This is a genomic window from Salipiger sp. PrR007 (assembly GCF_010499845.1).
GTDB lineage: Bacteria > Pseudomonadota > Alphaproteobacteria > Rhodobacterales > Rhodobacteraceae > Salipiger > Salipiger pacificus_A.
This window is the reverse complement of sequence record NZ_JAAGOZ010000014.1, coordinates 54,345-109,215: the sequence shown is the minus strand read 5'-3', so window position 1 is coordinate 109,215 and position 54,871 is coordinate 54,345. Positions and strand designations below refer to the sequence as shown.

General features: G+C 69.7%; 52 protein-coding genes and 2 riboswitches (2 of these 54 only partly in view). Of the genes, 31 read left to right on the top strand and 21 right to left on the bottom strand.

Features of this window, described 5'->3' with window-relative positions; translation table 11 throughout:
- From G0Q01_RS05715 to cbiE, 5 genes are all read right to left on the bottom strand, one after another.
- A protein-coding gene (locus tag G0Q01_RS05715; protein WP_164189916.1) for an energy-coupling factor ABC transporter permease crosses the window boundary here: on the bottom strand, positions 1–508 show its 5' portion. It extends 167 nt beyond the left edge of the window; only the first 508 of its 675 coding nucleotides appear in the window; it begins with the start codon at positions 506–508; its stop codon lies beyond the left edge, outside the window.
- A 53-nt stretch (positions 509–561) separates the two neighbouring features.
- A riboswitch (cobalamin riboswitch) is annotated at positions 562–741 on the bottom strand.
- Positions 737–2,110 carry a cobyrinate a,c-diamide synthase gene (locus G0Q01_RS05710; protein WP_164189914.1) on the bottom strand — a complete coding sequence of 458 codons (1,374 nt, stop codon included), beginning with the start codon at positions 2,108–2,110 and terminating at the stop codon, positions 737–739. (Overlaps the previous riboswitch by 5 nt.)
- On the bottom strand, positions 2,103–2,912 hold the full coding sequence (gene cobM / locus G0Q01_RS05705; RefSeq protein WP_164189912.1) for a precorrin-4 C(11)-methyltransferase: 810 nt from the start codon (positions 2,910–2,912) through the stop codon (positions 2,103–2,105). Before cobM ends, G0Q01_RS05710 begins: the two co-directional genes overlap by 8 nt.
- Positions 2,909–3,277, bottom strand: a complete 369-nt coding sequence (locus tag G0Q01_RS05700) for a cobalamin biosynthesis protein (protein ID WP_164189909.1) — start codon at positions 3,275–3,277, stop codon at positions 2,909–2,911. Before G0Q01_RS05700 ends, cobM begins: the two co-directional genes overlap by 4 nt.
- Positions 3,274–4,488, bottom strand: coding sequence for a precorrin-6y C5,15-methyltransferase (decarboxylating) subunit CbiE (gene cbiE, locus G0Q01_RS05695; RefSeq protein ID WP_164189907.1), 1,215 nt, complete (start codon positions 4,486–4,488; stop codon positions 3,274–3,276). The genes G0Q01_RS05700 and cbiE overlap by 4 nt, the downstream gene beginning before the upstream one ends.
- Between cbiE and G0Q01_RS05690 the strand changes: the two genes are divergently transcribed.
- The gene (locus G0Q01_RS05690; RefSeq protein WP_164189962.1) at positions 4,487–5,242 is read left to right on the top strand and encodes a cobalt-precorrin-6A reductase; all 756 of its coding nucleotides are present in this window, start codon (positions 4,487–4,489) and stop codon (positions 5,240–5,242) included. The two genes, cbiE and G0Q01_RS05690, sit on opposite strands and share 2 nt — an antisense overlap.
- Here the strand turns inward: G0Q01_RS05690 and cobJ are convergent.
- From cobJ to G0Q01_RS05655, 7 genes are read right to left on the bottom strand one after another with little or no spacing between them, the layout of a single operon-like run.
- Positions 5,215–5,967 carry a precorrin-3B C(17)-methyltransferase gene (gene cobJ, locus G0Q01_RS05685; RefSeq protein ID WP_164189905.1) on the bottom strand — a complete coding sequence of 251 codons (753 nt, stop codon included), beginning with the start codon at positions 5,965–5,967 and terminating at the stop codon, positions 5,215–5,217. The genes G0Q01_RS05690 and cobJ overlap by 28 nt on opposite strands.
- Complete coding sequence (gene cobI / locus G0Q01_RS05680) at positions 5,964–6,743, bottom strand: precorrin-2 C(20)-methyltransferase (protein WP_203594917.1); 780 nt, start codon at positions 6,741–6,743, stop codon at positions 5,964–5,966. The genes cobJ and cobI overlap by 4 nt, the downstream gene beginning before the upstream one ends.
- A complete protein-coding gene (locus G0Q01_RS05675) occupies positions 6,740–7,369 on the bottom strand; it encodes a precorrin-8X methylmutase (RefSeq protein WP_164189902.1) in 630 nt (209 codons plus the stop codon). Before G0Q01_RS05675 ends, cobI begins: the two co-directional genes overlap by 4 nt.
- Positions 7,369–8,517, bottom strand: a complete 1,149-nt coding sequence (locus tag G0Q01_RS05670) for a cobalamin biosynthesis protein CobG (RefSeq protein ID WP_370457159.1) — start codon at positions 8,515–8,517, stop codon at positions 7,369–7,371. Before G0Q01_RS05670 ends, G0Q01_RS05675 begins: the two co-directional genes overlap by 1 nt.
- Positions 8,514–11,828, bottom strand: coding sequence for a cobaltochelatase subunit CobN (gene cobN, locus G0Q01_RS05665; protein ID WP_164213066.1), 3,315 nt, complete (start codon positions 11,826–11,828; stop codon positions 8,514–8,516). The genes G0Q01_RS05670 and cobN overlap by 4 nt, the downstream gene beginning before the upstream one ends.
- A 12-nt stretch (positions 11,829–11,840) precedes the next feature.
- Positions 11,841–12,899, bottom strand: coding sequence for a cobalamin biosynthesis protein CobW (gene cobW / locus G0Q01_RS05660; RefSeq protein ID WP_164189897.1), 1,059 nt, complete (start codon positions 12,897–12,899; stop codon positions 11,841–11,843).
- Between the two features lie 2 nt (positions 12,900–12,901).
- A complete protein-coding gene (locus G0Q01_RS05655) occupies positions 12,902–13,315 on the bottom strand; it encodes a DUF1636 domain-containing protein (protein WP_164189895.1) in 414 nt (137 codons plus the stop codon).
- An 89-nt stretch (positions 13,316–13,404) separates the two neighbouring features.
- Positions 13,405–13,619: riboswitch (cobalamin riboswitch) on the bottom strand.
- A 38-nt stretch (positions 13,620–13,657) separates the two neighbouring features.
- On the opposite strand from G0Q01_RS05655, the gene cobO reads away from it, so the two are divergent.
- On the top strand, positions 13,658–14,269 hold the full coding sequence (gene cobO / locus G0Q01_RS05650) for a cob(I)yrinic acid a,c-diamide adenosyltransferase (RefSeq protein ID WP_164189893.1): 612 nt from the start codon (positions 13,658–13,660) through the stop codon (positions 14,267–14,269).
- Positions 14,270–14,273: 4 nt separating this feature from the next.
- Here cobO and cobD read toward each other — a convergent pair whose 3' ends face one another.
- The 4 genes from cobD to G0Q01_RS05630 are packed head-to-tail and all read right to left on the bottom strand — an operon-like array spanning position 14,274 to position 17,612.
- Complete coding sequence (gene cobD, locus G0Q01_RS05645; RefSeq protein WP_164189890.1) at positions 14,274–15,290, bottom strand: threonine-phosphate decarboxylase CobD; 1,017 nt, start codon at positions 15,288–15,290, stop codon at positions 14,274–14,276.
- Between the two features lie 5 nt (positions 15,291–15,295).
- On the bottom strand, positions 15,296–16,237 hold the full coding sequence (gene cbiB / locus G0Q01_RS05640) for an adenosylcobinamide-phosphate synthase CbiB (protein ID WP_164213065.1): 942 nt from the start codon (positions 16,235–16,237) through the stop codon (positions 15,296–15,298).
- A complete protein-coding gene (locus G0Q01_RS05635) occupies positions 16,234–17,028 on the bottom strand; it encodes a propanediol utilization protein (protein WP_235939679.1) in 795 nt (264 codons plus the stop codon). Before G0Q01_RS05635 ends, cbiB begins: the two co-directional genes overlap by 4 nt.
- A complete protein-coding gene (locus tag G0Q01_RS05630; protein WP_235939676.1) occupies positions 17,025–17,612 on the bottom strand; it encodes a histidine phosphatase family protein in 588 nt (195 codons plus the stop codon). Before G0Q01_RS05630 ends, G0Q01_RS05635 begins: the two co-directional genes overlap by 4 nt.
- 52 nt (positions 17,613–17,664) lie before the next feature.
- Between G0Q01_RS05630 and cobU the strand changes: the two genes are divergently transcribed.
- The 3 genes from cobU to cobS are packed head-to-tail and all read left to right on the top strand — an operon-like array spanning position 17,665 to position 19,968.
- Entirely contained in the window at positions 17,665–18,195 is a 531-nt protein-coding gene (cobU, locus tag G0Q01_RS05625) for a bifunctional adenosylcobinamide kinase/adenosylcobinamide-phosphate guanylyltransferase (RefSeq protein ID WP_164189878.1), read from the top strand.
- A complete protein-coding gene (gene cobT, locus G0Q01_RS05620) occupies positions 18,179–19,195 on the top strand; it encodes a nicotinate-nucleotide--dimethylbenzimidazole phosphoribosyltransferase (RefSeq protein WP_164189875.1) in 1,017 nt (338 codons plus the stop codon). Before cobU ends, cobT begins: the two co-directional genes overlap by 17 nt.
- The gene (cobS, locus tag G0Q01_RS05615) at positions 19,192–19,968 is read left to right on the top strand and encodes an adenosylcobinamide-GDP ribazoletransferase (RefSeq protein WP_164189873.1); all 777 of its coding nucleotides are present in this window, start codon (positions 19,192–19,194) and stop codon (positions 19,966–19,968) included. Before cobT ends, cobS begins: the two co-directional genes overlap by 4 nt.
- Positions 19,969–20,014: 46 nt before the next feature.
- Here the strand turns inward: cobS and G0Q01_RS05610 are convergent, their stop codons facing one another.
- The gene (locus G0Q01_RS05610) at positions 20,015–22,393 is read right to left on the bottom strand and encodes a 1-deoxy-D-xylulose-5-phosphate synthase N-terminal domain-containing protein (protein WP_164189871.1); all 2,379 of its coding nucleotides are present in this window, start codon (positions 22,391–22,393) and stop codon (positions 20,015–20,017) included.
- A gap of 130 nt (positions 22,394–22,523) precedes the next feature.
- Here G0Q01_RS05610 and G0Q01_RS05605 point away from each other — a divergent pair, with 130 nt between their 5' ends.
- Complete coding sequence (locus G0Q01_RS05605) at positions 22,524–22,988, top strand: Lrp/AsnC family transcriptional regulator (protein ID WP_164189869.1); 465 nt, start codon at positions 22,524–22,526, stop codon at positions 22,986–22,988.
- Between the two features lie 121 nt (positions 22,989–23,109).
- Here G0Q01_RS05605 and G0Q01_RS05600 read toward each other — a convergent pair whose 3' ends face one another.
- From G0Q01_RS05600 to araD, 3 genes are all read right to left on the bottom strand, one after another.
- Entirely contained in the window at positions 23,110–23,823 is a 714-nt protein-coding gene (locus tag G0Q01_RS05600) for a ribonuclease activity regulator RraA (protein WP_164189867.1), read from the bottom strand.
- Positions 23,824–23,895: 72 nt separating this feature from the next.
- Positions 23,896–24,792, bottom strand: coding sequence for a dihydrodipicolinate synthase family protein (locus tag G0Q01_RS05595; protein ID WP_164189865.1), 897 nt, complete (start codon positions 24,790–24,792; stop codon positions 23,896–23,898).
- Between the two features lie 28 nt (positions 24,793–24,820).
- Entirely contained in the window at positions 24,821–26,563 is a 1,743-nt protein-coding gene (gene araD, locus G0Q01_RS05590; RefSeq protein WP_164189863.1) for an L-arabinonate dehydratase, read from the bottom strand.
- A gap of 249 nt (positions 26,564–26,812) precedes the next feature.
- On the opposite strand from araD, the gene G0Q01_RS05585 reads away from it, so the two are divergent.
- The 5 genes from G0Q01_RS05585 (at position 26,813) to G0Q01_RS05565 (ending at position 31,720) form a co-directional block, all read left to right on the top strand.
- The gene (locus G0Q01_RS05585; RefSeq protein WP_164213064.1) at positions 26,813–27,862 is read left to right on the top strand and encodes an ABC transporter substrate-binding protein; all 1,050 of its coding nucleotides are present in this window, start codon (positions 26,813–26,815) and stop codon (positions 27,860–27,862) included.
- A 76-nt stretch (positions 27,863–27,938) separates the two neighbouring features.
- On the top strand, positions 27,939–28,358 hold the full coding sequence (locus tag G0Q01_RS05580) for a tripartite tricarboxylate transporter TctB family protein (protein WP_108970439.1): 420 nt from the start codon (positions 27,939–27,941) through the stop codon (positions 28,356–28,358).
- A 10-nt stretch (positions 28,359–28,368) separates the two neighbouring features.
- Positions 28,369–29,865 (top strand): tripartite tricarboxylate transporter permease, encoded by a 1,497-nt coding sequence (locus G0Q01_RS05575; protein ID WP_164189859.1) that lies wholly within the window; start codon positions 28,369–28,371, stop codon positions 29,863–29,865.
- Positions 29,866–29,904: 39 nt separating this feature from the next.
- Entirely contained in the window at positions 29,905–30,942 is a 1,038-nt protein-coding gene (locus G0Q01_RS05570) for a LacI family DNA-binding transcriptional regulator (RefSeq protein ID WP_235939674.1), read from the top strand.
- Between the two features lie 232 nt (positions 30,943–31,174).
- Positions 31,175–31,720, top strand: coding sequence for an MT-A70 family methyltransferase (locus G0Q01_RS05565; RefSeq protein ID WP_164189856.1), 546 nt, complete (start codon positions 31,175–31,177; stop codon positions 31,718–31,720).
- Between the two features lie 15 nt (positions 31,721–31,735).
- Here the strand turns inward: G0Q01_RS05565 and G0Q01_RS05560 are convergent, their stop codons facing one another.
- A complete protein-coding gene (locus tag G0Q01_RS05560) occupies positions 31,736–32,638 on the bottom strand; it encodes a LysR family transcriptional regulator (protein ID WP_164189854.1) in 903 nt (300 codons plus the stop codon).
- A 123-nt stretch (positions 32,639–32,761) separates the two neighbouring features.
- Here G0Q01_RS05560 and G0Q01_RS05555 point away from each other — a divergent pair, with 123 nt between their 5' ends.
- From G0Q01_RS05555 to G0Q01_RS05460, 20 genes are all read left to right on the top strand, one after another.
- Positions 32,762–33,937: a cytochrome P450 gene (locus G0Q01_RS05555; RefSeq protein ID WP_164189852.1), complete on the top strand. Its 1,176-nt coding sequence runs from the start codon at positions 32,762–32,764 to the stop codon at positions 33,935–33,937.
- Between the two features lie 34 nt (positions 33,938–33,971).
- Positions 33,972–34,295: a 2Fe-2S iron-sulfur cluster-binding protein gene (locus G0Q01_RS05550; RefSeq protein ID WP_108970434.1), complete on the top strand. Its 324-nt coding sequence runs from the start codon at positions 33,972–33,974 to the stop codon at positions 34,293–34,295.
- Positions 34,292–35,470: an NAD(P)/FAD-dependent oxidoreductase gene (locus G0Q01_RS05545; protein WP_164189849.1), complete on the top strand. Its 1,179-nt coding sequence runs from the start codon at positions 34,292–34,294 to the stop codon at positions 35,468–35,470. Before G0Q01_RS05550 ends, G0Q01_RS05545 begins: the two co-directional genes overlap by 4 nt.
- Positions 35,471–35,568: 98 nt before the next feature.
- Positions 35,569–36,549 (top strand): TRAP transporter substrate-binding protein, encoded by a 981-nt coding sequence (locus G0Q01_RS05540; RefSeq protein ID WP_164189847.1) that lies wholly within the window; start codon positions 35,569–35,571, stop codon positions 36,547–36,549.
- A gap of 8 nt (positions 36,550–36,557) precedes the next feature.
- Positions 36,558–37,061, top strand: coding sequence for a TRAP transporter small permease (locus G0Q01_RS05535; protein WP_235939671.1), 504 nt, complete (start codon positions 36,558–36,560; stop codon positions 37,059–37,061).
- Positions 37,058–38,356 carry a TRAP transporter large permease gene (locus G0Q01_RS05530; protein WP_164189842.1) on the top strand — a complete coding sequence of 433 codons (1,299 nt, stop codon included), beginning with the start codon at positions 37,058–37,060 and terminating at the stop codon, positions 38,354–38,356. Before G0Q01_RS05535 ends, G0Q01_RS05530 begins: the two co-directional genes overlap by 4 nt.
- Positions 38,357–38,609: 253 nt before the next feature.
- On the top strand, positions 38,610–40,157 hold the full coding sequence (locus G0Q01_RS05525; RefSeq protein WP_164189840.1) for a right-handed parallel beta-helix repeat-containing protein: 1,548 nt from the start codon (positions 38,610–38,612) through the stop codon (positions 40,155–40,157).
- Complete coding sequence (locus tag G0Q01_RS05520; RefSeq protein ID WP_164189838.1) at positions 40,148–41,383, top strand: polysaccharide biosynthesis/export family protein; 1,236 nt, start codon at positions 40,148–40,150, stop codon at positions 41,381–41,383. Before G0Q01_RS05525 ends, G0Q01_RS05520 begins: the two co-directional genes overlap by 10 nt.
- A gap of 209 nt (positions 41,384–41,592) precedes the next feature.
- On the top strand, positions 41,593–42,834 hold the full coding sequence (locus G0Q01_RS05515) for a Coenzyme F420 hydrogenase/dehydrogenase, beta subunit C-terminal domain (protein ID WP_164189836.1): 1,242 nt from the start codon (positions 41,593–41,595) through the stop codon (positions 42,832–42,834).
- Positions 42,835–42,919: 85 nt separating this feature from the next.
- On the top strand, positions 42,920–44,752 hold the full coding sequence (locus G0Q01_RS05510; protein ID WP_164189834.1) for a hypothetical protein: 1,833 nt from the start codon (positions 42,920–42,922) through the stop codon (positions 44,750–44,752).
- The gene (locus tag G0Q01_RS05505; protein WP_164189831.1) at positions 44,742–46,103 is read left to right on the top strand and encodes an O-antigen ligase; all 1,362 of its coding nucleotides are present in this window, start codon (positions 44,742–44,744) and stop codon (positions 46,101–46,103) included. Before G0Q01_RS05510 ends, G0Q01_RS05505 begins: the two co-directional genes overlap by 11 nt.
- Positions 46,104–46,129: 26 nt before the next feature.
- A complete protein-coding gene (locus tag G0Q01_RS05500) occupies positions 46,130–47,206 on the top strand; it encodes a glycosyltransferase family 2 protein (RefSeq protein WP_164189829.1) in 1,077 nt (358 codons plus the stop codon).
- A 46-nt stretch (positions 47,207–47,252) separates the two neighbouring features.
- Positions 47,253–47,867, top strand: a complete 615-nt coding sequence (locus tag G0Q01_RS05495) for a DapH/DapD/GlmU-related protein (RefSeq protein WP_235939668.1) — start codon at positions 47,253–47,255, stop codon at positions 47,865–47,867.
- Complete coding sequence (locus tag G0Q01_RS05490) at positions 47,864–48,751, top strand: glycosyltransferase family 2 protein (RefSeq protein WP_164189824.1); 888 nt, start codon at positions 47,864–47,866, stop codon at positions 48,749–48,751. Before G0Q01_RS05495 ends, G0Q01_RS05490 begins: the two co-directional genes overlap by 4 nt.
- A gap of 48 nt (positions 48,752–48,799) precedes the next feature.
- Positions 48,800–50,248, top strand: a complete 1,449-nt coding sequence (locus G0Q01_RS05485; RefSeq protein ID WP_164189822.1) for an oligosaccharide flippase family protein — start codon at positions 48,800–48,802, stop codon at positions 50,246–50,248.
- Positions 50,241–51,260, top strand: a complete 1,020-nt coding sequence (locus tag G0Q01_RS05480; RefSeq protein WP_164213063.1) for a sulfotransferase — start codon at positions 50,241–50,243, stop codon at positions 51,258–51,260. The genes G0Q01_RS05485 and G0Q01_RS05480 overlap by 8 nt, the downstream gene beginning before the upstream one ends.
- Complete coding sequence (locus tag G0Q01_RS05475; RefSeq protein ID WP_164213062.1) at positions 51,257–52,516, top strand: polysaccharide pyruvyl transferase family protein; 1,260 nt, start codon at positions 51,257–51,259, stop codon at positions 52,514–52,516. Before G0Q01_RS05480 ends, G0Q01_RS05475 begins: the two co-directional genes overlap by 4 nt.
- 415 nt (positions 52,517–52,931) lie before the next feature.
- Positions 52,932–53,645: a sugar transferase gene (locus G0Q01_RS05470; protein ID WP_164189816.1), complete on the top strand. Its 714-nt coding sequence runs from the start codon at positions 52,932–52,934 to the stop codon at positions 53,643–53,645.
- Between the two features lie 679 nt (positions 53,646–54,324).
- Positions 54,325–54,831, top strand: coding sequence for a DapH/DapD/GlmU-related protein (locus tag G0Q01_RS27055; protein WP_203594916.1), 507 nt, complete (start codon positions 54,325–54,327; stop codon positions 54,829–54,831).
- Positions 54,831–54,871: the 5' end (the start) of an SGNH/GDSL hydrolase family protein gene (locus G0Q01_RS05460; protein WP_164189813.1), read on the top strand. 712 nt of this gene lie beyond the right edge of the window; the window shows 41 of its 753 coding nt (coding positions 1–41); it begins with the start codon at positions 54,831–54,833; the stop codon falls past the right edge of the window. The genes G0Q01_RS27055 and G0Q01_RS05460 overlap by 1 nt, the downstream gene beginning before the upstream one ends.

Here is a 54,871-nt window from a genome sequence, read left to right as displayed (position 1 = left end):
GGCCGTAGAAGACCCAGAAGGTGACCCAGGCGACGACCCCGGCCTGGAACACACCCGAGAGCTTCAGCACGTCGGCATAGCGCAGGTCCACATAGGCCGTGTCCGCGGGCACCACACGACGGGCGAGCGCCGCGGTTGCGAAGAGCGGCACCAGAAGCGTGGTGACATTGACGAAGTACATCGGCAGGTCGCTGGGCGCGAAGAACAGCCCCTGAACAAGCAGACCCAGCGCCAGACCCATCGCGGCGGGTGCGGCGCCGAGCAGCAGGAAGAGCGTCGAGCCGAGGATGAAATGCACCTCAGAGACACCCACCGGGAAGTGCGGCAGCACCTCGAAGAAGACGAAGGTGCCCACGGCGGCCATCAGCGTGCGCGCGGCAAGCGAAACGAGGTTGCTGCGCGCCGCGTCCTCTGCGGCGAGCTTGGCGGTATAGCCGGCGGCGCCTGCCGCGGTGACGGCGGCAAAGGCCAGTTTGGCGCCGTCGACGACGCCGGGTTCGATATGCATGATATTTCCTTTACGTGTGGCTGCCCCACCGGCAGCGAAATTGCCCATGAGGGCGGGAAAGGGGGTCGCATGGCAGGTCTCCTGACTCGCAGATCGTCGCGCCTCGGCCCTTCCCGGCATGCCTGCCAGTGGATCTTCCTCGGCGCTCCTCGCTTACAGTTGCGGGGGCAGTCCGGGCCTCTCACCCGGTTCCCTTGCGTCCCGTGCGGGACACCATGCGGGGTCGGCTCAGCGCCGGGCTTTGGTCTGGATGCGCGCCTCCTCTTCGGCTTGTGCGCGGGGGGCAGACGGCTCCTCCGCCGAGATCAGGTGAAAGAAGGTTCCCGTGACCTGCCCGCGCCGCGAGCCGGTCTCGGCCACCGGGGCGCCATCGGCATCGGCGACCTCGGCCAGCGGCGGGTCGGGTTGCTGCAAGATGGTGGAGTAATGGAACTCATGGCCGCGCAGCGCCGCCCCGGCGTCGAAGCCCGGCATCGGCGCGCGCAGCACCGCGCGGCGATAGCCCAAGTGGAACTTGCGGGTCTCATAGCTGGTGACGAGGCCCAGCAGGCCCGCCATTTCGTGCCGCGTGCCGCCTTTGTCGATCAGCCCCGCGCCAAGGGCCATGTAGCCGCCGCACTCGCCGTGGACCGGGCGCGTCTCGGCATGGCGGCGCAACCCGGCGCGGAAGGTCTCGGCGGCGGCGAGCCGCCCGGCGTGCAGTTCGGGGTAGCCTCCGGGCAGCCAGACCAGATCGGCCCCGGCGGCGGGCGGCTCATCGGCGATCGGAGAGAACGGCAGGACCTCGGCCCCGGCGGCGCGCCAGCCTTCGAGAAGGTGCGGATAGGTGAAGGAAAAGGCCGCGTCCTGCGCCAGCGCGATGCGCTGCGCCGGGGGCCTGGGCAGGGCCGGCGTTGCGCCGGGCAACGGCCCGCCCGCAGCAGCGGTGCGGAGCGCGGCAAGGTCGACATGCTCGCGCAGGAAGGCGGCGTACCCGGCGATGGCGGCTTCGAGGTCCGGATGCTCCACGGCCTGGATGAGCCCGAGGTGCCGCTCCGGCAGGGTCAGGTCGCCGCGCCGGGGCAGCACGCCGAGCACCGGCAGCCCGGCGCGCTCCATGCCGAGCCGCGTGAGCCGCTCGTGGCGGGGCGAGGCGACGCGGTTGAGAATCACCCCGGCGAAGGGCAGATCGGGCATGTACTGCCGGAACCCCAGCGCCGTTGCGGCGGCGGATTGCGCCTGCCCGCCCACGTCGAGCACCAGCACAACCGGCCAGCCCATCGCCCGCGCCGTCTCGGCGCTGCTGCCAAAGCCCTGCTGGCCGCGCGTCGCGACCCCGTCGTAGAGCCCCATCGAGCCCTCGGCGAGGCAGATGTCCGCCCCCGCCGCCTGCGCCGCGATCGCCTGCCAGAGGTGTGGTCCCATGGCCCAGCCGTCGAGGTTGAAGCTTAGCCGCCCGCTGGCAGCGCGGTGGAAGGCCGGGTCGATGTAGTCGGGGCCGGACTTGAAGGGCTGAACCGCCAAGCCGTCCTCGGCCAGCGCCCGCAGCAGGCCCAGCATCACCGTGGTCTTGCCGGTGCCCGACGAGGGCGCCGAGACCAGAAGTCCGGGAACCTCAGCCATCGATCTGCGCCTCCTGCTCGGGGGTCCAGCCACTCCACGGGCTCTCGGCGCTTTGCGGGCGGTGGCGGCGGTCGTAGTCCACCGCATAGAGGCAGCTCTCTTCAAAGCCCTCGCCCGCCAGCGCCGGTCCGACAAGGATGAGCGCGGTGCGGGTGATGCCCGCGCCGAGCTTGTCCTCGATGTCCGACAGCGTGCCGCGCAGGATCACCTCGTCCGGCCAACTGGCGCGGTAGACCACGGCGACGGGGCAGTCCGCGCCATAGGCGGGGGAGAGATCGGCAACCACCCGCGCGATGTTCTGGATCGACAGGTGGATCGCGAGCGTCGCGCCGGTGGCGGCGAAATTGGCCAGCGTCTCGCCCTCGGGCATCGACGAGGCCCGGCCCGGCGTGCGGGTCAGCACCACCGATTGCGCGAGGCCCGGCAGGGTCAGCTCGGCGCCGAGCGCGGCTGCGGCGGCGGCGAAGGCAGGCACGCCGGGGGTGACCGAGACCGGGATGCCGAGCGCCTTCAGCCGGCGCATCTGCTCGCCCATCGCTGACCAGACCGAGAGATCCCCCGAATGCAGCCGCGCCACGTCGTGGCCCGCGTCATGGGCGAGGCGGATCTCGGCGATGATCTGGTCGAGGTCCAGCGGCGCGGTGTTGACGATCCGCGCGCCGGGGGGGCAATGGCCAAGGATCGCCTCGGGGACCAGCGAGCCGGCGTAGAGGCAGACCGGGCAGCGCGCGATGATGTCGCGGCCGCGCAGGGTCAGCAGGTCGGGCGCGCCGGGGCCGGCGCCGATGAAGTGAACGGTCATGGATCGGGTCCTTCTGCCAGCGCGCAGCTGGCCATGCGGTCAGAGGAAATGACGCGCGCGCCAAGCAGACGTGCGCCCGGCCCGGCGGCGGCGAGGGCGGCGGCCTCGGCGACCGAGCCGGTGGCGCGTTCGGCGCGCACGCGGGGGGAGTCGGTTGCCGTGCCCTGCGCGGAGAGCTGGCAGGCCGGGACGCCAGCGACCGGCAGGCCGAGAGATCCGGCCAGGGCACGCAGGGCGGGGGCGTCTGCCTTGTCCTTGGCCGTGGCGAGACAGCCCGCCTCCCGCCCGGCGCGGGCCCGGTCATAGGCGTCGCGCAGGCTGGAGGCGCCCGCGCCCTGCCGGAATCCGAAGCCCGCGACGATCATGTGACGTGGCTCCATTGCACGATGGGATAGGCCGCCTTCCAGCCGCGTTTCGGGCCGAGGGGCTGGGCGGACGACAGTTCGATGCGCAGCAGCGCGCCGCCGCGCCGCGCCTGCGCCTCGGTCAGCAGCGCCTCGGACTCCAGCGTCACCGCGTTGGCGACGATCCTTGTGCTCCCGGGAAGATGCGTGTCCAGCCACTCCAGCAGGTCGCGCGTCAGGCCGCCGCCGATGAACACCGCGTCGGGGCGTTCGAGTTGCGCCAGCGCCGCGGGGGCAGAGCCTTCGACCACCCGCAGCCGCCCGGCGCCGAGCCGGGCGGCATTGGCGGCGATCCGGGCGGCGCGCTCCGGGCGCGGCTCGACGGTGCTGGCGTCGAGAGTGGGATCGCAGAGCAGCCACTCGATGCCGATCGAGCCCGAGCCGCCGCCGATATCCCACAGGTGCTCGAAGGGGCGCGGGGCGAGGGCCGAGAGGGTGAGCGCGCGGATGGGGCGCTTGGTGATCTGGCCGTCGCTCTCGAACCAGCTGTCGGGGCGGCCGCTGGCGAGGGGCAGCACCGCGCCCTCTCCGGCCACCGCGACGGCGGCACAGACGGGGTGGGTGAAGCTGCGCTTGGGCAGGGCCTCGGCGCGCGCCTCGGTGCGCCGCTCGCGGGGGCCGCCGAGCGCTTCCATAACGGTGATCCCGGAGGCGCCGAAGCCCTCGGCGGCAAGGTAGTTCGCCAGGGCCCGCACCGCCGCGCCGTCGCGCAGCAGCACCAGCATCCGCCGTCCCGGCGCAAGCCGCGGGCGCAGCCGCGACAGCGGCGCGGCATGCAGGCCGAAGCACTCGGTGCTCTCCAGCGGCCAGCCCATCCGCGCGGCGGCGAGCGAGAAACTCGAGCGGCCCGGAAAGGCCTGCCAGTCGCCGCGCTCCAGTTGCCGCGCCAGCACCGCGCCGGCACCGAACCAGAAGGGATCGCCCGAAGCCAGCACCGCAACCCGCTGCCCGCGCAGCGCCAGGAGCTGCGGAATGCCCTCGGCAAAGGGCACGGGCCAGGCGATCCGCCTTGCGCCCGCCTCGGGGAGCAGCGACAGGTGCCGTTCGGGTCCCATGACGATGTCGGCTGCCGCGAGCGCGGCACGGCTTGCGGAGCAGAGCCCGTCCGGGCCATCTTCGCCGAGCCCGACGATCGACAGCCAAGGGACTTCGGACGTGACAGCCTCAGACATGGAGCCGAACCTTCTGGTGCTCGGCGGCACCGCCGAGGCGGCGCGGCTCTGCCGGGCGCTGGCCGGGGCGGGTTTGCGCGGCACGGTGTCGCTGGCGGGGCGCGTGGCCAGTCCGGCGGCGCAGGCGCTGCCGCTGCGCATCGGCGGTTTTGGCGGGGCAGAGGGGCTGGCAAGCCACCTGCGAGCCGAGCGCATCACCCATGTGATCGACGCGACCCACCCTTTCGCGGCGCAGATGAGCGCCAATGCCGTCGCCGCCTGCCGGGCGGCGGGCGTGCCGCTGATCGCGCTCACCCGAGCGCCCTGGGAGGAGACCGCCGCAGACCGCTGGATCCGGGTGCCGGACATGGCTGGGGCTGTCGCTGCGCTCGCCGGTCCGCGGCGCCGCGTGATGCTGGCCGTGGGCCGCATGCATCTGGCGGACTTCGCCGCACAGGCGCAGCATGTCTACCTGCTGCGGCTCGTTGACCCGCCCGAGGCACCTCTGGTTTTTCCCGATCATCATGTGGTGGTTGATCGCGGCCCCTTCGGTCTCGAATCCGACCGAAGGCTGATGCGGGAGCACCGGATCGACCTCGTGGTCTCGAAGAATTCCGGCGGCAGCGGGGCCTTTGCCAAGATCGCGGCGGCGCGCGAACTGGGCCTGCCGGTGATCATGATCGACCGGCCCGCCATCCCGGCGCGGCGCGAGACGCATGAGGTGGACGGGGTGCTGCGCTGGCTGGATCATGCGGGCACCGACCTCGGGGTGTAGACGAAGGCCGCGCCATCACGGGGGATCACCCGCGTGGTCGAGGCCCCGACAATGACCACCGTGCGCATGTCGGCCATCTCGGGGGTGCAGCGGTCGAGAGGGACCACGCGGATCGCTTCTTCCGGGGTCGAAACGGCGCGGGCAAAGATCACAGGGCGGGCATCGCCGCAGGCCTGCTGCAGGACATCCAGGGCTTTCGCGAAGCCCTCGGGCCGGGCCTTGGAGCGCGGGTTGTAGAAGGCCATGGCGAAATCGGCCTCTACGGCGAGACGCAGGCGCTTTTCGATCAGCGACCAGGGCTTGAGGTTGTCGCTGAGGTTGATCGCGCAGAAATCATGCCCCAGCGGCGCGCCCGCGCGGGCGGCGGCGGCGAGCATCGCGGTGATGCCGGGCAGCACCGCGATGTCGAGCGCGCGCCACTCTGGTGGGCCCGCCTCGACCGCCTCGAACACCGCGGCCGCCATGGCAAAGACCCCGGGATCGCCTGAAGAGACCACGACGACCGAGCGGCCGGCGCAGGCCATCTCGAGCGCGTGGCGGGCGCGGTCCAGCTCGACCCGGTTGTCCGAGGCATGCAGCGTCAGGCCGGGGCGCGGCGTGACGCGGGCGACATAGGGGATATAGCCGACCACATCCGTCGCCTCGGCCAGCGCGGCAGTGACCTCTGGGGTGACCAGTGCCTCCGATCCGGGGCCGAGCCCGGCGATGACCAGCCGTCCGCTCATGGCCGCCGCCCCTGTCCGTGCACCAGCACGATGGAGAAATAGGGCGTTACCCGGCCCTCGGCCTCCGACAGGCGCTGCACGGACTGGCCCGGCATCGCGGCATGTTCCACCAGCCAGGCCTCCTCGAAGCGCCCGGCGGCGCGCAGGGCGCGGCGGACCTTGTCGATGTTGCGGCCGATTTTCATGATCACCAGCGCGTCGGCATTGCGCATCTGCCGCACCAGCTCGGCCTCGGGCAGGGTGCCCATGAGCGTGCTCATCACGTCGTCGCCCCAGGTGATCGGCAGGCCGGTGGCGCACCAGGCGGCGGCCATGCCGGGGATCGCCGGGATCACCTGCAGCGGCGCATGGCCCTTGAGCCGGGTGAAGAGATGCATGAAGGAGCCGTAGAAGAACGGGTCGCCCTCGGCGAGCACCAGCACCTCGTGGCCCGCCTCCGACAGGGCGCGGAGCTTCGCGGTACAGCCCTCGTAGAAGGCCGAGAGCAGCGCGTTGTAGCGCGGATCGGTGAGCGGGATCTCGGTGGTCACCGGGTACTCCATGGCGATCTCGATCACGTCGGGGCGCAGCATCCCCTCGACGATGCGCCGGGCCTGTCCGGGTCGCCCGGCCTTGCGGAAATAGGCCACGTGGCGGGCCTTGCGCAGCAGCCGGTCGGCGCGCACCGACATGAGGTCGGGATCGCCGGGGCCGAGGCCGACGCCCCAGATCGTGCCCTGCACCCGCGCGCCTACCTCTGCGCTGGCCTCTGCGCGGATTTCCCCCTGAGCGTTCATTCGGCGCGGCTCGCGATGGCGTTGATCGCCGCGACGGTGATCGCGCTGCCGCCAAGCCGCCCCTCGACGAGGACGCACGGCACGGGCTGCGCCTGCCAGAGCGCGTCCTTGCTTTCCACCGCGCCGACGAACCCGACGGGGCAGCCGATGATCGCCGCCGGGCGCGGGCAGGCCGGATCCTCGAGCATGTTCAGCAGGTGAAAGAGCGCCGTCGGGGCATTGCCGATGGCCACCAGCGCACCCGCGAGCTGGGGCCGCCAAAGCTCGAGCGCCGCCGCCGAGCGGGTGGTGCCCATGGCGCGGGCCAAGTCGGGCACGCTGGGGTCGCGCAATGTGCAGAGCACCGGGTTGTCGGCGGGCAGGCGCGGGCGGGTGACGCCCTCGGACACCATCCGCGCATCGCAAAGGATCGGCGCGCCCCGCGCCAGCGCGGCGCGGGCGGCGGCGGCGAAGCCCTCGGAGAAGCGGATGTGCCGCTCGAGCCCGACCATCCCCGCCGCGTGGATCATCCGCACGGCGATGGGCTCCTCGTCGCGCGAGAACCGCGCGAGATCGGCCTCGGCGCGGATCGTGGCGAAGCTCTGGCGGTAGATGGCCGCGCCATCCTTTTCGTAGTCATAGGGCATCAGGGCTGTCCCGATAGGAGGGTGGGAAGATCGTCGAGTTGTGCGGGAGACATGCCGGTGCGGGCGGGGGTGTCCCAGGGCGCGCCATGTTCCACGAGGTCGAAGCCGCCCTGCCGTCCCACCAGCGTGACATCGGCGCCGCGCGGCAGGGCGCAGCCCTTGGCGCAGCCCGAGACGTGCAGCGTGCCGCGGACCTTTGGTGCCAGCCGGGCCGCGAGCGCGCGGGTGGGCACGGTCGCCTGCGGGCAGAAGGGGGCGCCCGGGCAGGCGTGGGCGGTCAGGAGCGCGCTGCCGGGGGCGGTGACGAACCCGGGGGCGGCGGTGTCGGCGTGGCCGCCGCGCAGGCAGAGGAGCCGGCCGGTCATCAATCGCACCGCCCGCGCGCCGCTGGTTTCGACAAGCTCCGCGAGCACGCTGGCCTCCATGCTGCCAAAGGGCACGCCAAGCAGCCGGTCCCCCTCCATGCCACCGGGTTCAGGGCAGGCCCCCGCCGCGCGCGGTGCGGTGCCCCGCCATGTCTGCGGAAGCGAGACCTGCCGCAGATGCCGCGCCATGCGCCCCGCCTCGGGGCCGCCGGTGGCGACGAACCAGCGGGCCAGCTCGGCAAGGGCCGCCATCGCGCCCGCTTCCGAAACCGCACACCCCGTTGCCGCCCCGTCGGCGCGCAGCAGCAGCGCCCCCGCCGGGTCCAGCTCGAAGCGGAAATCGGCAGACCCCGGGGCAAGCTGCCCCTGCGGCCCGGTGTCGAGCGCAAAGCCCATCTTGGCGGGCAAGGGCGGCAGCGCGGGCAGGGTCTCCAGAAGCGCCGCGTGAAGCCGGTCGGTCAGATCGCCCGCGCGCCAGCCCGCGGGCATCAGGATATTGCGCCGCGCCTCGACCGCCGGGTCGGCGTCGATCAGCCCTAGCGCGTCCAAACCCTCCAGCAGCGCGGGGAAGGCGGCCTCGGGCACCCCGCGGATCTGCAGGTTAGCGCGGGAAGTCAGCTCCAGCGTTCCGTTGCCATGGGTCCGCGCGAGATCGCAAAGCGCCAGCGCCTGCGCGGCGCTCAGCTCGGCGCGGAACGGGCGCACCCGCACCACCAGCCCGTCGCCCGAGAGCATCGGGCGGTGCGCGCCGGGGCACCAGCCCTTGACCAGCGGGGCGCTCACGACCGGTCCTCCAGCGCGGCGATCACCGAGTTCCGGCGGCTGTCCCAGAGCCCGGCCTCGCGCAGTGCGCGGAAGCGTTCGAGCATCGCCGCATGGGCGCCGGGGTTGGCGCCGCGCAGGAAGGCCTCGGTTTCGGGATCGCCGAGCGTCGCCGCGTGATAGAGGTCGAACAGATGCCCGCCGACCGCCCCCGCCAGATGCGCGAAGGCGGCCATGTGCTCGAGCGTCGCGGCGATCTCGGCGGCGCCGCGGAAGCCATGGGCGCGCATTCCGGCGATCCAGCGCGGGTTGGCGGCGCGGGCCTGCACCACGCGGGCGATCTCTTCGGGCAGGGCGCGGGCGCGGGGGCGCGCGGGGTCGGTGCTGTCGAGATGGTAGAGTGCGGCCTGCCCGCCAGTCGCGGCCTGTGCGGCGGCAAAGCCCGCCTCATGCGCGGCGTAGTCGGCGGCGAGCAGCAGGTCGGTCTCGGGCAGGTCCTGAAGGTGCACGAAGGCCTCGGCCTGCGCGACGCGGGCGCGGATCCCGGCCTCGTCGCGGGTCGCGCCCGCGCCGTCCAGCGCACAGGACGAGGCGTCGAGCCAGGCCTCCCCGGCGGCGCGTCGGGCCCCGTCATCGTAGCTGTCCAATGCCGCGCCCATGCCCAGCCCGAAGCTGCCCGGCGCCGGGCCGTAGACCCGCGCGCCCGGCGCGGTCCCGGCATAGGGGTTCCACTCCGGCGCCTCGTCGCGCGCCGCCAGCGCGGCGACCGCTGTCGCGAAGAGCCCCGAGAGCGTGGGGAAGACATCGCGGAACAGCCCCGAGACCCGCAGCGTGACGTCGATGCGCGGGCGGTCGAGCTCGGCGATCGGCAGCACCTCGAGGCCGCAGACCCGCGCCGAGCCCTCGTCCCAGACCGGCCGCACGCCCAAGAGGTGCAGCGCCATGGCGAATTCCTCGCCGGCGGTGCGCATGGTGGCCGACCCCCAGAGATCGACGACCAGCCCGCCCGGCCAGTCACCGTGGTCCTGCAGGTGGCGGCGCATCAGCTCTTCGGCCAGCCGCACCCCCTGCGCATGGGCGGCGCGGCTCGGCACCGCGCGCGGGTCGGTGGTGTAGAGGTTGCGCCCGCTCGGCAGCACGTCGCGCCGCCCGCGCCAGGGCGACCCCGAGGGCCCCGCCTCGATCCGCCGACCATCGAGCGCGGCGATGAGCGCGGCCCGTTCGGCCTGCACCGAGGCGCGGATCTCCGGCTCGGTGCAGCCCGGCGGCGGGCGGCCCCAGACGTGCAGCCCCGCGCCGAAGCGGCTCTCCTTGATGTCGCAGACGAAGCGGTCGATGCGGGGGATCGCCTCGGCGGTGGAGGCGGCCTCGCCGAGCCCCAGGTCGGCCTCGACGCCGCGGGCGCGGGCCTCGGCGCGGATGTCGGCCTGCAGCCGGTCGCGGCGGCGCGGGTCGAGCCCGTCGGCGGTGGAGAACTCGTCGAGCAGGCTTTCCAGGTGGGTCAGCCGGTCGGGGATCTCGCTCGCGGCGAGCTGCGGCGGCAGGTGGCCGAGGGTGAGCGCGCCGATGCGCCGCTTGGCCTGCGCCGCCTCGCCGGGATCGTTGACGATGAACGGATAGAGCACCGGCAGCGCGCCGGTCAGCACCTGCGGCCAGCAGGTCCCGGAGAGGGCGACAGCCTTGCCGGGCAGCCATTCCAGCGTGCCGTGGGCGCCGATATGCACCAGCGCGTCGGCGCGGGTCTGCAGCCAGAGGTAGAAAGCGACATAGGCATGGCGCGGCACACGCGCGAGATCGTGGTACTCGCCCGCGCGCGCCGCCGGGGTGCCGCGCTCGGGCTGCAGGGCGATGAGGCAGGGGCCAAGTTCCAGCGCCGCGACCCGGAAGGCGTCGCCGTCGATCTGCGCGTCCGCCTCGGGCGCGCCCCAGGTGGCGGTGATCTGCTGCCGAAGGCGCTCCGGCAGCTGGGCCAGCGCCGCGCGGTACTCCGCCAGCGGCAGCCGCAGGCTGCGGTCCTGCAGCGCCGCCTCCAGATCAGCACCCGGCTCGGGCACCGCGTATCCCGCCGCGCGCAGGTCCTCGAGGATGGCCCGCGCCGAGGCCGGGGCGTCGAGGCCGACCGCGTGGCCGAGGTTCCAGTCCTTGCCGGGGTAGGTCGAGAGGATCAGCGCCACCCGGCGCTCGGCCACAGGCCGTGCCGCCAGGCGCAGCCAGCCCATGACCCGGGCAACGGCGGCGGCGATCCCCGGACCGTGAGGGCGGTGCAGGGTGCGGGCGAACTGCAGCTCCGGGTCTCGCTCCCCGTGCGCCTTGAACGAGACAACCCCGGCCAGAAGCCGCCCGTCGACCTCGGGCAGCACCACGTGCATGGCCAGATCGGCGGGCGAGAGCCCCCGGTCCGCCGCGCCCCAGGCCTCTTCGGTGGAGGTTGCGAGGGCCACCTGGAAGACCGGCACGCCCGCGGCGTCGAGCGGCGAGCCCGCCGCGCCGCGCCCGCTGAAGGCGGTGGCGCTGACGATGGCGTCGGGGCAGAGCCTGGCCACGGCCTCTTGCAGCGCCTCCGCCGCGCCGGGCGCTTTCAGCGAGGGGGCGAAGAGTCCGACCACCTCGCAGCCCTCGGCCCGGAAGGCCGCGAAGAGTGCGGCGATGGGGGCCATGTCCGCCGCCACCAGGTAGGCGCGGTAGAAGACGACGAGAATCCGTCGCCCCGTCTTCTCGTTCCAAATGCGCCGGGGAGCGCGAGGGGCGGCGCTCCTCGGCTCATCAAGTGACTCGGGCCCGGTCTCGGGTGTCCACAGGCCCACCTCGGGCAGGGCGCGCGCGCCGCGCACCGGGGGCGCGCCGAGGCCCGAGGCCAGCGCCAGTTGTGCCAGCGCCGCCTGCGCCGCGGCGGGGCCGCCGGTGTCGCAGAGCCCGGCAAGCTGGCGCAGGGTCGAGAGCGGCAGAGTCGAGACCTCGTCGAGCCGCGGGTCGGGGCGGCCGTCGGCGGGCAGCACGGCAAGGGCGATCCCCTGCCGCTGCGCCAGCGCCTGCAGCTGCAAGAGTCCGTAGTCCCAATAGGGCCGCCCGCCGATCAGCCGCACGAGGATGCCCTTGGCGCCCGCAAGCGTGCGCTCCACGTAGGTGTCGACCGACAGCGGATGGCGCAGCTGCGCGAGGTTGGCGAGGCGCAGCGAGGGCAGGCTTCCGCCGCTCTGGTGCCAGGCTTCCGCGAAGGCCCCGAGGTCGCTGTCGGAGAAGGACAGCACCACGAGATCCGCCGGATCCTGCATCAGGTCCGTCGGGGTCTCGAGGTCCTCGAGCCCGTGGCTTTCGCGGAAGACGACGTGCATCTGCGGCGCGGCCTAGAGGGCCGGATCGAGCACTGCGCGGCTCAGGGCGGCGCGGATCTCGTCTTCGCGGATGTCATCATGCTCGGCGATCACCACCAGCCGCCCGGCGCGGGCCTCGCCCGGCTGCCACATACGGTCGAACTGGTGCCGCACCCGCGCGCCCACGGCCTGCACAAGCAGGCGCATCGGCTTGCCCGAGACCGCCGCATAGCCCTTCACCCGCAGGATGTTGTGGCTGCGGGCGAGCCCCTCGATGGCGTGGACCAGCTGCGCGGGATCGGCGAGCTCGGGAAGGTCGACGGTGATCGACTCGAACTCCTCGTGGTCGTGGTCGTGCGGGGTGTCATGGTGGCTGGGCCGGGCGTCGAGATCGTCCTCGGCGGCGGCACCGAGCCCGAGGATGATCCGCGGGTCGACCACGCCTTCTGCCACTTCGACCACCGGCATCGGGCGCGGCGCCTCGGCGGCGATGACCTCGCGGGCACGGGCCACGGCCTCGGCGCCGGCAAGATCGGGCTTGGTCAGCAGCACGATGTCGGCGCAGGCGATCTGGTCCTCGAAGACCTCCGACAGCGGCGTCTCGTGATCGAGGCTCTCGTCGGCGGCGCGCTGTGCGTCCACCGCCGCCACGTTGGGGGCGAAGCGGCCCGCTGCGACCGCCTCGGCGTCGGCGAGCGCGATGACGCCGTCGACGGTGATGCGGGCGCGGATCTGCGGCCAGTCGAAGGCCTGCAGCAGCGGCTTCGGCAGCGCGAGGCCCGAGGTCTCGATGAGGATGTGGTCGGGGCGCGGCTCGAGCGCCAGCAGCGCCTCGATGGTGGGGATGAAATCGTCGGCCACGGTGCAGCAGATGCAGCCGTTGGCCAGCTCGACCACGTTCTCGGCGGGGCAGTCCGGGATCGCGCAGCCGCGCAGGATCTCGCCATCGACGCCGACGTCGCCGAATTCGTTAACCACCACCGCGAGCCGCCGCCCGCCCGGGTTGCGCATCAGGTGGCTGACGAGGGTGGTCTTGCCCGAGCCGAGAAAGCCGGTGATCACGGTGACGGGGAGTTTCGTAAGATCGGCCATGTTCAGCGGTCCTGTTGCTTGGGCGCGGGGGTAAGCGGGGGGATGCGGGCGACGCAGTTGCGCTTGAAATGCTCGGGGCGCTGGCGCCAGGGGATCACCCCGTCGGGCGCCGCGTGGTATTGCGCGGCGCCGGCGAGCAGCATCTCGGGATGCGCGGACTCGTCGACGTTGGCGAAGACGTAGGTCCACTTCTCCGCCCCGCCGCGCAGCGCGACGGTGCAGCCGAAATCGCAGTTCTGCAGGCAGTCGGTGGCGGTGATCCGCACCCCTTCGGGCCGATCGAGCGCGGTGATCTGGTCAAAGAGCGCCTGACCGGGGCGCCGCGCGTCCTCTGGGGTCACCCCCGCCCGGCGGCAGGTCACGCAGACCAGCAGTTCGGTGTCACTCTCCTGACGCGTGTGCGCGCAGTCCATCATTCGTGTCGCCTCATCCATTGGGCGCACAGGGGTAACGGCGGAATGGATCCCGGGCATGGGAACACCCCGACACCGGCACACCCCGTCCGGTCTCAAAAGTCATGGCTGGCAGGTCTCCCGGCTCACGGAATTCAGGGCGTTTGGCCCAGCAGGCGCTCTGCCTTCCCAGCCCGATGGCCAGTGGCTTTCCGAGCGCCCTTTTCCGTTCACGGTCGCGGGGGCGGCTGTGCCTGACCGCGATCACTCGCGGCTGCACATTCCCTTTTCACCCGTTTACACGGGCACCAGCGTGGGGTCAGATCGCCCGGAAATCCGACCCCTGTCAAGACCGGAGAGAGCAGCATGAACGATGAGACCAACACCCGCCACGCGGAAAAGATGAAGAAAATCAAGGCTGCGCGGGACCGGATGATGGCCGGGAAAACCGCTGAAAAGGGCCTCATTCTCGTTCATACCGGCCCCGGCAAGGGCAAGTCGTCGTCGGGCTTCGGGATGATCCTGCGCTGCATCGCCCATGGCATGCCCTGCGCCGTGGTGCAGTTCATCAAGGGCAACTGGGTCACCGGCGAGGCGAAGATGATCCGCGAGAAATTTGCCGATGAGTGCCGCTTCTTCGTCTCGGGAGAGGGCTTCACCTGGGAGACGCAGGACCGCGCGCGCGACATCGCGGCGGCGCAGCGCGGCTGGCAGATCGCGCAGGAACAGATCCTCGATCCCGAGGTGCGCTTCGTGCTGCTCGACGAGATCAACATCGCGCTGCGCTACGGGTATCTCGATATCGACGAGGTGGTCGGCTTCCTGCTCGAACGGAAACCGGAGATGACCCACGTCTGCCTGACCGGGCGCAACGCCAAGCCCGAGCTGATCGAGGCGGCGGACCTGGTGACCGAGATGACGCTGGTCAAGCACCCGTTCCGCGACGGGATCAAGGCGCAGCAGGGCGTCGAATTCTGAGCGCTCAAAGCGTGGCGAAGGCCGCCTCGAGCTGTGCCCAGCGGTCCGAGGGCGGCAGGCCGAGGCGGATCCAGCGCTCGGAATAGGGGAAGATGCGGGTCCAGACATGGCTCTGGGCAAGGCGGTCCTGCGCCGCCAGCGCGTCCGGGGCGGCGTAGGTGCGGAAAAGCGGCGTGCTGCCGACCAAGGCCCAGCCGGTCCCCTGCGCCAGGGCGTCGAGCCGCGCGGCGTCGCTGGTGAGGCGCGCGGTGGTCTCCGCCTGCCACTGGCGGTCGGCAAGCGCCGCCGAGGCGATCTCGATCGCCGGGCCCGAGACCGGCCAGGGCCCGGCAAGCTCGGCCAGCCGGTCGCCGAGCGCGCCTTGCGCCAGCGCGAACCCCAGCCGCAGACCGGCCAGCCCGTAGAACTTGCCGAAGGAGCGCAGCACGATGACGTTCGGCAGGCCTCCGTCGAGGCGCGGCGCGATGGAGCGCCCGGGCTCGGGATCGGCAAAACTCTCGTCCACCACCAGCAGCCCGACCCGCGCTGCCAGCGCACAAAGCGTCTCGGGATCGCTGTGCCGCCCGTCGGGGTTGTTAGGGTTTACCACCACGGCGATATCGGCGCCGTGAAGGGCCGCGAGGCGGGTTGTCTCGGTCACCTGCCAACCGCCCGCGCGCAGCGCCGCCGCATGCTCGTTGTAGGTCGGCCCCAGCACCGCCGCCCGTCCGGGCGCGCGCAGTGATGGCACCAGCTGGATCGCCCCTTGCGCGCCATTGACCGGCACGATGCGCGCCGGGCAGGCATAGGCGGTGCGCGCCGCGGCGATCAGACGCGCCATCTCGGTGCGGCGCGGCAGCACGGCCCAGGCCTCGGCCGGGATCTCCGGAACCGGGTAGGGGTCGGGGTTGATGCCGGTCGAGAGATCCAGCCAGCTCGCGCGGTCTCCGCCGAAGCGCGCCATGGCGGCATCGAGGTTGCCGCCGTGATCCCTGGAGGGGCCGGCGGGCGGGGCGAAGGGCGGGTCGGGCAGGGTGTCCATGGCGCTCACTCGAACAGGACCAGCGCGGCGAGCGCAAGGGCACAGAGCGCCATGGCCCGGCGATAGAGGCGCAGCGCGCGGCTGAGACCCTGCGGCGTCGGATCGGGGGCGCCGGCGTTGAGCCAGGGCTCCTCGGCGATCCGTTCGCCATAGACGCGCGGCCCCGAGAGACGGACATCCAGCGCCGCTGCCATGGCGCTCTCGGGCCATCCCGCGTTGGGCGAGCGGTGCTTGCGCGCATCGCGCCCCATCACCCGCAGCGCCGCGGGCAGGCGGCGGCCGCTGGCGAGGGCGAAGAGCACCCCGGTGAGCCGCGCCGGGAGCCAGTTGGCCACGTCGTCGAGCCGGGCCGCGACCTTGCCGAAGGCCTCGTAGCGGTCGTTGCGATGGCCGATCATCGAATCGAGCGTGTTCACGGCCTTGTAGGCGGCGATCCCCGGCAGACCCACCACCGCCCCCCAGAAGAGCGGCGCGACGATGCCGTCCGAGCTGTTCTCGGCGAGGCTCTCTGTCGCGGCGCGGGCGATCCCCGCGGGGTCCAGCTGTGCCGGGTCGCGCCCCACGATCATCGAGACGGCGTGGCGGGCGGCCCCGAGATCGCCCCGCGCCAGCGGCGTGGCGACGGCGGCAACATGCGCGTGCATCGCGCGCAGGGCGATCAACGGCCAGGCGAGCACCGCGCCGAGGAGGCTGCCCGCAACGCTGTCCGGCAGCAGCGCCTGCACGGCAACAGCGGGCAGCGCGGCAAGGGCGACGGTCGACAGCGTGGTCAGCGCCCCGAGCCAGAGCCTGCGCCTCCGGCTACCCCGGTTGAGCCGCCGCTCCAGCGCCGAGATCGCCTTGCCCAGCCATGTCACCGGATGGCCGATCCGCACGTAGAGCCGCTCCGGCCAGCCCAGCAACAGATCGAGCACCATCCCCCCCAGCATCATCAGCGCAAAGCTCATGCCGCGCCCGTCCCGAAGGTCAGCACGCCGGTGAGCCCGGCCTCGGCCAATGCCGCGGCGCCCTGTGCAGGCAGGGTGCCGGGGGCAAAGATCAGCCCCCGCGCCGAGCCGGTGTGGGCGCGCAGCCAGCCGAGCGCGCCAAGCTCGCGTGCCAGCTCGGGCAGCGGGTCGGACTGCGCAAGGGAGGGGCCGCGCCGCGCGGTGCACCGCCGCGCCGAGGCACTGGCAAGGCGCGCACAGGCGGTCAGGTCGCGCCGGGTGACGGCGGCTGCCCATGCGTCGACCAGATCGGCGATGTCGTCGAAATTCTCGTCCCCGGGGTCGGTGCGATGCGGCGCGCCCCAGAACCCTCCGAGGATGTGGCAGGCGGGCGGCGCGGGCATCTGGCGCAGGATCCGCCCCTCTCGCGAGGCCCAGAGCAGGGCGTCCGGCCGGGGGAACATCAGCGGATCGCTGGCGCCCTCGACCGCGAGGCAGGCCGCGGCGAGGCGCTCGGCGCTGACAGTGACACCCGCGGCGCGGGCCAGGGCGACAAGCGTCGCGGTGGAGGCCCCGGCGCCGCCTCCGAGCGGGGCGGTCCGCGCCGTGCCGGGAAAGCACGGCGCGATCCCGAGCTGCGCGGCGAAACTTGCGAGCTGGCCCCGGGAGAAGGGCAGCGCGCCCTCTCCGGGGGCGCGGACGGTCAGGGCCGGGCAGCGGACGGTCACCAGGGCGACGGGGCCGCCCTTGCCCATGCGCCCCTGAATCCACTCGCCGAAATGGCCCTCGACGCACACCGGGGTCCAGCTCATGCGCGGCCCGCCTCGATCACCGAGAAAGGCCCCTCGGCACCGCAGCGCAGGCGGGTGACCGAAAGAGGCGCGATCTCGAATGCGAGGCCCGCGTGCTGGGACCCGGTCACCTGCGACAGCGCCGCGCGGATCACACCGGCGTGGACCACCAGCACCACCGGCGCGGCGTCCTGCGCCGCCTGCCGCCCATAGCACAGCAGCGCCGGGCGGACGCGGGCGCAGAGGCCTGCAAAGCTCTCGCCTCCCGGTGGGCTCCACTGTGCCAGCGCAGGGCCCTCCATCGGGCCGAGATCGGGCAGCTCGGCGTAGGGCCGCCCGTCATGCGCGCCGAAATCCTGCTCCCAGAGCACCGCATCGGGCACCGCCGCGCGCTCGGGCCAGAGCGCCTTGGCGGTCTGCTGGCAGCGCTGCGCGGGGCTGCTGACGAGAGCGCCCGGCGCGGGCAGCGCGGCGCGCAGGGCCGCGATCCGCGCAGGCTCGATCCGCGCCGCAAGATCGGTGCGGCCACAGAGCCTGCCGGGCTCGGCAATCGGTGCGTGGCGGATCAGGATCAGCTCTCCGGAGCCGGGTGTTTTGTGCTGCAACGGCCTGCTTGCCTCTTCCCTTTTGGCGACATTGATGCTTTCCCATGCGGAAATGACAAGGTCGATACTCATCACGGGCGGGGCACGGTCAGGCAAGTCGACGCTTGCCGAACGCAGGGCGCTCGCCCCCTGTGGACGGGCGATTTATATCGCCACCGCAGAGATTTACGAGGGTGATGAGGAAATGGCCGCGCGCATCGCAGAGCACCGTTCGCGGCGGGGCGCCTGCTGGCAGGAGCTGCACGCGCCCCGCGATCTTGGCGCCGCGCTGCGCGCCAGCGACGGCGATCTGCCTCGGCTTGTCGATTGCCTGACGCTCTGGTTGACGAACCTGCTGCTGGCCGAGGCGGACTGGCGCAGCGCGGTGCAGGCGCTGGTGCAGGAGATCGCGCGGCAGCGCGCCCCGGTGATTTTCGTGACCAATGAAGTCGGGGCGGGAATCGTCCCGGAGAACCGGCTCGCCCGCAGCTTCCGCGATGCCGCGGGCTGGATGAACCAAGCCGTGGCCGAGGCCTGCGACGAGGTCTGGCTGGCGGTGGCGGGCTACCCAGTGAAGGTGAAACCGAATGAGCATTCTTTCTGACATCCCCACGCTTGCGGCCATCGCGGATTTGGCAGGGACGCTGCCCGGGGCCGACGCGGCCGCGGCGCAGGCCGCGCGGGACCGGCAGGCGAGCCTGTCCAAGCCGCCGGGCTCGCTGGGCCGGCTCGAGGATCTGGCGGTCTTCATGGCCGGTTGGCAGGGGGCCGAGCGCCCGCGGCTCGGCAAGGCGCAGGCGCTGGTCTTTGCCGGCAACCACGGGGTCTGCGCGCAGGGGGTGAACCCCTTCCCGCAGGAAGTCACCGCCCAGATGGTGGCCACTTTCGAGGCCGGGGGCGCAGCGATCAACCAGCTCTGCCGCGCCGCGGGGGCCGAGCTGTCGGTGGTGGCGCTCGACCTCGACCGGCCGACGGCGGACATTACCGAAGCCCCCGCGATGACCGAAGCCGAGACGCTGGCCGCGATGCGGCGCGGCGCCGAGGCGGTCGCGGGCGACGCGCAGGTGGTGATCCTCGGCGAGATGGGAATCGGCAACTCGACCATTGCCGCGGCGCTCGCCTGCGCCGGTTTCGGCGGAGATCCAGAGGGCTGGATCGGTCGCGGCACCGGTTCGGACGAGGCGGGCCTTGCACGCAAGGCGGGTGCGGTGCGCCGCGCCTGCGCGCGCCACGCCGGGGCGCAGGGGCTGGGCATTCTCGCGGCGCTCGGCGGGCGCGAGCAGGCGGCGATCTGCGGCGCGCTGATCGAGGCGCGGGCGCGGCGTATCCCGGTCATCCTCGACGGGTTCATCTGCACCGCGGCGACCGCGCCGCTCTTCGCCGCCAATCCGCGGTTTCTGGAGCATTGTCTCGTCGGCCATGTCAGCCGCGAGCCCGGCCACGCCCGGTTGCTCGACGCCATGGACAAGGCGCCGGTGCTGGCGCTCGACATGGCGCTTGGCGAGGGCTCGGGGGCGGCGCTTGCGCTCGGCGTGCTGCGCGCGGCCTTGGAGTGCCACAACGGCATGGCGACCTTTGCACAGGCCGGGGTCTCGGGCGGATGAGCCCGCTTCGCGCCCGGCTGCGCGAGCTGCAGGTGGCGGTGATGCTGCTGACACGGCTGCCCGCCGGGCGGATCGCGGGGGATGCGCCCTCGCTCGCCGCCGCCCGCTGGGCCTTTCCGCTGGTGGGCGCGCTGGTCGGGCTGATCGGCTGGGCGGCCTTTGCGGCGGGCTTGGCGCTGGGGGGCGCGCCCCTGCTGGCGGCGGCGCTGGCGGTGGCGGCGCAGGTGCTGGCGACCGGCGCGCTGCATGTCGATGGGCTGGCGGATTTCGCCGACGGGATCGGTGGCGGGCGCGACCGGGAGCATTGCCTCGAGATCATGCGCGACAGCCGCATCGGCAGCTACGGCGTGATGGCGCTGATCCTTGCCACCGTGCTCTGGGGGGCGGGGCTGGCGCAACTCGGGCCGGAGTTGGGGTCCGCCGCCGGGGCGGGCTGGTTCGTGCTGATCGGTATGGTCAGCCGCGCCGCGATGGTGGGCCTGCAAGAGCTGCTGCCCCCCGCCCGCGCCGATGGGCTGGGGCGGCTCGCCGCGGGCCGCAGCCGGGCGGCGCGGGCGATGGTGCTGGGCCTCGCGCTGGTGGGGGTGGCGCTGGCGGGCGGCGCAGCTCTCGTGCTGGGGCTGCTCTGCTGCGGCGTGGCCGGAACGCTTGGGTGGCTCGCCCGGCGCCGCATCGGCGGCGTGACCGGCGATGTGCTCGGGGCGGTACAGCTTGTCTCCGAAGTGACTTGCTGGGCGGCATTGGCGCTGCTGCTGGCCCCCTGGGCGCCCTAGCGCGCAGGGGGATTTTTACCGGTGGAATTTTCAGAGGGCCGCCGCGTCAGGCGACCGCCGCCCCGACGGTCAGATGGGTCACCGCCTGCGCGAGGCTCTCGCGATCCAGACCGAAGTGGCGGTAGAGATCGCCGATTGTCCCGGTCTGGCCGAAGTGCTCGACCCCATGCGGGATCACCCGGTGCCCGGCGACCGCGCCGAGCCACGACAGTGTTGCCGGGTGTCCGTCGATTGCCGTGACCAGCGTGCAGTGGCGCGGCAGCTCGCCGAGCAGCGATTCCACATGCGAGCGCGCCTGCGCATTGCCGCGCGCCCGATCCCGCTGCGCCGCGGTCCAGCCGGCGTTGAGCCGGTCCGCCGAGGTCACCGCCAGAACCCCCACATCGCGCCGGTGCTCGCCGATCATCCCCGCCGCGGCGATCGCCTCGTCGGCCACCGCGCCCTGATAGGCGATGACCACCGAGCAGTTCGGCCCCGGCTTGCGCAGCCAGTAGCCGCCGTCGATGGCGCCCTGCACGAAGGCGTCGTCATGGCGCTTGCCGGGCTGCTCGAGCGGCTTGGTGGTGAGCCGCAGGTAGACCGAGCCGCCGGTCTCGTCGCGCAGCCATGTGCGCTCGTCGGGGTCTCCGCCGCCGTCCTTGTGTCCATCGCGCTGCAGGTAGTCGAAGGCCCATTCCATGATCACCGCCAGCTCGTCGGCAAAGGCGGGCTCGAAGGCCGCGAGCCCGTCCTGGCTCATGCCGATGAGCGGCGTGCCGATCGACTGGTGCGCGCCGCCCTCGGGGGCGAGCGTGACGCCCGAGGGCGTGCCGACGATCATGAAACGCGCGTCCTGGTAGCAGGCGTAGTTCAGCGCATCGAGCCCGCGCGCGACGAAGGGGTCGTAAACCGTGCCGATGGGGATCACCCGCTTGCCGAAGAGGCTGTGCGACAGCCCCGCCGCGCCAAGCAGCAGGAAGAGGTTCATCTCGGCGATACCAAGCTCGAGGTGCTGCCCCTCGGGGGCGAAGTTCCACTTGGCGGTCGAGGGGATGCGGTGCTCGATGAAAGCATCGCTCTGCGCCGCGCGGGCGAAGAGCTTGCGCCGGTTGACCCAGGGGCCGAGGCCGGTGGTGCCGGTCACGTCGGGCGAGGTGGTCATGATCCGCGCCGCCAGATCGCTGTCACCGCGCGCCAGATCGTCGAGGATCTTGCCAAAGGCCATCTGCGTCGAGATCTCGCGGCTGGTGTCCACCGCGACGGCAGGGACGGGCAGGCGGGCATCGGAATAGCGCCGCGCGCCGCGCGCGAAGAAGGGCACGCGGGCGAGGAACTGCTTCAGCGCCGCGCCATCCTTCACCGTGGCGAAGGGCTCCCATTCCTGACCCTCGGCGACGCCCATATGCGCCTGCCATTCGGCCATCTGCGCCTTGGTCATCAGCCCGCCGTGGTTGTCCTTGTGCCCGGCGATGGGTGTGCCCCAGCCCTTGATCGTATAGGCGAGGAAACACACGGGGCGGTCGTGGTCCACGGCGGCAAAGGCCTCGGCCATGGTGGACACGCAGTTGCCGCCGAGGTTCTCCATCAGCGCCGCCAGCTCGGCATCGCTGCGCCGCTCGAGGAGCGCCGTCACATCGCCCTGATCGCCCAGATCCTCCATCAGCCGCTCGCGCCAGACCGCGCCGCCGCGGTAGGTCAGGGCGGAGTATTCGGCATTGGGGCAGGCGTCGATCCAGTCGCGCAGCCGCGCGCCGCCGGGCTCGTCGAAGGCATCGCGCTGCAGGGCGCCGTATTTCACCCGCACCACGTCCCAGCCGAAGGCCTCGAAGATCTTCTCGACCCGCCCGAAGAGCCCCTCGCGGACGATGCCGTCGAGCGACTGGCGGTTGTAGTCGATCACCCACCAGCAGTTGCGCAGGTCGTTCTTCCAGCCCTCCTGCAGCACCTCGTAGACATTGCCCTCGTCAAGCTCGGCATCGCCGACCAGTGCGACCATCCGGCCGGCATCGACCTCGGCCCCCCAGTCCTTGGCGCGGATGAAGTCCTGCACCATCGAAGCCAGCGCGGTGATGCCGACGCCAAGCCCGACCGAGCCGGTGGAGAAATCCACATCGTCGATGTCCTTGGTGCGGCTCGGGTAGCTCTGCACGCCGCCGTAGCCGCGAAAATTCTCCATCTTCTCGCGCGTCTGGTTGCCCATCAGGTACTGCATCGCGTGGAAGATCGGCGAGGCATGGGGCTTGACCGCCACCCGGTCCTCGGGGCGCAGCGCCGAGAAGTAGAGCGCCGTCATGATCGACACCATCGAGGCCGAGGAGGCCTGATGCCCGCCGATCTTGATGCCGTCCTGCTTGGGCCGGAGATGATTGGCGTTGTGGATCATCCAGTGCGACAGCCAAAGCAGTCGCTGCTCGATCATCTTGAGGTGCTGCGCGTCGTCGGTCATGTAGTCCCTCCCTTTCCGCGCGAGCGTATATGACTCGCCGAAGCGGAACTCGCCTTTCCCATTGCCCATGGCGCCTTTGTGTAGTGGAAATAAGCGTGAGAGATGGATTCGATGGGGAAAATCAGCGCACATGAGCCAGGACCTCGACGAGATCGACCGAAAGCTTCTCCGCGAGCTGCAGAAAAATGCGCGCGCCAGTCATCAGGACCTGAGCGAGCGGATCGGGCTCTCGGCCTCGCCCTGCGCGCGGCGGATCCGCAGGCTCGAGTCCGAGGGCTATATCACCGGCTACAGCGCCCGGATCGACGAGGGAAAGCTGGGGTTCGGCTTCAGCGTGTTCATCTCGGTGCGGCTCGACCGGCAGATCGACGACCGGCTGGAGGCCTTCGAGACCGAGGTTCGGCGCTGTCCCGAGGTCGTCGACTGCTGGCTGATGACCGGCAGTTTCGACTACCTGCTGCGGATCTCTGTGCGGGATCTGACGGAATACGAGCGTTTTCTCACCGGGCGGCTGACCAAGCTGCCCGGGGTCGCCTCACTGGAATCCTCGATCCCGATCCGGCGGGTGAAGGACACGCCCGCGCGGCTCGACTGAGCCCGCGCAGGTGCCGTGCAGCAGCGCTCGGCGACCCTCGCGCCTCCGGTCGGGAGATCAACCGCCGCAAGATGCGGCGTGACGTAAGCGCCACATGCGACGCGCACGTTGGCGGGGCCGGTCAGCGCCCGTTCTCGGCCCGCCACGCTTCGAAGAGGGGGCCGTATTTCTCTTCGTTGACGCGGGGATAGAGCCCGATGATCGGCGCGCCCGCCTTGACCTGCTCGACCACGAAATCCTCGTATGCGGTCATCTCTCGGGCCTCGGCGGCGACCTCGTCGGCCATATGCGCCGGGATCACGATGACGCAATCCGCGTCGCCGACGATGATGTCGCCGGGGAACACCGGGGCGTCGCCGCAGCCAATCGGCTCGTTGATCGCGATGGCCTCGTTGTTGGTGAGGTTGGTCGGGCTCGACGGGCGGCTGTGATAGGCCGGCATGTCGAGCTCGGCGATCACCGCAGCGTCGCGGAAGCCGCCATCGGTGACGACGCCGGCACCGCCGCGCATCATCAGCCGGGTGATCAGGATGTCCCCCGCCGAGGCGGCGTTGGCCTGCTTGCGGCTGTCCATGACCAGCACGTGGCCCTCGGGGCAGGTCTCGATCGCCACGCGCTGCGGGTGCCCGGGATTGCGGAACTCCGACAGCTGGTTGCGGTCCTCGCGGGCGGGCATGTAGCGCAGGGTGAAGGCCGGGCCGACCATGTTCCGGCCTTTCCAGCCGACCGGGTGCACGCCCTGGATCACCTGGCTGCGCAGGCCGCGCTTGAAGAGCGCAGTGGCCAGCGTTGCGACGGAGACATCCATCAAGATGGCGCGGGTTTCGGGATTCATCGGGGTCTCCTCCAGAAGGACAGGGGGGGCGTGTCGGGCGGGGCAAGGTTCGGTGCGCCCGGCGGATGGGTGTCAGATCAGGCCGTTGGTCTTGAGGAAGACCTGCAGTTTCTCCTCTTGCGCAGGGGTCAGCGGCCAGGCCGAGGGCGGGCGGGTCGGGCCGCAGTCAAAGCCGGTGGCCTGGAGCGCGGCCTTCACGCCGGTGACATTGGTGCCGTTCAGCTCTTCGGCGCGGATGTCCTCGAAGGCCTGCATCTCGTGGATCAGCCGGTTCGCCTCGGTGTAATCCGATGCCTCGAGCGCCGCGTGGATCGCCAGCGAGCGCTCGGGCCAGACGTTGATCAGTCCCGAGGTGAAGCCGCGCGCGCCCACTGCGTAGAAGGTCGGCGCCCAGACCTCGGCAAGACCGCCGACCCAGGTGATCGCGGGATCGCAGGCGGCCTTGGCGGCGGCGAGCTTCTGCGGGTTGGGGGTGGCCCATTTCACGCCCTTCACCCCGGGCACCGCGCAAAGATCGGCGATGGCGCCGGTGCCGATCGCGTCGTTGCGCAGGTAGAGCATCATCGGCAGCCCGCCCGAGGCATCGGCGATGGCCTTGACGTAATCGACCGTGCCGCGCGGCGCGACAAAGGGGTCTGGCGGTTGGTGGATCATCAGCGCGGTGGCCCCGGCCTCGGCACTGGCGCGGGCCAGCGCGCAGGCGTCGCGGATGCCGCGCCCGATGCCCGCGAGCACCGGGGCGCGGCCGTCGACCATGGCGCAGACCTCGCGGGCCATCACGCAGGCCTCGTCGGTGGTCAGCGCGTAGAACTCGCCGGTGTTGCCGTTGACCACGGGCATGTGCAGCCCGGCGCCAAGCGCGCGGTCGAGGATCGGGGTGAGCTTGGCCGGGGCGATCTCGCCCGCCTCGTCATAGGGGGTGACAAGGATGCCGGAGATGCCAGCGAGGGCGCTGTCGAGATCGAGCATGTGGGTCCTTTCTCGGAAACTGTCGGGCTCAGAATATGTCGGGCTCACCGGCGGCGCGGCCGAAGTCGCGCTCGAGGTAGTCGAAGTCGCAGCCCTTGTCGGCCTGGGTGACGTGGCGCGAGAACATGTAGCCCCAGCCCCGTTCGAAGCGCGGCTCCGGCGGCGTCCATGCGGCCCTGCGGCGGGCGATCTCTTCCTCGTCCACCAGCATGTCGAGGCTGCGGTTCGGCAGGTCGAGCCGCACGATGTCGCCGGTCTTGAGCAGCGCCAGCGGACCGCCGACGAAGCTCTCGGGCGCGACATGCAGCACGCAGGCGCCGTAGGAGGTGCCGGACATGCGGGCGTCGGAGATGCGCAGCATGTCGCGGTGGCCCTGCTTGATCAGCGCCTTGGGGATCGGCAGCATGCCCCATTCGGGAAAGCCCGGGCCGCCCTGCGGGCCGGCGTTGCGCAGCACCATGACGTGGTCGGGCGTCACGTCGAGCGTCTCGTCGTCGACCGCCGCCTTCATCTCGGGGTAGCTGTCGAAGACCAGCGCCGGGCCTTCGTGCACGTGGAACTTGGGATCGCAGGCGGCGGGCTTGATCACCGCGCCGTCGGGGCAGAGGTTGCCGCGCAGCAGCGCCAGCGAGCCCTCGTGGTAGACCGGGTTCGTGAGCGGGCGGATCACGTCGTCATTGTAGACCTCGGCGGTGGCGATTTCGTCGCCGAGTGTGCGCCCGGTGACGGTGAGGCAGGAGAGGTCGAGCATCTCCTGCATCTGCTTCATCAGCGCACGCAGCCCCCCGGCGTAGTAGAAATCCTCCATCAGGTAATCCTTGCCCGAGGGGCGGACGTTGGCGATCAGCGGGGTGACCCGGCCGAGCGCGTCGAGATGGTCGAGCGTCAGATCGACGCCCGCGCGGCGCGCCATGGCGATGAGATGGACGACGGCATTGGTCGAGCAGCCGGTGGCCATGGCGACCTTGGCGGCATTCTGCACCGCGGCGGGGGTGATGATCTGCTCGGGGGTCATGTCCTCCCAGACCATCTCGACGATGCGGCGACCGCAGTCGGCGCCCATGCGCTGGTGACCGGAATCCGAGGCGGGAATCGAAGAGGCGCCGGTCAGGCTGAGCCCCATGGCGTCGGTGATCGCGGTCATCGTCGAGGCGGTGCCCATGGTCATGCAGGTGCCCGCCGAGCGCGCGATGCCGCCCTGCAGGCCGAGCCAGTCCTCGTCGGTGATATTGCCGGCGCGGCGCTCGTCCCAGTACTTCCAGGCATCCGAGCCGCTGCCCAGGATTTTGCCCGCGTAATTGCCGCGCAGCATCGGGCCCGCGGGCAGGAAGAGAAAGGGCACCCCCGCCGAGATGGCGCCCATGATGAGCCCCGGCGTGGTCTTGTCGCAGCCGCCCATCAGCACCACCCCGTCGAGCGGGTGGGCGCGGATCTGTTCCTCGGTCTCCATCGCCAGCATGTTGCGGTAGAGCATCGAGGTCGGCTTGTTGAAGCTCTCGTCGACCGAGAGCGCGGGCATCTCGACGGGGAAGCCGCCCGCCTGCAGCACACCGCGCTTCACGTCCTTGACCCGCTCGGGGAAGTGGCTGTGGCAGGAGTTCAGCTCGGACCAGGTGTTGAGGATGCCGATGATCGGCTTGTCGCGGAACTCGCCTTCGGAATAGCCGAGCTGCATCATCCGCGAGCGGTGGCCGAAGCTGCGCAGGTCATCCGGGGCGAACCAGCGCGCGGACCGCAGCTGTTCGGGCGTCTTGCGGTGCTTTTGCGACATGATTCACCTCCGTCTCATCGCGGTATCTTGGTGTTGGTGTATGCGTATACACAATCGAGCGTCAAGCGATTGGAGGGCATTTGCTCGATAATTGCGTGCAAGCTGGAAATCCTTGACAGGTATGTTGCAGATGTGGCCTTCAGCTATGTATGCGCTTACATGGCGTATGGCCATTCAGGCCGGGCGCGAGACAGGAGACCGCTCGGCCACGAGACAGCCGGCCGCAAGACGGCCCATCGGGAGGAAACGATGACATTTACCCGCAGAACCCTTCTTGCCGCGGTGTCCGCCGCGGCCATGGTCGCAGCGCCGCTGGCTGCCGAGGCGCAGAACCTGCCGCGGAACATGCGCATGGTGATCGGCTCGACCTCGACCGGGGGCGACACTTACCAGAACTCCGCGATCGTCGCCGAGGCGCTCGCGGAGAAGCTGGGGATCAACATCAAGGTCGATGCCGTGGGCGCTTCGGAGGGCTTCAAGGCGCTGGCCCGCGACAAGCGCGGCACCACGATCATGATGTTCCACGACCAGAGCTTCCTCGGCAACCTCTACGGGGTTACCGGCTATGCCGACCCCTTCGCCGACTACACCGTCGGCCCGACCGTGGCGATCAACCCGGGCAACGCCTATCTGGTGCCGGCCGACAGCCCCTACCAGACGATGGAGGACATCTTTGCCGCCGCCGAGTCGGGCACGCGCGTGCGCGTCGCCATCCAGCCGGGCGGCGTCTCCGAGATCGGCTTCACCGCGATGAAGAACGCCGCGCGGGTGCGCGCGCCGGGGTCCGAGGCGAATATCGTCGCGGTCAACACCGGCTCGCAGTCCGACAAGAACCAGGCGATGTGGGATGATCTGGCGGATGTGATCAACGGCTCGATCCAGGCCAACGAGCAGTTCACCCAGCTTGACCCCTCGGACGAGAAGGCCATGCGTTTCGTCTGGATCACCGCCCGCCCCGAGACGCTGGAGCAGGCGCCCGAGGCCGGCATGGGAGACACGACGCGCGCCGACATGCTGGGCTATGCCAGCCCCGAGACCAGCGTGACCCTCGACGGCAGCGAGGACTTTACTTTCGACAAGGAATTCTTCCTGCTCTACAACAAGGACATGGATCCCGAGATCATCGCCGCGATCGATACGGCGCTGACCGAGCTCTACGACGAGGGCAAGATCCAGGAGCGGCAGAAGGAAGCTTTCTTCATTCCCGACTTCCTGCCCTCCGAGGCAGCGCGCGAACACCTGACCCAGAAGCGGGATACCTACAGGCAGGTGATCGACGAGATCTCCTCCGGCTCCTGACCGCCGCGGATCTCACCGCCCGGCCGGGGGTGTCCGGCCGGGCGCACTGCAGCCTGCCACCCATAGGGAGGACCCAATGGGCGACCTGACCCGTGTGACCATCGACTTCGACACGTCGCACCTGATTTTCCCCACGCTCATCGCCCTCCTTCTGGGGCTGCTCGGGCTGGCGATCGTGATCCGCGACCGTGCGCGCATCGCGGCGGCGGGCGGCACCTGGCGCCGCACCTGGGGGGCCATGGACAAGCCGCGGTTCCTCGGCGCGCTGGCGCTGACGCTGCTCTACTTCTCGCTGATGGTCCCGGTGGGCGACATCTGGCCCAACACCGGCCTGGGCTTCTTGCTGTGCTCGATCCCCTATCTGCTGGCGACCGGCCTGCTGTTCATGCACGAGCGTGGGCCGCGCAAGGTGCTGCCGCTGCTCATCGTCGCGCTGGTCGGGCCCACCTTCGTGTGGTGGCTCTTCACCTATCCGCTCTTCCTGACCCTGCCCTGAGGGAGCCGCCATGTTCGAGATCCTCACGCCTCTTTTCGTGTCGCTGATCGTCGGCGGCACGCTGGTCGGCATCATCTTCGGCGCGATCCCCGGCATGACCGCGACCATGGCCGTCGCCGTCTGCCTGCCGCTGACCTATTCGCTGGGCCTCGAGAACGGGCTGGCGCTGCTGCTCGGGCTCTACGTCGGGGGCATTTCGGGCGGGCTGGTGCCCGCCATCCTGCTGGGCATCCCCGGCACGCCAAGCTCGATCACCACCACCTTTGACGGCTATCCCATGGCGCAGAAGGGCGAGGGAGAGAAGGCGCTGCGCATCGGCATCGTCGCATCGCTGGTCGGGGGGCTGGTGTCGCTGCTGGTGCTCGACCTCTTCGCGCCGACGCTGGCGGATTTTGCCATCAAGTTCTCCTACGTCGAGAAGTTCCTGATCATCTTCTTCGCGCTCACGGTCATGGCGGCGCTCTCGTCGGACATGCTGCTTGGCATTTTCTCGGGGGTGCTGGGGATCTTCGTGGCGCTGATCGGCACCTACGACATTTCGGACGGTGGCAACGGCAACCTGCGCCTCGTGCCGCCGGGCACCGAATACTGGCTCGAGAGCGGCTTTTCCCTCCTGCCGGTGCTGATCGGGCTCTTCGGTCTTGCCGCGATCCTCGAACAGGCCGAGATCGGCGTGCCGAAAGGCCATTCTTCGAAGGACATCAACGTCGGCAGACACGCGCGCTTTTCCTTTGGCGTGTTCCGGGGGCAGGGCATCAACCTCCTGCGCTCGTCGCTGATCGGCACCTTCGTCGGCATCTTGCCCGGCGTCGGCGGGTCGGCCGCCTCGATCATCAGCTACACCAACGCCAAGACCTTCTCGAAGACTCCCGAGCGCTTCGGCAAGGGCGAGCCCGGCGGCATCATCGCCTCGGAGGCGGGCAACAACGGTCTGACCGGCGGCGCGCTGGTGCCGCTGCTGTCGCTGGGCATTCCGGGGGATTCCACCACGGCGCTGCTGATCGGTGCCTTCACCCTGCAGGGCATCCAGGTCGGCCCGCTGTTCATCGGCAACAACCCCGGCACATGGGACGCGATGATCATCGCCATGCTGATCGCCAATCTAGCCATGTTCGCGATGATGTACTTCGCCATACGCTACTTCGCGCTGGTGGTGACCATCCCCAAGCATATCCTGTTCCCGGTGATCCTGATGATGTGCGTGATCGGGGCTTACACGATCAACTACGGCATCATGTTCGACGTCTGGACGCTGCTGATCTTCGGGGTGCTGGGCTGGCTTTTCACCAAGCTGCGGCTCGAGGTGGCGCCCTTCATCATCGGCTTCATCCTCGGGCCCTCGGCAGAGATCTATTTCGTCAAGAGCCTCGAGAGCTTCGGCGATGTCACCATCTTCTTCACCAAGAGCTGGATCGCGGTGCTGCTGTGGGTGCTGATCATCGGCTCGGTGGCCGGGGCCGTGCTGATGGCGAAAAAGAACCGTCAGATCGCGGAAGAGCCCGTCTGAGGCTTGCGCCCGCCAGCGGCTGGACCGAAGATGCGCGCGATGAACGAAGATCAAGCGAAAAAGCCGCGGGCCGCCCGCAAGGGCCAGGGCCGCGGCGTCACCATGGAGACGGTGGGACGGCTGGCTGGTGTCAGCCAGGTGACGGTGTCGCGCGCGCTGTCGGATCCCTCGAAGGTCTCCCCCGCGACCATGGCCAAGATCCAGGAAGCCATCGCCCAGACCGGCTTCGTGCCCAACGCGCTGGCCGGGGCGCTGGCCTCCAGCAAGTCGATGCTGATCTCGGCGCTGGTGCCCTCGATCACCAACATCGTCTATTCCTCGATGGTCAAGGCCTTCTCCGAGGAGATGCGCGAAGCGGGCTACCAGATCCTGCTGTCCGAGACGGGGTTTGGCCCCGAGGACGAAGAAAAGCTCATCGCCGCGCATCTGTCGCGGCGGCCCGACGCGATGTTCCTGACCGGCATCCACCACAGCGCGCAGGCCCGGCGGATGCTGCTCGGGGCCGAGATCCCGGTGGCCGAGGTCTGGGACATCACCGACAGCCCGATCGATTTCTGCGTTGGGTTCAACCACGCCGAGACCGGACGGGCCGCCGCCGAATACGCTCGCCGCAAGGGGTATTCGCAGGCGGGCGTGGTCTCGGCGGGCGACGAGCGCGCTCGGCGGCGCAGCGAGGCTTTCGCGCGCGAATGGGAGCGCAGAGGCGGCGCGCCGGTCTCGAAGATGCTCTTCGAGGCGCAGGCCTCGCTGGCCAATGGACGCGCCGGGCTGCGCGGACTGCTCGAGCAGGGCTTCTCCGGCGGCGTGGTGCACTGCTCGTCGGATCTGCTCGCCCACGGCGTTCTGATCGAGGCGCAGGCACAGGGGCTCGATGTGCCGGGGCAGATCGCGGTGATCGGCTTCGGCGACCAGGAGTTTGCCGCCACGGTCGAGCCGGGCATCACCACGGTGCGCGTCGACATGGCGGCCTTTGGCCGGGCCGCCGCGCAGGCCATGCTGGCACGGCTTCAGGGGGCGGACGGCGGCGCCTCGGTCATCGACCTTGGCTTCGAGATCGTCGGGCGCCGGTCGGCGTGACCGTTGGGCCCCGGGCCCCGGCCACCGGGGCTCCCGATACGTCCATCGGGTCGGCGAGGCTGCGCAGGGGCAGGCGCCCGTCATCCTGCGCGGCACCGCGTGCGCCGCAGGTGCAGCCTCCTTGCAGCAGTCCGACAGCCGGTGCCCGCCGGACGCGGTGTCGCGGTGGATCAAGGGTCGACTTTCCGGGCCAATCCCAAGATACCGGGGCTGCGAAACAAGGACATGACCGATGGATGACTCTGCGCGCCCCGCGACCCAGTTGAACGCCTTCCTCGAAGGGCAGAAATTCGGATGCGTCCTTGCCGATCCGTTCCGGGATCGCCCGGCTGAGAGCCTTGGCGGGGGCGCCTTCGAGGAGCTCTGCGCGCTGCCGGTGGCCGAGCACATGGACGACCGCGCGCATTGCTATCTGTGGGTGCCCAACGCGCGGCTGCCCGAGGGGATGAGCCTGCTGCGGTCCTGGGGGTTCAAGTACACCAGCAACATCGTCTGGCAGAAGTCCTCGGACATTCAGGGCGAGGAGGGGCCGGAGATTTTCACCGACGCCACCGCGCTTCTGCTCTTCGGCATCCGGGGCAAGAACGTGCGGACCCTGGCGCCCGCGCGCAGCACGGTGAACTTCCTCCAGCCCGACGCGGGGGGCGATCCGGCCCTGGCGCAGAAGCCCGACGCGCAATACGGGCTCATCGAGCGCTGCAGCTGGGGCCCGTTCCTCGAGCTTTTCGGGCGCGGAACCCGCGAGGGCTGGACCGTCTGGAGCGCCGACGCGGCCTGACGCCCGGTGCTGCCCTCAGCCGCGACAGGCGGTCCAGATGAGATCGCGCAGCCAGCGGTGCATCGCCGAGGCATTGGTATGCGCGGCCCAGACCAGCGAGACGTCGAAGGCTCCCGGGAAGGGGCAGTCGGTCACCTTGAGCTCCTCGAAATTCCGCTCGCCGAGCCGGCGCGGGATGGTGGCCACGAGGTCCGAGCCCGAGATCAGCGTGCCAAGTCCGGCGGGGCTGGGCGCGGTGATGGTCGGCAGGAGCCTGTGCCCCGCGGCCTCCAGCTCACGCAGGTAGGCTGACTGCCAGCCCGCGCCGTAGTCGATCAGCACGTGGTTCAGCGACAGGTAGCTGGCGGCGTCGAGCTTCGCCTCGGCGCTCGGATGCGCGGCATCCATCAGGCAGGCGTATTCCTCGGAATAGAGGCGGCGCGAATGGAAGCCCGACTCGGCGCGGGCGAAGGGGCCGATCAGCACGTCCGCCTCGCGCCGCAGCAGCCGCAGGTGCCCGTCTCCCAGCGAGCTGATCACCTTCACCGTCATCCCCGGCGCCTGCCGCCGGATTGCGCTTATGATGCCGGGGATCAGCAGCACGCGCTCGTAGTAGTTGCAGGCGATGGTCACGTTCTGCTGCGCCTGTGCCGGTTCAAAGGCGTCGGGCTGCAGCATTTCGTCGAGCATCCCGAGCATCTGCAGCGATCGCGCGAGGATATCCTCGCAGCGCTCAGTGGCCACCTGCTGGCCGCCCTCGCGCACGAAGAGCGGGTCCTGGAAACAGGCGCGCAGCTTGGCGATGGTGTAGCTCACAGCGGATTGATTGACGTTCAGCTTCTCGGCGGCAGCGGTGAAGGATCCGAGCTCATGCACCACGCGCAGCAGGTTCAGGGCTGCGAAATCGATGCTTGCCGGGTTTGGCGGGGCGGACGGCATGGGCTCTCCTGGGGTCGGGGAATAGGCATCAAAGAATTTGATGGGAGTTAATCATTCCATCGCATTGCTCGGCAAGCCCCCGTCTTCTATTCAGCTGCCGGAGGAGAGCTTTGGGAGGAGTTCATGGCGCTAGCACCGCTCGACGAAGCGATTACGCTCGATCAATTGAGTTCGGATCCCTATCCGATCTACCGCAGGCTGCGGGCCGAAAGCCCCGTGCTGCGGGTCGCGGCGACCGGCCGCACCCTGCTGACCAAGGCGGCGCTGACCAAGGCCGTGAAGGAAAACCCCGAGCTGTTCAGCAGCGACGATCCGCACACGCCGATGAAGCCGGCCTTCCGCGCGCACACGCTGATGCGCAAGGACGGGCAGGATCACTTCGTCGAACGCAAGGCGATTTCCAAGTCGCTGACCCCGAAGATGATCAAGACCGACTGGGGCCCGCTCTACGAGCAGATGGCCGAGGATTATGTTGGGCGCTTGCCGCGTGGCGAGACGGTGGATCTCTTTTCGGAACTCTGCGGGCCGCTGGCGGCGCGCATCCTCGCGCATATCCTCGGCATCCCCGAGGCGAATGACGAGCAGATGCAGCGCTGGTCTCAGGTTCTGATCGACGGCGCCGGCAACTTCGGCTGGAAGCCCGAGCTCTTTGCCGCCTCGGATGCCGCCAACGACGAGATGGACGCGCTCTTTGCCGCGCTCGAGCCCAAACGCCGCGCCGAGCCCGACGGCTCGGCCTTCTCGGTCATGCTCAACGCCGACGATCCGATCCCGATGAGCCAGATCTATTCCAACATCAAGATCGCCATCGGCGGCGGCATCAACGAGCCGCGCGACGCGCTGGCGACGATCGTCTACGGGCTGCTGACCAACCCGGAGCAGCTCGCCGAGGTGCGTGCGCAGGACGCCTGGGACAAGGCCTTCGAGGAAGGCATCCGCTGGGTCGCGCCGATCCAGGTCAGCTCGCGCCGGGCGCTCGAGGACACCGAGCTTGGCGGCTACGACATCCTCAAGGGCGACACGGTGATGACCGTCCAGGCCTCGGCCAACCGCGACGAGGAGATCTACGAGGACGGCGAGAATTTCTTCGTCTTCCGTGACAAGAACCCGCATCAGGCATTCGGCAACGGCCCGCACCATTGCGCCGGCGCGCATGTGGCGCGGCGGACGGTGGGCAAGATCATCCTGCCCATGCTGTTCGACCGCTTCCCGAACATGACGCTGCCGGACCCGGAGGCGGTGGTCTGGAAGGGCTTCGGCTTCCGCGGACCGATCAACCTGCCGGTCGTGCTGAACTGAGCCCGGCAGGGCGCAAATCAAGGAGGAGAAACAGATGATCAAGGTGACCTACGTCGCCCAGGACGGAAGCGCGACCACCATCGAGGCCGAGGAGGGCACCAGCGTCATGCAGGCGGCGGTGCAGAACGATCTCGACGGGATCGTCGGTGAATGCGGCGGCTCGATGATGTGCGCGACCTGCCACTGCTACGTCGACGACGCCTGGGCAGAGCGTACCGGGGAGCGTTCGGCGGACGAGGAGGATATGCTCGAGGGCGCCGCGGCCGAGGTGACCGAGCGCTCGCGCCTGTCGTGCCAGATCAAGCTACAGCCGTCGCTGGACGGGCTGGTGGTGCACCTGCCCGAGGAACAGCTTTGAGCCAGCCGGGGGTCCTGATCCTCGGGGCCGGGCAGGGCGGTCTGCAGGCCGCGATCAGCCTGCGCCAGAGCGGCTATGCCGGGCCGGTGACGCTGGTCGGGGCCGAGCCGGGGCTGCCCTACCAGCGCCCGCCGCTATCCAAGGCCTATTTGCTCGAGGGCAATGCCGAGGCGCTGGCGCTGCGGCCCGAGAGCTTCTTCACCTCGAAAGAGGTGCGCTACCTGCCACAGACCCGCGCCGAGGAGATCGACCGCGCGGCCCGCGAGGTTCTGCTGAGCGGACCGGGCGGCACCCAGCGTCTGCCTTATGAGCAGCTCATCCTCGCCACCGGCACGCGCAACCTGCGGCCGCCGATCGCGGGGCTGGAGCGCGCGCTTGACCTGCGCACGCTGGAGGATGCGGCGACGCTGCGCATGGTGCTGGCCGCCCCGCAGCGCATCGCGGTCATCGGCGGCGGTTTCATCGGGCTCGAGTTTGCCGCAGTCGCGCGCAAGCTCGGCCACGAGATCAGCGTGATCGAGGCCGCGCCGCGGCTGATGGCCCGCGCCGTCTCGCCGGCTATGTCGGAGCATTTTGCGCGCTGGCACCGGGCGCAGGGCGTGGCCTTGCACCTCGGGCAGCCCGCCGTGGCCGTGGATGCCGCAGGGGTGACATTGGCCGATGGATCGCATGTGGCGGCGGAGGTCGTGCTGCTGGCCGCCGGGGTGTGCCCCAACAGCGAGCTGGCCGAGGCGGCGGGGCTCGCCACTGCCAACGGCGTGACGGTGGATGCGGGGCTGCGCACGTCGGACCCGGCGATTTTCGCGCTCGGGGACTGCGCCTGCTTCCCCGACCCGCGCACCGGGGCGCCGCTGCGGCTCGAGAGCGTGCAGGCCGCCACCGATCACGCCCGGCTGATCGCCGCGCGGATCGCCAAGGGAGAGACCGCGGACTATGCCGCGCTGCCCTGGTTCTGGTCCGATCAGGGCGACCAGAAATTGCAGATTGCCGGCTACGCTGGTCCGGGAGCGACAGAGGAGGTCGTCACCGAGGGGGTTGTTGCCCGGTTCGACGACCGCGGCCTGGCCGCGGTCGAGACCGTCAACAACGCCCGGGTGCACATGAAGGCACGGCGGCTGCTGGCCTCGGGTGCGGCGGCGGACCTTTCGGCGCTGGAAGAGGTCATCGCCGCCTGAGGGCGGCGGTCGCGCTCCGCCGCCGGATCGGCGGCAAGAGGCGCCCTGCCAAACGCGGCAGGCGCCGGGAAGACAAAGGTTCAAACGGGAGGAGAACCATGAAGATCACGTCTGTCACCCTTGGGGCGGCTTTTGCCGTCACCCTGGCAACCACCGTCGGCGCGCAGGAGCTGAAATACGCCAACTGGGCGCCGCCGTTCCACACCATCACCGACGCGCAGATCGAGCCGCTGGCCAAGGCGGTCGACGAGGGCACCTCGGGGGCGGTGACGCTGCGCGCCTTCCACGGCGGCGAGCTTGGCGCGGGCCCCGCGGATCAATATGTGCGCATCGTGCAGGGCACGGCGGACATGGGCTGGGGGCTGCCGGGTTACACCTCGTCGCAATTCCCCAAGACGCTGATCCTCGAACTGCCCGGCGCGCTGCCGCTGGACGAGCCCGGCTATGCCGCGCTCTGGCGCGCCTACGAGGGTGAGCTCAAATCCGAGTTCCCGATGACCGAGGCGATCGCCCTCTGGGGCGCCGAGCCGAACATCCTGATGATGCGGGACAAGGCGGTCACCAGCCCCGGCGATCTCAAGGGTCTGAAGATCCGCGTCGCCGGCTCGATCGCCGCCGAAGCCATGGAAGCGCTTGGCGCGACCCCGGTGCAGCTGCCGATGACGCAGGTCTACAACGGCCTGCAGACCGGGCTGATCGACGGTCTGGTCAGCGGCGCCTCGGTGCTGTCGGACTTCAAGCTCAGCGAAGTGGTCTCGAACGTCACCACCGGGCCGAACCTCGGACGGCTGACCTTCTACACGGTGATGAACAAGCCGGTCTACGACGGGCTCTCTGCCGAGGCCAAGGCCGCGCTCGACGCGGTCAAGGGCGAGGCGATCTCGAAGCAGACCGAAGAGGCCTGGGTGGCCACCGCGGCCGAGGCGCTCGACGCCGCGCGGGCCTCGAGCGAGATCACCGTCAACGATCTCGACGCGGCGCAGAGCAAGGCCTTCGACGACGCGCTGGCACAGGTGACCGACGCCTATGTCGCCGAGGTCGGCGGCGCGGCGGCGCTGGCCGCGATGCGGGGCGAGTGATGCGCGCCATGCTGCAAAAGACCGCGGACGGGCTGATCAGCCTGTCCGCGTTCCTCGGCACGCTGGGGCTGCTCTTCGTTGTCGGGGTGATCGTGGTCGACGTGATCGGCCGCAACTTCGGCATGCCGCTCTACGGCGCGCAGGATCTGGTCATCATGACCATGGTGATCATCGTCTTTGGCGGCATGGCGCTCTGCGCCCGCGACGACGGGCACATCGTCGTCGACATCTTCGAGCCGCATCTTTCGCCGCGGCTGAACCGGGCGATCGACGTGGCCGCGGGGCTGCTCGGGGCGGTGATCTTCGTGCTCATCGCCTACACGGTCTTCAAGAGCGCGCAGCTGAGCCAGATGCTGAACCTCTCGACCAACCTGCTGCGCCTGCCGACGGCGTGGTTTCAGTACGCGCTCTGCGCGCTGTCGCTGGTGGCCGCGCTGGCGCTGGTCATGCGCGCGGCCTGCGCGGCGCTGGGGATCCGCCCCGCGCCCGCTTCGGGACAGGAGACACCATGAGCCCCGTATTCGTCGGCACCACCGGCTTCGTGCTGCTTCTCGTGCTGCTGTTGCTGCGCATCCCGGTGGCCTTTGCCATGTTCACCGTCGGCTTTGCCGGGATCTGGCTGCTCAACGGTCTGCAGGCGGCCACCGGCCTGCTGTCGTCCGAGACCTTCGCGCTGGCCTCCAACTCCGAGCTGATCGTGGTGCCGCTGTTCATCCTGATGGGCAACGTCGCGAGCGTGACGGGGATGAGCCGGCGGCTCTACGAGGCCGCCTATGCCACCATCGGGCAGGTGCGCGGCGGGCTGGCGGCGGCGACGGTGATCGGCTGCGGCGGATTTGCCGCGCTCTCGGGCTCGTCGGTCGCCTCGGCGCTGACCATGGGCCGCACCGCGCTGGCCGAGATGGACCGTTTCAACTACGACCCGCGCCTGTCGACCGGCGTGGTCGCCGCGGGGGGCACGCTGGGCATCCTGATCCCGCCCTCGACCGGCTTCGTGATCTACGCGATCCTGACCGAGCAGAGCATCGGGCGGCTGTTCATGGCCGGGATCCTGCCCGGCATCCTGCTGCTGACGCTCTTCCTGCTGACCGTCCTGCTGCTCTGCACTCTGAAGCCCTCGCTGGGGCCCAAGGGGCCGTCCACCACCCTTGCCGAGAAACGCCGCGCCTTCCTTGGCGCGATCCCGATCCTTGTGGTGATCCTGCTGACCATCGGCGGTATCTACACCGGCATCTTCTCGCCCACCGAGGCGGCGGGCGTCGGCGCGGCGCTGGTCATCGGCATCGGCGCGCTGAGCGGTACGCTCGATCTGCGCAGCTTCTGGCAGGCGGCGCAGAGCAGCGTGGTCACCACCGCCTCGGTCATGCTGATCCTGATCGCGGCGCATCTGATCAACCCGTTCATCGCGCTCAGCCACCTGCCCGCCGAGGTGAGCCGGATGCTCGTCTCCTTCGATCTCGGGGCCTATGGCACGCTGGTGCTGATCCTCGCGATCTACCTCGTTCTGGGCTGCTTCCTCGAGGGGCTGGCCATGCTGGTGCTGACCCTGCCGATCTTCATGCCAGTGGTGTTGTCGCTGGGGATCGACCCGATCTGGTTCGGGGTGTTGGTGGTCCTGACGCTCGAGATGGGGCTGATCTCGCCGCCGGTGGGGATCAATGTCTTCATCGTCAAATCCGTGGCCAAGAACGTGCCGCTGATCGATATCTTCTGGGGGGTGATCCCCTTCTGGCTGGCGATGCTGGTGACGCTGGGTCTGCTCGTGGCGATCCCGCAGCTGTCGCTCTGGCTGCCGGGGATGATGTAGGCGCGGCAGGCGCGATGCCCTCGCAAGAGGGCATCGACGGCCCCGCGCGGGCTCCCCTCTCCTTCTGGTTGCTCGATCAAGAAGCAATTCTCCGCCGTTGGGCGGGCGAAGGCGCGCGCATAGGCCAAGTTTTCCTAGGATCGGCGCGGTTCGTGCTATTCTGATTTCGTTTTTTCGCGCCAGCCTCGGCCGCGCACAGTGACTTTTAGCACCGTGTCAGGAATTTCGGCATCGCGACAAAGGAGAATGGCTCATGGTTGCTGGCCGGCACGTTGGCGTGCCGATCCCCGCCGGGCCGACTCGCGGCAGCACACAGCCCCGGCCCCGCCCGTCCGCCCTGCGCGGATGGCGCGTTTGGGGTGCGGTTGCCGTGCTGCTGGCTGCCGCTGCGCTTGCGGCGAAGCCCGTCGGCGCGCAAACCCTGTCCCAAGGGGCGGAGCCGCCGGGATCGGTTGCCCGCCAGACTGTGCTCAGGGTGGCGGGGCCGCAGGAGCTGCGCGGCGTCCTGGCGCGGGCGCGCGGCGGCGAGGTGATCGCGCTGGCGCCCGGCGACTACGGTACGCTTGCGCTGCGTGGGGCGGCGGGCGCCTTTGACCGCCCGGTGACGCTGAGTTCCGCCGACCCCGCCGACCGGGCGCGCTTCGAGCGGATCGCGCTGCACGGCGCGCGCAACGTGGTGCTCGAACAGCTCGACTTCCGCCACGACCCCGGGGCGGGCGAGGGAAAACTGCTGGCCATGCTCGAGGTGCGCGGCTCTGGCGGTACCCCCGCCCGGCGCATCACGGTGCGGGGCTGTCGCTTCGCCGGCGCGCCTGTCTCGGACCGGGTCGGCGCCGATCCGCGCGACGCGGTGGCGGTTGCACGGCAGCAGGGGCTCGTGGCGGGCAGCTATGCCGGCATCGGGATCCGCGTTCAGAACGCCAGGGACATCACGGTGACCGGCAATGAGGTCACGGGCGTCTACCGCGGGTTTTCCTTCGAGAGGGTGGCGGGGCTCGAGGTCTCGGCCAATCTGGTGCACGATGTCCGCTCGGACGGGATGACCTTCGGCCAGCTCGAGCATGCCCGCATCGAGCGCAACACCGTTCGCGACCTGCACCCGTGGCGCCACGCCGAGGCAGAGCACAGGGGCGATCATCCTGACCTCATGCAATTCTGGACGACCAACTCCGACGCGGCGACCCGCGACGTGGTCATCCGGGCCAACCTGCTCGTGCAGCGCGCGGTGGCGCAGGACGAGAGGGCGCAGGGCCTCTTCATGCGCAATCTAAAGGCGGAGGCGGACGAGGCGTCGGAAGAGTTCTTCTTCCAGGACATGGTGATCGAGGGCAACGTGATCCTCACCGCCCATATCAATGCGCTGGTGGTGGGCGAGACGACCGGGCTTGCGGTGACCGGCAACCTGCTTCTGCAGGAACCGGGCGCGGGAACGGGCAAGATCGCGACACCGATCCTGTCGATAGCCCGCCGTTCGTCGGAGGTGAAGGTCAGCGGCAACGTGCTGCCGGATCTGTCGCGGGACTATGCCACGGTACAGGGCTACGTCTCGCTGACCGAGGGCGCGGCGCTCGGCTGGCAGCTGCGCGGCAACACTCTGACGCGCCGCGACCGGGAGCGGGGCGCGGTGATGACCGAGGAGGGTGCCATGCTCTTTCGCTATGCGCGGGTCATCGCGGCGATCGAGGCCGGGGGGATGTCTCCGCCCACCGGCGGCACAGGCGCGCCGGGGCACGCGCTCGCGCTGACCGAGCCGCCATGCAAGTCGGGACCAGCGCGGGAGGGCGTCGCCCAATGCCCCTGACCGCCCGCCTCTCGCTCTGGTCGTTGATCGGGCCGCTGCTTGCGGTCCTGCTCGCGCCGCTCCCCGCGCAGGCCGAGGGCTACGTGCTGCAACCGGGTGACCGCGTCGACATCCGCGTCGCCGGGCTGCCCAATCTCGACCGCGACCTGAGGATCGGCGCGGATGGCACCCTCTCGCTACCGCTGATCGGGCGGGTCAGCCTGGGCGGCCAGACGGTCGGCGCCGCCGAGGAGGATGTGGCCCGGCGCTTCGGGGAGGTCGCCTTCCGCCAGCGCACCCTCGATGGGCGCGAGACGCTGTTCCCGATCTCTCCGAGCGAGGTCAGCCTGTCGGTCACCGAATTCCGCCCGGTCTACGTGTCGGGCGAGGTGAAGGCGCCGGGCGCCTTTGCCTTCACCCCGGGGCTGACGGTGCGGCGGGCGCTGACGCTCTCGGGCGGGATCGGTCAGGATCTGGGCTACGTGCGCGACCCGATGGCGCAGATCGCCCAGGTGCAGGGCAACATCGACGCCTTCGGTGCCGAGCTGGCGGCACTCGACGTGCGCGTGCGCCGCTATCAGGCCGAGCTCGACCCCGGCACCGATGCGGCGATCACGGCCACCTCCGGCACCGAGACCGTCGAGGAGGTCGAGACCCAGCGGCTCGTGGCCGGCGTCGCGGGAACGCAGAGCAGGCGGAGCTATTTGCTGGAGGCGCGCAGGGCGGTCACCCATCAGATCGACGTCCTGCGCCAGCAACTCGGCGCCGAGCTCGAGGGAGAAGACGCCGACCAGCAGGAATACGAGCGCATCCGCACCCTGCGCGCGCGCGGGCTTGTCGAGGTCGACCGGGTCACCGAAACCCGTCGGGCGTTGCTGGCCTCGGCGACCCGGCGGCTGGACACAGCCAGCGATCTGGCCGCCGCCGAGAAGGATCTCGCCCGGATCAACTTCGACCTCGGAGATTTCGAGGACGAGGCCCGACGCGACTCGCTGGAATTGCTGAGCGATGCGCTGGTCGACCGCGAGACCACCCGCGCCCGGCTGACCGCCGCCCGCCAGCAGCTCTTGCTGTTGAGCGCCGACTACGCCGACGCGCTCGAGGAAGGCGTGGTCCGCATCACCCTCCGCCGCGGCGCTGGGGCGGGGGAAGAGGTATTCGAGCTTGGCGGCGAAGAGGACATGGCGCTTCTTCCCGGCGATCTCGTCGAAGTGCGGCTCAGCGCGGCCCCGGTCCCCGGCCAGTAGCCGGGCAAGGGACGCGCGGGCGGTGCGCCCTGTGACGCCGGGCTCTGCGCGGCGCGTGTGCTTGCCGAAGTTCACTCTGGTTCCCGAGTTCCGACACGAAGTTCGACCCCCGGGCGCCCCGGCCTCTGCCGAGGTCCCGGAAGACTGAAGTGGCATCAAGCCCGGCGTGCGGCCCGAGAGGACCGGCGCTTGGGCTCTGGGGAGAGGCAATGAACGCCCTGGCTCCGAACCCTGTACCAAACCGCTCAGCGACACTCGATCAGGTGTTGGCGGCGGACACCTGCGCCGGATGCGGCGGCTGTGCCCTGCTGGCGCCGGGCGCCGTGCGGATGGCGATGACACCGCCGGGCTACCTGCGTCCGGTGCAGCAGGCCGCGCTCTCGCCCCGGCAGGAGCGCGCCATCCGGCAGGTCTGCCCCGGGCGGCACCTGGCGCTCGCGGCAGGCGGGCGCGAGGAGCACGTGCTCTGGGGCCCGCATGTCGCGCTCCGCTCTGGGCATGCGACGGACCCGGCGCTGCGCCACAACGGTTCATCGGGCGGCGTGCTGTCGGGGCTGCTGGTGCATCTGTTGCAGAGCGGCGCGGTCGATGTGGTGGTGCAGACCGCCGCCTCGGTTGCGGAGCCGACGGGCACGCGCGGGGTGCTCAGCACCCACCGCGACGAGATCTTCGCCGCGGCGGGCTCGCGCTACGCGCCTTCGGCGCCGCTGCTTGAACTGGGCCGGGCGCTGGAGAGCGGCCGCCGGATCGCCTTTGTCGGCAAGCCCTGTGACGTGGCGACGCTGCGCCAGATGGCCCGGCTCGATCCGCGGATCGACCAGCAGGTTGTGATCACGCTGTCGTTCTTCTGCGCCGGCATTCCCAGCGCCGCGGGCGCGCGCGAGGTGCTCGGGAAGATGGGGGTCGATCCAGGGCAGCTTGCCGCTTTCCGCTACCGTGGCGACGGCTGGCCCGGCTTTGCCACGGCGACACTGCGAGATGGGAGCACCGCGCGGATGAGCTACCGCGACAGTTGGGGCGGGATCCTGTCGCGGCACGTGCAGAAGCGGTGCAAGCTCTGCCCGGACGGGATCGGCAGCTTTGCCGATCTCGTCTGCGCCGATGCCTGGCACACCGACGCCGAGGGCTATCCCAGCTTTGAGGAGGGCGAGGGGACCAGCCTCGTCATCGCCCGCACAGAAATCGGCGCGCGCTGCCTGCAGGAGGCCGAGGCGCGGGGCGCGGTCCGCACGCAGCCCTTCGACATCCGCGAGCTCGAGCCGATGCAGCCCGGGCAGGTGCGCAAGCGGCGCTTCCTGTTGGCCCGGCTGATGGCGATGCGCGCTCTGCTGAGATGGGCGCCGAGGTATGACGGGTTCTTTCTCGCCCGGAACGCGCGGCAGGCCGGGTGGCGGCAGAACCTGCGGCAGTTCTCCGGCATGCTGATCCGCGAACTGGGCCTGAAGTCATGAACCGTCCTTCCCAGCCCCCACGCACCGCGCCGAAGGAGAGGGAGATGTCCGGCAAAATCCCGTCGCAGCGGGACTGGAGGCAGCGATGACCGACCGTGGAACACTCGACACCGGCCTGACGCTCTCGGTGCTGGATGTCCTGCAGGCGGTGAAGCGGAAGATCCTGCCAAGCCTGCTCGCCGGGCTGGTCATGGGCGCGATCACCTACCTCGCGCTGCTGCCGATGCCGCCGCTCTACAGCGCCACGTCGATCGTCTGGTTCGACGAACGTGAAGAGCGGCTTCTGACCTCGGAGTCCGCCTTCGCGGCGCTGGCGGATGACACCAAGGTGACCTGGGTCAACGAGGTGGCACCGATCGTGAAGGAGGCGGCGATCATCCAGTCGGTGCCGGTGCTGACGCGGGTGGTGAACGATCTTGATCTGGTGCAGCAGCCCGAGGCGCTGCGCTCGAAGCGGGTGCTCATCAAGGAAACGCTCAAGGACCGGATCACGGCGATAGTGCCCGCCGCTCTCATTTCGGGCGAGGACGAGGCGCTGCCCGCCATGCCGCCCGGCGGCACGGCGGCGGACACGCCGCTCGAGGTGATCCAGCAGCTCGCGGCCGTGATCGAGACCAACACCAACGAGCTCACACAGCTCATCTCGATCACCGTCACCTCGCCCGATCCGCAGGCCGCGACGCGGATCGCCAACCACCTGCCCGAGGCCTTCCTGCTCGAGTACAATGGCCGGGTCAACGCGGCGAGCGCCGAGATGGTCGCCTGGCTCGATGCGCAGTTGCAGAGCATCCGGACGCGGATCCAGTCCGCGCAGACCGACCTCAGCAGCGATGCCGTCGCGCTGCGGCAGATGACCCATGACGCGGACGTGGGGCTCTACCGCGACTTGCTCAAGCGCCGCAACGAGGTGCAGCAACTGCAGAACATCCAGTCGCACCCGATCCGCGTGGTCAGCAGGGCCACCGTGCCGAGCGATCCCGCCGCCGCTGGACCGGGCCGGTTCGCGCTTGCCGCGACCGCCGCCACCTTCATCGCCGCCTCGCTCGTCTTCGCCCTGCGCGAGCTCTTGAACAAGAAGCTGCGGTATCCGCGGCACTTCGAGGAGCTCGGGCTGCACGTGCTGGCGGCGGCACCGGACCGTGGCAGGAACCGGCCGCTTTTCGACGAGTCGATCCGCCGGTTGCTGTCGCTGGCGATGCCCGACCTGCGCAAGGGGCCGGTGGCGATCGGCTTCACCTCGGGGGCGGCGCAAGAGGGCAAGACGCTGGTCGCACGGGAGGTCGCACGGGCAGCCGCGCGCAGCGGATTGCGCACCGTCCTCGTCGAGGCGGACCTGCGGCACCCCCAGTCGCGCGGCACCGCCGGGCCTCGGCAGAACGGGCTTGCGGAGCTGCTGGCCTCGGGGCGCGGCCCGGACGGCTATGTCGTGGAGGAACCGGGCGAGGGCGCGCTGCCGCTCTACATCCTGCCGAGCGTCGAGGCCTCGAAACACCCGACCGAGCTGCTGGCCTCGCTGCACATGACGCAACTGCTGGCCCGGCTGCGAGAGACATTCGAGCTGATCGTCTGCGACATGCCGCCGGTGTGCATGACCGCGGATGCCGAGGCGCTGGCGCCGCAGCTCGATGGCACCGTGCTGGTGGTGCGCCACGGCCATGCCGGGCTGGCGCGGACGAAATCCGCAGTGGCGCTGCTTGATCGGGGCGGGGACAATCTCATAGGAGCCTTCGTCAACGACTGCCCGCCGCAGTTCCTGTCCGAACTCTACGGGCGCGGCCCGCTCGACTACGGGTTCACCCCGGCGCGCCCGGGGGAGTCGGCCAAGGAGGGCGCAGCACCGGAGGGCGCGCGCGTCAACGCGGGCTCGAAGGTCAAGCTGCTGCCACTGAACCGGGACATGCGCTCCGATGTCGGTTGAGGCGCTCAAGGGCGGGCCAAGACGCCGCGCCACAAGGCTGGGCGCCGCCGCCGTGCCGCGGGTGCTGCCGCTGTCGGTGAGCCTGTTCCTGCTGTCGCTCTTCATCGCCTTCCAGATCAGCCTCGGGCCACTGAAGCTCTCGGCCTCGCGCGGCCTGCTGCTGGTGCTGCTGCTGCCCCTGACGCTCCGGGTGCTGCGCGGCGGCGCGGGGCGGCTTCTGGTCTCCGACGTGGCGATGGTCGCCTTCTGCGTCTGGGTCTTCCTGGGCATGACCCTGCGCCACGGGCTGGCCGAGGCCATCGAGTTCGGCGGCATCAATACGATCGAGACGCTGGGGGCCTATTTCCTCGGGCGCTGCATGATCCGCGATGCCGCGAGCTTTGCCGCAATGGTCCGCGTGATGTTCGGCATCGTGCTCTTCCTGACGCCTTTTGCCTTGCTCGAGACGGTGACCGGCTACAACCTGCTGCTGCATCTGACCAACGCGATCCTGCCCTCGCAGCCCGAGGTGCCGCCGCTGCGCCGGTTGGGGCTCGAGCGGGTGCAGGCGACGCTCGATCACCCGATCCATTTCGGCATCTGCATCGGGGCGTTCGTCGCCCTGACCTACCGGGTGCTGGGCGACGGCCAGCCCGCCGTTCTGCGCTGCGCGCGGGCCGGCCTGGTGGGGGGCGTCGCCTTTCTGTCGCTGTCGTCCGGGGCGCTCATCGCGATGGTGCTGCAGGTCGCGCTGCTGGTCTGGAGCGCCATCACCAAGCCCCTCCGCGAACGCTGGATGCTGCTGGCGCTTGTCGCAGGCGGACTCGTGGTCTTTGAGCTGTCGACCGGTTACTTCCTCGACCTTGTCATCGGCACGATCGCCTTCAACCCGGACACGGCCTTCAACCGGGTCCGGATCTTCGGCTTCGCGCTCGCGAACATCCGCGCCGCGCCCCTGTTCGGCATCGGCCTCGGGGATTGGGTGAACCTGCCGGGCATGTCCGACAGCATCGACATGTTCTGGATGCTGGTCGCGCTGCGGCACGGCATTCCCGCGGGGCTCTTGATGCTCATCGGCTTTCTGTGGCTGCCCCTGACCCTCGCGACGCGCAAGATCACCGACCCGCGCGTGCGCGCCTACCGCGAGGGTTATGTGGTCACCCTTGCGGCCCTCTTCCTCGCGCTCTGGACGGTGCACGTCTGGCGCGAAGCCTATGTCCTCGTGATCTTTCTGTTGGGCAGCGGGTCGTGGATGCTCGGGACCGGCCCCGCGCCGCACAACGGGCCAAAGCGTAGGCTGCCCGTGACCTTTTCCCGAAGCTCCCGCCTCCCCGCGCTGTCCGGAATGCCGTCTCCCTCCCGGTCAGCCTGACTCCCATGCTTGCGATTGGAATGCCCATGTCACACCTCCCTGCAGCCCGGACGGCGGAGCCCCCCGCGCAGGTGCCATGCCCGCAGGCGGCGCGCAGCGCGGCGCCGCCGAGGCCGCTGCGCCTGTGGTCCGCCGGTGACGCGGCGCGCCTCGGTCCTCCCGAGGTGTCGATCCTCATCGTGAGTTACAACACCCGCGCGCTGACGCTGAAGGCGATCGAGACCCTGCTCGCGGCGGGCGGCGACGTGCTGGCCGAGGTGATCGTCTACGACAACGCCTCGCAGGATGGCTCGGCCGAGGCGATCCGCGAGAGATTTCCCCAGATCCAGACCGTTGCCTCGCTCGAGAACCTTGGCTTTGCCAAGGCCAACAACCTGGCGAGCCAGCTGGCCCATGCCGAGATGCTGCTGCTGCTCAACCCCGACACCGAGACCTACGCCAACGCGGTGGCGAACCTGCTGGCCTTCGCGCGCCGCAATCCGCAGGGCGGGATCTACGGTGGCCGGACGGTCTTTCCCGACGGCTCGCTCAACCCGGGCTCCTGCTGCAATCGGATCTCGATCCACAGTCAGCTGTGCCGCGCGCTCTATCTCGACAAGATTTTTCCGGGCAGCGGCTTTTTCAACGCCGAGGCGATCGGCAACTGGAAGCGTGACAGCGAGCGCCGGGTGGATGTCGTCGTCGGCTGCTTCCTGATGATCCCCAAGGCGCTTTGGGACAGGCTGGGCGGCTTCGATCTGAAGTACTTCATGTACGGCGAAGAGGCGGATCTGTGCCACCGCGCGCGGGCGCTTGGCTACACGCCCATGGTGACCCCCGAGGCGACGATCATGCACCTTGTCGGCGCCTCGACCAACGTGCGCGCCGAGAAGATCCTCCTTGTCGGGCAGGCCCGTGCTACACTCATCCGCGAGCATTGGGCGCCCTGGAGCGTGCCCATAGGTCTTTTCCTTCTGTGGCTTTGGTCCGCGGTGCGGTTTTTCTTCTACAGGTTGCAGGCCCTTGTGTCGGGGCGGCCGGATCATCCCGGGCGGCTCACCTGGGATCGGGTCTGGCGTGAGCGCAATCATTGGTTGCGAGGGTACGAAGAAATTCAGGATTAGATAGAATCATTCTTGGGGGCGACGTTTCATGTCGAAAAAGAATGCGATGTCCCGCTTTCGCCGGTTCCTCAGACTGCTCGGCGCGGTGATCGACCCGCGCGCCTACCTGCACATGCTCAGGGTGATGAACTTCTACAATTACAGCCATGTGGCGCCGCTGCGCCGCATCCACCGGGGCAGGGGGGTGACGATCTCGCCCACCGCCTGGTTTTCCGAGCCGGAGCGGATACGGCTCGGCGACGGGGTGCATGTGAACGGCGGCTGCATTCTCTGGGCCGGGCCCTCGACCGGGGCGATCATCGTCGGCGAGAACGCGCTCTTTGGCCCGAACGTCATGGTCACGGCGGCGAGCTACCGCTTCAACGACGGCCAGCCGGTGACCGATCAGGAAATGGAAGAGCGCGATGTCGTCATCGGGCGCGATGTCTGGCTGGGCAGCGGGGTGACGGTGCTGGCGGGCTCCGAGATCGGCGATGGTTGCGTGGTCGGCGCGGGCAGCGTGGTGCGGGGCCGCTTTCCGCCCTTCTCGATCATCGCGGGCGCGCCCGCGCGGGTCGTGGGTCAGCGCAGGCCGCCATGGCCGGTGAAAATGGCGGATCTCAAGGTCATCGAGGAGCCGTCTGAAGGCGGCGCGGCGCAGGACGAGAGGAACACCGGATGAGCCCTCCGAAGAGCCCGGCCGCGGCGGTCATCATCCCCCATTACAACGACCTGGACCGCCTCGCGCGCTGCCTCGCGGCGCTCGAGCAAAACCCGCGCCCCCTGCCGGTCGAAGTGCTGGTGATCGACAACGGCTCCAGCGAGAGCCTCGAGGCGCTGGCCGCGCGTCATCCCGAGGTGCGCTTCGTCACCGAGCCCGGGCGCGGCGCGGCCACCGCGCGCAATCGCGGCGTGGCCGAAAGCCGTGCGCCGCGGCTGTTCTTTCTCGACGCCGACTGCGTCCCTGCCGAGGATTGGCTGGCCGTCGCCTTCCGCCGCATCGAGGCAGCACAGATCGTCGGCGGGGCGGTGCGGATTTTCGACGAAACGCCGCCGCCGCGCAGCGGAGCGCAGGCCTTCGAGTCGGTCTTTGCCTTCCGGCAGGAGGACTACGTTCGGCACCACGGGTTTGCCGTGACCGCCAACCTGCTGACATGGCGACAAATCTACGACGACACCGGGCCACTGGCCCACGGGCTCGCCGAGGACAAGGACTGGTGTCACCGCGCGCGCGCCAAGGGCTACCGGATCGACTATGCGCCCGATCTCGTGGTCGCCCACCCCAGCCGCTCCGACTGGCCGGCGCTGCGCAGGAAGTGGCTGCGGCTCACCCGCGAGAGCTTTGCCTTGGCCCACCCCGGACAGGCCGCCCGCCTGCCATGGATCGCACGCGCGGCGCTGGTCACGCTTTCGCCCTTTGGACATCTGCCCAAGGTGCTGTTTTCGCCGCGGCTCGGCTCGGCGGCAGAGAGGAGGCGGGCAGCCTCGACGCTCTTCCGGCTGCGCTTTGTCCGCGCGGGCTGGATGCTGCGCCAAGCCATGGGGAGGCCGCTCGATGAAGCGTGAGAGGCCCGAGGGTCCGCCTTGCCGCGCACCCATCGGCGGAGGGGCGCGATGATCCGCAGCGGCCTCTTCATCTTTGGCGGCAACGCGCTTGGCGCGCTGTTTCTCTTCGTGCGCAACGTCTTCCTCGCCCGGCTGCTGCCGCTCGAGGACTACGGGGTGGCGATGACCTTCGCGATCATCGTCGCGGTGCTGGAGCTGGCCTCGAACATGGCCGGTGACCGGATGCTGGTGCAGGCCGAAGATGGCGACGATCCGCGGCTCGAGAACACGATGCACCTGCTCGAGATCGCCCGCGGCATGGGGCTGGCCCTGCTGCTCTTCCTGCTGGCGCCGCTGCTGGCCCACTTCTTCAAGGCGCCCGAGGCGCTGCCGGCCTTCAAGACGCTGGCGCTGGTGCCAATGATGCGTGGCTTCCGGCATCTCGACATCTTCCGCGTGCAGCGGCGGCGGGAGTTCCGTGGCATCGTCATGACGCCGCTGGTGGCGCAGCTTGTCGCCTGTCTTGCCGTGGTGCCGCTGGCCTACTGGCTGCGGGACTACCGGGCGATGATGCTGTCGATCCTGATCCAACACGCGCTGATGGTGCTGCTGTCGCACGTCTATGCCGAGCGCCGCTACGGCGCCGTCTTCGACCGGGAGCTGATGCTGCGCATCGCCGGCTTCGGCCTGCCGCTGATGATCAACGGGGCGCTGATGTTCGTGGTGATGAACGGCGAGCGCCTGATCGTCGCGAACCGGATGGGGCTGGCAGAACTGGGCTGGTTCAGCGCCGCGCTGACGCTGGCGCTCACCCCGACGCTGATCATCGGCAAGACGCTGCAAACCCTCATGCTGCCGCTGCTTTCCGAGCGGCGAAACGCGGGCAGCGACTTTCAGGATGTGGTACAGGTGTCGTTGCAGGTGCCGCTGCTGGCGGGGCTGGCCTTTGCGGTCGTCATGTCGATCATCGGGCCCTGGGTCTTCGTGATGCTCTTCGGCGCGAAGTTTGCTGCGGCGGTCGACCTGCTCGTGCTGCTCTGCATCGCCCAGGGGCTGCGCGTCGCCCGCTCCGGCCCCTCGACCATTGCGGTGGCGACCGGCCAGACCAGCAATCCAATGCTCGCCAGCCTGGTGCGGGTCAGCGTGCTGCCGGTCGCGCTGGCGGCGGCGCTCTGGCTCGATGCCGATCTGCGGCAGATCGTGCTCATCTCGATCGTCGGCGAAGTGCTCTCCGGCCTCACCTCGATCGCGCTGGTCCGGCACCGGGTCGGCCTGAAGGCCGGGGTGATGATCTGGCCGCTCGTCCTCGCCGGGGCGAGCTTTGCGCTGCTGGTCCTGGTCACAGAGATCTGGCCGGTCCCGTCGGATCCCGCCCACATCTTCAGCCTTCGGAGCCTCTTGCTGCTCGTCGCCCTGCTGTGCAGCGCGATGACCATGCAGGAGGCATTGCGCTTCCTGTCGCTGAGGCTGAAGCGGAGCGCTGCCCCGTCCGCAAAGAGAGGCCCCGCGAATGGATAGTTCCCCCGCGGCGGGACCGCGTCTCATCCACATCGGCTACCACAAGACTGGGACGACCTGGCTCCAGCGGACGCTCTTCGTGCCCGAGAACGGCTATGTCCAACTGCTGGACCACCGCGAGATCTTCGAGACGCTGGTCCGGCCCTACCCGCTGGCCTTCGATCCCGAAGAGGTCGCCGCCCGCGTCGCCGGCCCGCTCGCGCAGGTGCCGGTGGGCTCTGTGCCGATGCTCTCGTCCGAGATCCTCTCGGGCAACCCGTTCTTTGGCGCGCGCGACTGCCTGCTCTGCGCCGAGCGGCTGAAGGTCTGTTTCCCGCGGGCGCGGATCCTCATCACCATCCGCGAGCAGCTCGCCGCCATCGTCTCGACCTACATGCAATACCTGCGCCGCGCCGGAACCCTGTCGCCGCAGGACTTCTTCGACGCCCGGGTCGAGCCGGGTTACGGCGCCTTCGATCACAGGCACTTTCAATATGACCGTCTGGTGGCGGAATACCGGCGGCTCTTCGGGGCGGGCAATGTGCTGGTGGTTGCCAACGAGGCGCTGGCGGCGGACCCCATGGCCGTGGCGACCCAGGTGGCCGAGTTCAGCGGCATCGCCGGGCCACGGCAGGTCAACCGCGCGCGGGTCGGCGCCAGCGCCCCCGAGGCGGCGGTCGGCGCCTTGCGTGTGGTGAATCTGCTGCGCAGCGGACCGACCTCGACCGCGACATTGGTGGATCTCGGCGCCGCCGGGCATTGGCTGCACCGGGGCACGTCGAAGCTCTTCCAACTGCCGCCGTTGCGGCGCTACGCGGCCGGCCGCCGACCGGTGCTCGAGGTGGTGCGCCGCCGCTACGCGGGCGCCTTTGCCGAAAGCAACCAGCGGCTGCTCGAGATGATCGGGCCGACGCCGGGCCTCTCGCGCTACGAGGGCGTCTCGATGATCGGGTCGGACACCCATTTCGCGCCGGATCCGGAGGGGCAGGGCGCGTCGCGCGCGGCCACCACGTTGAATTCGAGCGGGGCATGACGCGCATGAGCCCCATGCCGCGCGACCCGGGCGGGGAGCTGGTCATCGGCCTTCTGGGGCACACGGTCACCTCGTCGAACCTGGGGATCGGCGCGCTGACCCTCTCCGATATCCGCATTCTCGAGGAGGTGGCGGCGACGCTCGGACGGGACATCCGCTTCGAGCTGACCGCCTGGCACGAGCCGCACCCGGTCTACATCGAGCGGCCGAACCTGCGCTATCACCCGCTGTCCCGCGGCTTCATCCTGCGCCGCGACGGGCTGCGGGCGATGGCCCGGCGCTGCGATCTGGTGCTCGACATCTGCGGCGGCGACAGCTTCACCGACATCTACGGCCCCAAGCGCTTCGTGATGCAGCTCGCCGCCCAGGCAGCGGTGACCGGCACCGGCACGCCGCTCGGCTTTGCGCCCCAGACCATCGGCCCGTTCAATCGCGTCTGGGCCCGGCGCGCCGCTGCCTGGATCCTGCGCCGCGCCGCCTTTGTCTGCGCGCGCGATGCGCTGTCCTCGGAGTATGTGCGGAGCTTCGGGGACGTTCGCATCACCCTGATCGAGGCCACGGACGTCGCCTTTCACCTGCCCTATGCGCCGCGCGCCAAGGCACATGAGGTCGACGGGAAGATCCATGTCGGGATCAATGTCTCGGGTCTGCTCTTCGCGGGCGGCTACACCGGCAAGAACGAGTTCGGCCTGAAGATGGACTACCCGACACTGCTGCGGCGCCTCATCCGGGAGTTCTCGGAGCGGGACGACTGCGTGGTGCATCTCATCGGACATGTGATCATCGACAGCGCCTCGGGCGCGGGAGAGGACGACCAGCGCGCCTGCGAGCAGCTCGGCGCGGAATTTCCGGCAGTGATCGTCGAGCCACCGGCGCCCGGGCCCAGCGAGGCAAAGAGCGTGATCTCGGCCATGGATTATGTCTTCGGGGCGCGGATGCATGCCTGCATCGCCGCCTTTTCCTCGGGTGTGCCGGTGCTGCCCATGGCCTACAGCCGCAAGTTCCTCGGCCTGTTCGGCACGCTCGGCTATGGGCATGTCGCCGATTGCCGCACCGCAAGCAGTGCCGAGGTCGAGGCGCTGATCCTCGACGGCTTCGACAGGCGCGGCCAGCTCGCCGCGCAGATCGAGAGCGCCAACCGCGAGGCGCTGCGGCGGCTCGATCTCTACCGGAGCTTTCTGGCAGGGGTGCTCTGCGGACCAGACCGCCGCGTTGCGGCGCCGGGGCGCGCACCCGACCCGGATATCCAGGCGTAACGTTTCGGTGATCTGGCTGGAGCGGACGACGCGCGCCGCAATTGTCCGCGGACTGCGCGGTAGATTGGCATTTCCCGACAAGGCACTGCACGCCGCAACCGCCATGGGCGAAATCCCGCAGGAAGATCGACCTAGACGTGCAAATTGGCGCGCAATGAATTAATTATAAGGAATCGGCGGAGCCGGGATCTGCGACACCCTTTCTGCGGACCGCCGACGTAAATTTCATGCATATATGGTGCTTCGTCAACGTGATGACGAAGGGCAAGTCTCTCGCTCTGCGCGCGGCATATTGCCCGGACCGTGTGAAATACCCCGTGAAATATTTCGATAGCGATCTCTGCTTTTCATCCTGAAATCTATGATTTCCGGCGCGTGATCCGCGTCTGAATTGGAAATCCTCTGGGGGGCCAATATGAAAATTAGACGATTTGGCATCACGTTCGACTGGGTCACCCTTCTCCACGGCTCACCCCTTGAGCTCGACCCGGTCTTCGGCGCCCGGGGAGGGAGCCTCGGGCATGTGTTCTATCGGAACGTCGGCAAGCGGGTTCTCGATCTGACGCTGGTCCTGCTGTCCGCCCCGTTGACCCTTGTCCTGCTGCTGCCCTTGGTGCTCCTTGTTGCGACGGATCGGAGCAACCCTTTCTTCAGCCAGATCCGGCTTGGGCGGGGAGGACGGCATTTCCGGATGTGGAAACTGCGCTCGATGGTCCCGAACGCGGAAGAGCTGCTCCATGCGCACCTCGCGGCCTGCCCCGAAGCGCGAGAGGAATGGGAACGGGACCAGAAACTGAAACAAGACCCGCGGATCACCAAGCTCGGCCATTTCCTGCGCAAGTCCTCGCTCGACGAGCTGCCGCAGTTCTGGAATGTCTTCGTCGGTGACATGAGCGTCGTCGGCCCGCGACCCATGCTGGAAACGCAGCGCACGCTCTATCCCGGCAACGACTACTTCGAGCTTCGGCCCGGCATCACCGGCCTCTGGCAGATCGAGGCACGCAACCAAACGTCCTTTGCCGACCGTGCGCGGTTCGACACCGGCTACAACAACGGACTGTCGCTGAAAACGGATCTGCGGATCATGCTGGCGACGGTCTTCGTCGTCTGCTCCGGCACGGGCCACTGAGGAGGGGTCTTTCGCCTTCCCAAGAGCGGGGTCACCGCCGGATCGACGCATCGGAAGGTGGGGGTGCGTCCAGCGACCGCGTCCCGCCGCTATGTCCGCGAGGCTGGCGACCGCCAGAAAAGTGCCATGGCGACCGCCACGAGGGGCCATACCAAGCACAGGGCGTCGCCAAGCACTGCGTGACGCCATGACCTGTGGCCATGCCGCCTGCGCTCGCGGTGAGTGAGGGTGAGCGCGACGACGACGGTCGCCAGATAGGCAAACAGAAGGATGTTCAGGAGGCTCATCACGTGCTCCAACCTCGTCGAAGTGCCCGGCTACCGCGGAACTGTACTGGCCAAGGGGGGAACTCTCTGCAGCCTAGCATAAGACCCGGCACATTGTCGCATTTGCTGCCACAATACGCGGGTGCGTTCGGCGGGAAATGGCGCATCTGGAAAGAGGTTAGGAAAATCTGGTTTGTTTTGTCGGCCTGGCCGAATCTTTTAGGAGTGATATTGCGAATCAATATGATATGTTTCGTGAATTGAGGGAGCGTTACAGAAAAATAACTCAATGGGTGTTGGGTGGCCTTGGTTGATTGAACTGCTACACCCATCAGATCACACTTGAGGTGCATGGAGGAGAATTGGAGCCCCAGGCGACGATAATTCAGGGACCCATTGGATTGGCGATTTACATGGTGGATCAAAGCGTTCCGAAGATGAAAAAGGCGCGCCGGCGGGGGCTGAACCGTCTCGCGCCGCTGCGCAATCTGCTGGTGTCGCTGCGCCGGGCCTATCTGGTGCACGTCTGGAAGATGGACCTTGACCCGAGCTGCCAGTTTTCCTTGTCGGCCAAGTTCGACCGGACCTTTCCGATCGGTGTGCATGTCGGCAGGAACAGCTACGTCGCCTTCGAGGCGCGGATCCTGACCCATGACATGACGCGGGGGCTCTACTTGCACACGCGGGTGGGCCGGAATTGCTTCATCGGCGGGCGGGCGCTGATCCTGCCCGGGGTCGAGATCGGCGACAACAGCGTGGTGGCGGCGGGCGCTGTGGTGACCAAGTCCGTGCCCCCGCGCAGCATCGTCGCGGGCAATCCGGCGCAGATCGTCCGCTCGGGCATCGACGTGGGGCGTTTCGGACGGTTCACCTCCGCAGACGAGACCGAAAGTCGGCTCGCGTCGGCCGGGGAGACCTGATGCTGCTTTCGCGGCCCGGGGCCGCTCTGCTCATGATCCT

Excerpts from the sequence above, each read along its gene's own strand:
- G0Q01_RS05710 (WP_164189914.1), bottom strand. The coding sequence starts at position 2,110 with ATGGCTGAGGTTCCCGGACTTCTGGTCTCGGCGCCCTCGTCGGGCACC.
- cobM (WP_164189912.1), bottom strand. The coding sequence starts at position 2,912 with ATGACCGTTCACTTCATCGGCGCCGGCCCCGGCGCGCCCGACCTGCTG.
- G0Q01_RS05700 (WP_164189909.1), bottom strand. The coding sequence starts at position 3,277 with ATGATCGTCGCGGGCTTCGGATTCCGGCAGGGCGCGGGCGCCTCCAGC.
- G0Q01_RS05690 (WP_164189962.1), top strand. The coding sequence starts at position 4,487 with ATGGAGCCGAACCTTCTGGTGCTCGGCGGCACCGCCGAGGCGGCGCGG.
- cbiE (WP_164189907.1), bottom strand. The coding sequence starts at position 4,488 with ATGTCTGAGGCTGTCACGTCCGAAGTCCCTTGGCTGTCGATCGTCGGG.
- cobJ (WP_164189905.1), bottom strand. The coding sequence starts at position 5,967 with ATGAGCGGACGGCTGGTCATCGCCGGGCTCGGCCCCGGATCGGAGGCA.
- cobI (WP_203594917.1), bottom strand. The coding sequence starts at position 6,743 with ATGAACGCTCAGGGGGAAATCCGCGCAGAGGCCAGCGCAGAGGTAGGC.
- G0Q01_RS05675 (WP_164189902.1), bottom strand. The coding sequence starts at position 7,369 with ATGCCCTATGACTACGAAAAGGATGGCGCGGCCATCTACCGCCAGAGC.
- cobN (WP_164213066.1), bottom strand. The coding sequence starts at position 11,828 with ATGCACGTCGTCTTCCGCGAAAGCCACGGGCTCGAGGACCTCGAGACC.
- cobW (WP_164189897.1), bottom strand. The coding sequence starts at position 12,899 with ATGGCCGATCTTACGAAACTCCCCGTCACCGTGATCACCGGCTTTCTC.
- G0Q01_RS05655 (WP_164189895.1), bottom strand. The coding sequence starts at position 13,315 with ATGATGGACTGCGCGCACACGCGTCAGGAGAGTGACACCGAACTGCTG.
- cobO (WP_164189893.1), top strand. The coding sequence starts at position 13,658 with ATGAACGATGAGACCAACACCCGCCACGCGGAAAAGATGAAGAAAATC.
- cobD (WP_164189890.1), bottom strand. The coding sequence starts at position 15,290 with ATGGACACCCTGCCCGACCCGCCCTTCGCCCCGCCCGCCGGCCCCTCC.
- cbiB (WP_164213065.1), bottom strand. The coding sequence starts at position 16,237 with ATGAGCTTTGCGCTGATGATGCTGGGGGGGATGGTGCTCGATCTGTTG.
- G0Q01_RS05635 (WP_235939679.1), bottom strand. The coding sequence starts at position 17,028 with ATGAGCTGGACCCCGGTGTGCGTCGAGGGCCATTTCGGCGAGTGGATT.
- cobU (WP_164189878.1), top strand. The coding sequence starts at position 17,665 with ATGACAAGGTCGATACTCATCACGGGCGGGGCACGGTCAGGCAAGTCG.
- cobT (WP_164189875.1), top strand. The coding sequence starts at position 18,179 with ATGAGCATTCTTTCTGACATCCCCACGCTTGCGGCCATCGCGGATTTG.
- cobS (WP_164189873.1), top strand. The coding sequence starts at position 19,192 with ATGAGCCCGCTTCGCGCCCGGCTGCGCGAGCTGCAGGTGGCGGTGATG.
- G0Q01_RS05610 (WP_164189871.1), bottom strand. The coding sequence starts at position 22,393 with ATGACCGACGACGCGCAGCACCTCAAGATGATCGAGCAGCGACTGCTT.
- G0Q01_RS05605 (WP_164189869.1), top strand. The coding sequence starts at position 22,524 with ATGAGCCAGGACCTCGACGAGATCGACCGAAAGCTTCTCCGCGAGCTG.
- G0Q01_RS05600 (WP_164189867.1), bottom strand. The coding sequence starts at position 23,823 with ATGAATCCCGAAACCCGCGCCATCTTGATGGATGTCTCCGTCGCAACG.
- G0Q01_RS05595 (WP_164189865.1), bottom strand. The coding sequence starts at position 24,792 with ATGCTCGATCTCGACAGCGCCCTCGCTGGCATCTCCGGCATCCTTGTC.
- araD (WP_164189863.1), bottom strand. The coding sequence starts at position 26,563 with ATGTCGCAAAAGCACCGCAAGACGCCCGAACAGCTGCGGTCCGCGCGC.
- G0Q01_RS05585 (WP_164213064.1), top strand. The coding sequence starts at position 26,813 with ATGACATTTACCCGCAGAACCCTTCTTGCCGCGGTGTCCGCCGCGGCC.
- G0Q01_RS05580 (WP_108970439.1), top strand. The coding sequence starts at position 27,939 with ATGGGCGACCTGACCCGTGTGACCATCGACTTCGACACGTCGCACCTG.
- G0Q01_RS05575 (WP_164189859.1), top strand. The coding sequence starts at position 28,369 with ATGTTCGAGATCCTCACGCCTCTTTTCGTGTCGCTGATCGTCGGCGGC.
- G0Q01_RS05570 (WP_235939674.1), top strand. The coding sequence starts at position 29,905 with ATGAACGAAGATCAAGCGAAAAAGCCGCGGGCCGCCCGCAAGGGCCAG.
- G0Q01_RS05565 (WP_164189856.1), top strand. The coding sequence starts at position 31,175 with ATGGATGACTCTGCGCGCCCCGCGACCCAGTTGAACGCCTTCCTCGAA.
- G0Q01_RS05560 (WP_164189854.1), bottom strand. The coding sequence starts at position 32,638 with ATGCCGTCCGCCCCGCCAAACCCGGCAAGCATCGATTTCGCAGCCCTG.
- G0Q01_RS05555 (WP_164189852.1), top strand. The coding sequence starts at position 32,762 with ATGGCGCTAGCACCGCTCGACGAAGCGATTACGCTCGATCAATTGAGT.
- G0Q01_RS05550 (WP_108970434.1), top strand. The coding sequence starts at position 33,972 with ATGATCAAGGTGACCTACGTCGCCCAGGACGGAAGCGCGACCACCATC.
- G0Q01_RS05540 (WP_164189847.1), top strand. The coding sequence starts at position 35,569 with ATGAAGATCACGTCTGTCACCCTTGGGGCGGCTTTTGCCGTCACCCTG.
- G0Q01_RS05535 (WP_235939671.1), top strand. The coding sequence starts at position 36,558 with ATGCTGCAAAAGACCGCGGACGGGCTGATCAGCCTGTCCGCGTTCCTC.
- G0Q01_RS05530 (WP_164189842.1), top strand. The coding sequence starts at position 37,058 with ATGAGCCCCGTATTCGTCGGCACCACCGGCTTCGTGCTGCTTCTCGTG.
- G0Q01_RS05525 (WP_164189840.1), top strand. The coding sequence starts at position 38,610 with ATGGTTGCTGGCCGGCACGTTGGCGTGCCGATCCCCGCCGGGCCGACT.
- G0Q01_RS05520 (WP_164189838.1), top strand. The coding sequence starts at position 40,148 with ATGCCCCTGACCGCCCGCCTCTCGCTCTGGTCGTTGATCGGGCCGCTG.
- G0Q01_RS05515 (WP_164189836.1), top strand. The coding sequence starts at position 41,593 with ATGAACGCCCTGGCTCCGAACCCTGTACCAAACCGCTCAGCGACACTC.
- G0Q01_RS05510 (WP_164189834.1), top strand. The coding sequence starts at position 42,920 with ATGACCGACCGTGGAACACTCGACACCGGCCTGACGCTCTCGGTGCTG.
- G0Q01_RS05505 (WP_164189831.1), top strand. The coding sequence starts at position 44,742 with ATGTCGGTTGAGGCGCTCAAGGGCGGGCCAAGACGCCGCGCCACAAGG.
- G0Q01_RS05500 (WP_164189829.1), top strand. The coding sequence starts at position 46,130 with ATGTCACACCTCCCTGCAGCCCGGACGGCGGAGCCCCCCGCGCAGGTG.
- G0Q01_RS05495 (WP_235939668.1), top strand. The coding sequence starts at position 47,253 with ATGTCCCGCTTTCGCCGGTTCCTCAGACTGCTCGGCGCGGTGATCGAC.
- G0Q01_RS05490 (WP_164189824.1), top strand. The coding sequence starts at position 47,864 with ATGAGCCCTCCGAAGAGCCCGGCCGCGGCGGTCATCATCCCCCATTAC.
- G0Q01_RS05485 (WP_164189822.1), top strand. The coding sequence starts at position 48,800 with ATGATCCGCAGCGGCCTCTTCATCTTTGGCGGCAACGCGCTTGGCGCG.
- G0Q01_RS05480 (WP_164213063.1), top strand. The coding sequence starts at position 50,241 with ATGGATAGTTCCCCCGCGGCGGGACCGCGTCTCATCCACATCGGCTAC.
- G0Q01_RS05475 (WP_164213062.1), top strand. The coding sequence starts at position 51,257 with ATGACGCGCATGAGCCCCATGCCGCGCGACCCGGGCGGGGAGCTGGTC.
- G0Q01_RS05470 (WP_164189816.1), top strand. The coding sequence starts at position 52,932 with ATGAAAATTAGACGATTTGGCATCACGTTCGACTGGGTCACCCTTCTC.
- G0Q01_RS27055 (WP_203594916.1), top strand. The coding sequence starts at position 54,325 with ATGGTGGATCAAAGCGTTCCGAAGATGAAAAAGGCGCGCCGGCGGGGG.